General features: G+C 61.5%; 58 protein-coding genes (2 of these 58 only partly in view). 37 read left to right on the top strand and 21 right to left on the bottom strand.

The features are described 5' to 3' along the window. The 5 genes in view from benC to ACKAMS_RS03400 are tightly spaced (at most 44 nt apart) and all read left to right on the top strand, a layout consistent with a single transcriptional unit that may run on beyond the window. Positions 1-651, top strand: partial view of a benzoate 1,2-dioxygenase electron transfer component BenC gene (gene benC, locus ACKAMS_RS03420; RefSeq protein WP_408988602.1) — the end only. Its footprint begins 903 nt before the window's first position; only the last 651 of its 1554 coding nucleotides appear in the window; its start codon lies beyond the left edge, outside the window; it ends in the stop codon at positions 649-651. After that, positions 648-1430, top strand: coding sequence for a 1,6-dihydroxycyclohexa-2,4-diene-1-carboxylate dehydrogenase (locus ACKAMS_RS03415; protein ID WP_050656063.1), 783 nt, complete (start codon positions 648-650; stop codon positions 1428-1430). Before benC ends, ACKAMS_RS03415 begins: the two co-directional genes overlap by 4 nt. A gap of 44 nt (positions 1431-1474) precedes the next feature. Next, on the top strand, positions 1475-2860 hold the full coding sequence (locus ACKAMS_RS03410) for an aromatic acid/H+ symport family MFS transporter (RefSeq protein ID WP_153211474.1): 1386 nt from the start codon (positions 1475-1477) through the stop codon (positions 2858-2860). After that, complete coding sequence (locus ACKAMS_RS03405; protein WP_408988601.1) at positions 2857-5559, top strand: LuxR C-terminal-related transcriptional regulator; 2703 nt, start codon at positions 2857-2859, stop codon at positions 5557-5559. Before ACKAMS_RS03410 ends, ACKAMS_RS03405 begins: the two co-directional genes overlap by 4 nt. A gap of 4 nt (positions 5560-5563) precedes the next feature. Next, positions 5564-6835, top strand: coding sequence for a benzoate/H(+) symporter BenE family transporter (locus tag ACKAMS_RS03400; protein WP_408988600.1), 1272 nt, complete (start codon positions 5564-5566; stop codon positions 6833-6835). Here the strand turns inward: ACKAMS_RS03400 and ACKAMS_RS03395 are convergent. Next, the gene (locus ACKAMS_RS03395; protein WP_408988599.1) at positions 6821-7561 is read right to left on the bottom strand and encodes an alpha/beta fold hydrolase; all 741 of its coding nucleotides are present in this window, start codon (positions 7559-7561) and stop codon (positions 6821-6823) included. The genes ACKAMS_RS03400 and ACKAMS_RS03395 overlap by 15 nt on opposite strands. Positions 7562-7796: 235 nt before the next feature. Here ACKAMS_RS03395 and aztD point away from each other — a divergent pair, with 235 nt between their 5' ends. Then, positions 7797-9044 carry a zinc metallochaperone AztD gene (aztD, locus tag ACKAMS_RS03390; protein ID WP_020909389.1) on the top strand — a complete coding sequence of 416 codons (1248 nt, stop codon included), beginning with the start codon at positions 7797-7799 and terminating at the stop codon, positions 9042-9044. A gap of 251 nt (positions 9045-9295) precedes the next feature. Here the strand turns inward: aztD and ACKAMS_RS03385 are convergent, their stop codons facing one another. Beyond that, on the bottom strand, positions 9296-9763 hold the full coding sequence (locus ACKAMS_RS03385; protein ID WP_092764785.1) for a VOC family protein: 468 nt from the start codon (positions 9761-9763) through the stop codon (positions 9296-9298). Positions 9764-9865: 102 nt separating this feature from the next. On the opposite strand from ACKAMS_RS03385, the gene ACKAMS_RS03380 reads away from it, so the two are divergent. The 4 genes from ACKAMS_RS03380 (at position 9866) to ACKAMS_RS03365 (ending at position 13405) form a co-directional block, all read left to right on the top strand. Continuing rightward, positions 9866-10840: a YafY family protein gene (locus ACKAMS_RS03380; protein WP_019745646.1), complete on the top strand. Its 975-nt coding sequence runs from the start codon at positions 9866-9868 to the stop codon at positions 10838-10840. Between the two features lie 120 nt (positions 10841-10960). After that, positions 10961-12169: an MFS transporter gene (locus ACKAMS_RS03375; RefSeq protein WP_232252882.1), complete on the top strand. Its 1209-nt coding sequence runs from the start codon at positions 10961-10963 to the stop codon at positions 12167-12169. Positions 12170-12271: 102 nt separating this feature from the next. Further along, complete coding sequence (locus ACKAMS_RS03370) at positions 12272-12940, top strand: FadR/GntR family transcriptional regulator (protein WP_021331772.1); 669 nt, start codon at positions 12272-12274, stop codon at positions 12938-12940. Between the two features lie 21 nt (positions 12941-12961). Then, positions 12962-13405 (top strand): hypothetical protein, encoded by a 444-nt coding sequence (locus ACKAMS_RS03365; protein WP_408988598.1) that lies wholly within the window; start codon positions 12962-12964, stop codon positions 13403-13405. Between the two features lie 93 nt (positions 13406-13498). Here ACKAMS_RS03365 and ACKAMS_RS03360 read toward each other — a convergent pair whose 3' ends face one another. Continuing rightward, positions 13499-14113 (bottom strand): TetR/AcrR family transcriptional regulator, encoded by a 615-nt coding sequence (locus ACKAMS_RS03360; RefSeq protein ID WP_020909395.1) that lies wholly within the window; start codon positions 14111-14113, stop codon positions 13499-13501. A 176-nt stretch (positions 14114-14289) separates the two neighbouring features. Here ACKAMS_RS03360 and ACKAMS_RS03355 point away from each other — a divergent pair, with 176 nt between their 5' ends. The 12 genes from ACKAMS_RS03355 to ACKAMS_RS03300 all read left to right on the top strand — a co-directional run bounded on the left by ACKAMS_RS03355 (position 14290) and on the right by ACKAMS_RS03300 (position 25511). Beyond that, a complete protein-coding gene (locus ACKAMS_RS03355; protein ID WP_047889026.1) occupies positions 14290-15525 on the top strand; it encodes a sedoheptulose 7-phosphate cyclase in 1236 nt (411 codons plus the stop codon). Then, positions 15522-16550, top strand: a complete 1029-nt coding sequence (locus ACKAMS_RS03350) for a 3-oxoacyl-ACP synthase III family protein (protein ID WP_020971052.1) — start codon at positions 15522-15524, stop codon at positions 16548-16550. Before ACKAMS_RS03355 ends, ACKAMS_RS03350 begins: the two co-directional genes overlap by 4 nt. A 3-nt stretch (positions 16551-16553) precedes the next feature. Further along, positions 16554-17747, top strand: coding sequence for an MFS transporter (locus tag ACKAMS_RS03345; protein ID WP_408988597.1), 1194 nt, complete (start codon positions 16554-16556; stop codon positions 17745-17747). Positions 17748-17757: 10 nt separating this feature from the next. Then, positions 17758-18753 (top strand): zinc-binding dehydrogenase, encoded by a 996-nt coding sequence (locus ACKAMS_RS03340; RefSeq protein WP_020909399.1) that lies wholly within the window; start codon positions 17758-17760, stop codon positions 18751-18753. Further along, positions 18746-19567 carry an SDR family oxidoreductase gene (locus tag ACKAMS_RS03335; protein WP_019745655.1) on the top strand — a complete coding sequence of 274 codons (822 nt, stop codon included), beginning with the start codon at positions 18746-18748 and terminating at the stop codon, positions 19565-19567. Before ACKAMS_RS03340 ends, ACKAMS_RS03335 begins: the two co-directional genes overlap by 8 nt. Then, the gene (locus ACKAMS_RS03330) at positions 19564-20463 is read left to right on the top strand and encodes an NADP-dependent oxidoreductase (protein WP_020909402.1); all 900 of its coding nucleotides are present in this window, start codon (positions 19564-19566) and stop codon (positions 20461-20463) included. Before ACKAMS_RS03335 ends, ACKAMS_RS03330 begins: the two co-directional genes overlap by 4 nt. Beyond that, positions 20460-21257, top strand: a complete 798-nt coding sequence (locus ACKAMS_RS03325; protein ID WP_019745657.1) for a VOC family protein — start codon at positions 20460-20462, stop codon at positions 21255-21257. The genes ACKAMS_RS03330 and ACKAMS_RS03325 overlap by 4 nt, the downstream gene beginning before the upstream one ends. After that, positions 21254-22138 carry a TIGR03619 family F420-dependent LLM class oxidoreductase gene (locus ACKAMS_RS03320; protein ID WP_020971055.1) on the top strand — a complete coding sequence of 295 codons (885 nt, stop codon included), beginning with the start codon at positions 21254-21256 and terminating at the stop codon, positions 22136-22138. Before ACKAMS_RS03325 ends, ACKAMS_RS03320 begins: the two co-directional genes overlap by 4 nt. Next, complete coding sequence (locus tag ACKAMS_RS03315) at positions 22135-22803, top strand: HAD-IA family hydrolase (RefSeq protein ID WP_019745659.1); 669 nt, start codon at positions 22135-22137, stop codon at positions 22801-22803. The genes ACKAMS_RS03320 and ACKAMS_RS03315 overlap by 4 nt, the downstream gene beginning before the upstream one ends. Beyond that, the gene (locus ACKAMS_RS03310) at positions 22800-23762 is read left to right on the top strand and encodes an ROK family protein (protein WP_408988596.1); all 963 of its coding nucleotides are present in this window, start codon (positions 22800-22802) and stop codon (positions 23760-23762) included. Before ACKAMS_RS03315 ends, ACKAMS_RS03310 begins: the two co-directional genes overlap by 4 nt. A 10-nt stretch (positions 23763-23772) precedes the next feature. Further along, positions 23773-24873 (top strand): alcohol dehydrogenase catalytic domain-containing protein, encoded by a 1101-nt coding sequence (locus ACKAMS_RS03305; protein ID WP_019745661.1) that lies wholly within the window; start codon positions 23773-23775, stop codon positions 24871-24873. Positions 24874-25034: 161 nt separating this feature from the next. Then, positions 25035-25511, top strand: coding sequence for a hypothetical protein (locus tag ACKAMS_RS03300; RefSeq protein ID WP_037119881.1), 477 nt, complete (start codon positions 25035-25037; stop codon positions 25509-25511). Positions 25512-25524: 13 nt separating this feature from the next. On the opposite strand, the gene ACKAMS_RS03295 is transcribed toward ACKAMS_RS03300, so the two are convergent. Then, positions 25525-26298, bottom strand: a complete 774-nt coding sequence (locus ACKAMS_RS03295; protein ID WP_408988595.1) for a DUF4190 domain-containing protein — start codon at positions 26296-26298, stop codon at positions 25525-25527. A 175-nt stretch (positions 26299-26473) separates the two neighbouring features. On the opposite strand from ACKAMS_RS03295, the gene ACKAMS_RS03290 reads away from it, so the two are divergent. The 3 genes from ACKAMS_RS03290 to ACKAMS_RS03280 all read left to right on the top strand — a co-directional run bounded on the left by ACKAMS_RS03290 (position 26474) and on the right by ACKAMS_RS03280 (position 29301). Beyond that, the gene (locus ACKAMS_RS03290) at positions 26474-27181 is read left to right on the top strand and encodes a TetR/AcrR family transcriptional regulator (RefSeq protein ID WP_047889023.1); all 708 of its coding nucleotides are present in this window, start codon (positions 26474-26476) and stop codon (positions 27179-27181) included. Beyond that, on the top strand, positions 27174-27911 hold the full coding sequence (locus ACKAMS_RS03285) for an SDR family oxidoreductase (RefSeq protein WP_047889022.1): 738 nt from the start codon (positions 27174-27176) through the stop codon (positions 27909-27911). Before ACKAMS_RS03290 ends, ACKAMS_RS03285 begins: the two co-directional genes overlap by 8 nt. An 82-nt stretch (positions 27912-27993) precedes the next feature. Beyond that, positions 27994-29301 carry a serine hydrolase domain-containing protein gene (locus tag ACKAMS_RS03280; protein ID WP_408988594.1) on the top strand — a complete coding sequence of 436 codons (1308 nt, stop codon included), beginning with the start codon at positions 27994-27996 and terminating at the stop codon, positions 29299-29301. Positions 29302-29320: 19 nt separating this feature from the next. Here ACKAMS_RS03280 and ACKAMS_RS03275 read toward each other — a convergent pair whose 3' ends face one another. The 3 genes from ACKAMS_RS03275 to ACKAMS_RS03265 form a co-directional block, all read right to left on the bottom strand. Beyond that, positions 29321-30157, bottom strand: coding sequence for a DUF1206 domain-containing protein (locus tag ACKAMS_RS03275; protein WP_019745667.1), 837 nt, complete (start codon positions 30155-30157; stop codon positions 29321-29323). Positions 30158-30218: 61 nt separating this feature from the next. Continuing rightward, complete coding sequence (locus ACKAMS_RS03270; RefSeq protein ID WP_020971062.1) at positions 30219-30620, bottom strand: hypothetical protein; 402 nt, start codon at positions 30618-30620, stop codon at positions 30219-30221. A 58-nt stretch (positions 30621-30678) separates the two neighbouring features. Further along, positions 30679-31650 (bottom strand): serine/threonine dehydratase, encoded by a 972-nt coding sequence (locus ACKAMS_RS03265; RefSeq protein WP_046379436.1) that lies wholly within the window; start codon positions 31648-31650, stop codon positions 30679-30681. A 167-nt stretch (positions 31651-31817) separates the two neighbouring features. Between ACKAMS_RS03265 and ACKAMS_RS03260 the strand changes: the two genes are divergently transcribed. Together ACKAMS_RS03260 and ACKAMS_RS03255 are read left to right on the top strand one after the other, a co-directional pair. Further along, positions 31818-32456, top strand: a complete 639-nt coding sequence (locus ACKAMS_RS03260; protein WP_408988593.1) for an NAD(P)-dependent oxidoreductase — start codon at positions 31818-31820, stop codon at positions 32454-32456. Positions 32457-32458: 2 nt separating this feature from the next. Beyond that, entirely contained in the window at positions 32459-33406 is a 948-nt protein-coding gene (locus ACKAMS_RS03255) for a nuclear transport factor 2 family protein (protein ID WP_408988592.1), read from the top strand. 38 nt (positions 33407-33444) lie between these two features. On the opposite strand, the gene ACKAMS_RS03250 is transcribed toward ACKAMS_RS03255, so the two are convergent. The 4 genes from ACKAMS_RS03250 to ACKAMS_RS03235 all read right to left on the bottom strand — a co-directional run bounded on the left by ACKAMS_RS03250 (position 33445) and on the right by ACKAMS_RS03235 (position 37909). Beyond that, positions 33445-34611, bottom strand: a complete 1167-nt coding sequence (locus tag ACKAMS_RS03250) for an alkane 1-monooxygenase (RefSeq protein ID WP_020909414.1) — start codon at positions 34609-34611, stop codon at positions 33445-33447. A gap of 420 nt (positions 34612-35031) precedes the next feature. Beyond that, on the bottom strand, positions 35032-36015 hold the full coding sequence (locus ACKAMS_RS03245; RefSeq protein ID WP_019745672.1) for an ABC transporter substrate-binding protein: 984 nt from the start codon (positions 36013-36015) through the stop codon (positions 35032-35034). Between the two features lie 95 nt (positions 36016-36110). Then, complete coding sequence (locus tag ACKAMS_RS03240) at positions 36111-36968, bottom strand: AraC family transcriptional regulator (protein WP_019745673.1); 858 nt, start codon at positions 36966-36968, stop codon at positions 36111-36113. Continuing rightward, a complete protein-coding gene (locus ACKAMS_RS03235; RefSeq protein WP_408988591.1) occupies positions 36965-37909 on the bottom strand; it encodes a D-cysteine desulfhydrase family protein in 945 nt (314 codons plus the stop codon). The genes ACKAMS_RS03240 and ACKAMS_RS03235 overlap by 4 nt, the downstream gene beginning before the upstream one ends. A gap of 73 nt (positions 37910-37982) precedes the next feature. Between ACKAMS_RS03235 and ACKAMS_RS03230 the strand changes: the two genes are divergently transcribed. Then, positions 37983-38669, top strand: coding sequence for a dienelactone hydrolase family protein (locus ACKAMS_RS03230; protein ID WP_019745675.1), 687 nt, complete (start codon positions 37983-37985; stop codon positions 38667-38669). A gap of 13 nt (positions 38670-38682) precedes the next feature. Here ACKAMS_RS03230 and ACKAMS_RS03225 read toward each other — a convergent pair whose 3' ends face one another. Genes ACKAMS_RS03225 through kynB form a run of 3 tightly spaced genes read right to left on the bottom strand, consistent with a single transcriptional unit; the run spans position 38683 to position 42147 of the window. Further along, positions 38683-40116, bottom strand: coding sequence for an amino acid permease (locus ACKAMS_RS03225; protein WP_408988590.1), 1434 nt, complete (start codon positions 40114-40116; stop codon positions 38683-38685). A gap of 52 nt (positions 40117-40168) precedes the next feature. Further along, entirely contained in the window at positions 40169-41434 is a 1266-nt protein-coding gene (kynU, locus tag ACKAMS_RS03220; protein WP_020909417.1) for a kynureninase, read from the bottom strand. Further along, complete coding sequence (gene kynB, locus ACKAMS_RS03215; RefSeq protein ID WP_019745678.1) at positions 41431-42147, bottom strand: arylformamidase; 717 nt, start codon at positions 42145-42147, stop codon at positions 41431-41433. The genes kynU and kynB overlap by 4 nt, the downstream gene beginning before the upstream one ends. A gap of 137 nt (positions 42148-42284) precedes the next feature. Between kynB and ACKAMS_RS03210 the strand changes: the two genes are divergently transcribed. Continuing rightward, complete coding sequence (locus ACKAMS_RS03210; protein ID WP_019745679.1) at positions 42285-42776, top strand: Lrp/AsnC family transcriptional regulator; 492 nt, start codon at positions 42285-42287, stop codon at positions 42774-42776. Between the two features lie 193 nt (positions 42777-42969). Here ACKAMS_RS03210 and ACKAMS_RS03205 read toward each other — a convergent pair whose 3' ends face one another. Both ACKAMS_RS03205 and ACKAMS_RS03200 read right to left on the bottom strand, forming a co-directional pair. After that, positions 42970-43467: a hypothetical protein gene (locus ACKAMS_RS03205; protein WP_020971070.1), complete on the bottom strand. Its 498-nt coding sequence runs from the start codon at positions 43465-43467 to the stop codon at positions 42970-42972. Between the two features lie 521 nt (positions 43468-43988). Then, entirely contained in the window at positions 43989-44123 is a 135-nt protein-coding gene (locus ACKAMS_RS03200; RefSeq protein ID WP_019745682.1) for a hypothetical protein, read from the bottom strand. Positions 44124-44865: 742 nt separating this feature from the next. On the opposite strand from ACKAMS_RS03200, the gene ACKAMS_RS03195 reads away from it, so the two are divergent. Together ACKAMS_RS03195 and ACKAMS_RS03190 are read left to right on the top strand one after the other, a co-directional pair. Beyond that, positions 44866-45426 carry a phosphotransferase gene (locus ACKAMS_RS03195; RefSeq protein ID WP_408988589.1) on the top strand — a complete coding sequence of 187 codons (561 nt, stop codon included), beginning with the start codon at positions 44866-44868 and terminating at the stop codon, positions 45424-45426. Next, entirely contained in the window at positions 45426-45854 is a 429-nt protein-coding gene (locus ACKAMS_RS03190; protein WP_408988588.1) for a phosphotransferase, read from the top strand. Before ACKAMS_RS03195 ends, ACKAMS_RS03190 begins: the two co-directional genes overlap by 1 nt. A 49-nt stretch (positions 45855-45903) precedes the next feature. Here the strand turns inward: ACKAMS_RS03190 and ACKAMS_RS03185 are convergent, their stop codons facing one another. The 5 genes from ACKAMS_RS03185 to ACKAMS_RS03165 form a co-directional block, all read right to left on the bottom strand. Then, positions 45904-46530 carry an MBL fold metallo-hydrolase gene (locus ACKAMS_RS03185; RefSeq protein WP_007730862.1) on the bottom strand — a complete coding sequence of 209 codons (627 nt, stop codon included), beginning with the start codon at positions 46528-46530 and terminating at the stop codon, positions 45904-45906. After that, on the bottom strand, positions 46527-47615 hold the full coding sequence (locus ACKAMS_RS03180; RefSeq protein WP_007730860.1) for an S-(hydroxymethyl)mycothiol dehydrogenase: 1089 nt from the start codon (positions 47613-47615) through the stop codon (positions 46527-46529). Before ACKAMS_RS03180 ends, ACKAMS_RS03185 begins: the two co-directional genes overlap by 4 nt. 148 nt (positions 47616-47763) lie before the next feature. Then, positions 47764-49026 carry a response regulator transcription factor family protein gene (locus ACKAMS_RS03175; RefSeq protein ID WP_019745685.1) on the bottom strand — a complete coding sequence of 421 codons (1263 nt, stop codon included), beginning with the start codon at positions 49024-49026 and terminating at the stop codon, positions 47764-47766. Between the two features lie 22 nt (positions 49027-49048). Beyond that, positions 49049-50218, bottom strand: coding sequence for a DUF4185 domain-containing protein (locus ACKAMS_RS03170; RefSeq protein ID WP_019745686.1), 1170 nt, complete (start codon positions 50216-50218; stop codon positions 49049-49051). Between the two features lie 119 nt (positions 50219-50337). After that, entirely contained in the window at positions 50338-51042 is a 705-nt protein-coding gene (locus ACKAMS_RS03165) for a type 1 glutamine amidotransferase (protein WP_047889009.1), read from the bottom strand. Between the two features lie 131 nt (positions 51043-51173). Between ACKAMS_RS03165 and ACKAMS_RS03160 the strand changes: the two genes are divergently transcribed. The 6 genes from ACKAMS_RS03160 to ACKAMS_RS03135 all read left to right on the top strand — a co-directional run. Further along, on the top strand, positions 51174-51677 hold the full coding sequence (locus ACKAMS_RS03160; protein ID WP_020971073.1) for a PASTA domain-containing protein: 504 nt from the start codon (positions 51174-51176) through the stop codon (positions 51675-51677). A gap of 129 nt (positions 51678-51806) precedes the next feature. Continuing rightward, complete coding sequence (locus ACKAMS_RS03155) at positions 51807-52583, top strand: aspartate/glutamate racemase family protein (protein ID WP_228117940.1); 777 nt, start codon at positions 51807-51809, stop codon at positions 52581-52583. Between the two features lie 36 nt (positions 52584-52619). Continuing rightward, on the top strand, positions 52620-53303 hold the full coding sequence (locus ACKAMS_RS03150) for a GntR family transcriptional regulator (protein ID WP_019745689.1): 684 nt from the start codon (positions 52620-52622) through the stop codon (positions 53301-53303). Between the two features lie 62 nt (positions 53304-53365). Further along, positions 53366-53743, top strand: a complete 378-nt coding sequence (locus ACKAMS_RS03145; protein WP_054781105.1) for a helix-turn-helix transcriptional regulator — start codon at positions 53366-53368, stop codon at positions 53741-53743. Then, on the top strand, positions 53740-54336 hold the full coding sequence (locus ACKAMS_RS03140) for an SRPBCC domain-containing protein (RefSeq protein ID WP_021345803.1): 597 nt from the start codon (positions 53740-53742) through the stop codon (positions 54334-54336). Before ACKAMS_RS03145 ends, ACKAMS_RS03140 begins: the two co-directional genes overlap by 4 nt. A 133-nt stretch (positions 54337-54469) precedes the next feature. Next, on the top strand, positions 54470-55983 hold the 5' portion of the coding sequence (locus ACKAMS_RS03135; RefSeq protein ID WP_020971076.1) for a YhgE/Pip domain-containing protein. 526 nt of this gene lie beyond the right edge of the window; only the first 1514 of its 2040 coding nucleotides appear in the window; its start codon is at positions 54470-54472; its stop codon lies beyond the right edge, outside the window.

Raw genomic sequence — 55983 nt, 5'->3', positions numbered from 1 at the left:
GGCAACGTAGACGTGTACCTGTGCGGCCCGCCGCCGATGGTCGAAGCCGTACGTCTGCACTTCAATGACGTCTCGATCACACCCACCAACTTCTACTTCGAAAAGTTCAACAACGCGGCAGCACCGGCTGATTCACCGGCCACCTCGGCCGAAGAATCTACAGACGGCACGTACGAGATCGGTGAAGAACACCTGCCGGTCACGGAGTCGGACGCACAGTTCGACGCTCGGATGGCGCTCGAACTCGGAGCAATGGAACTCACCATCGGCCGCCTCACTCCGGCGCAGTTGACGGAGTACCGCATTCTGGCGGAGAACTCGGCCACTTCCATCGACCGCGATCATTTCACGGACGCAGCGGCATTCACCGAAACCAATGCCCTGTTCCACGACTTCCTCTTCCGCTGCACCGGAAACGAAGTGCTGCTGCAGGCATACCACCGTCTCGAGGTCACACAACTGATGAACCGAGTGCTCCGCACCGCCGATTGGGTGGACGAACATGTCGCGGAGGATCACTCACGAATCGTGCGTGCATTCGAGCAGAATGATCGCGCCACGGCCCGTGATCTGATCGTCCGGCACAGCGAACACGCCAAGTCGACGATGCACCGCGCCATCACTGACGCTCGGGAAAGTGTGGCGTCGTGAGCACGAGATTCTTCGCCGGCCGGTTCGACGACCGGGTCGTGGTCGTCACCGGAGCGGCTCAGGGGATCGGGCGCAGCGTTGCCGAAAGAGTTTCCGCAGAAGGCGGTTCCGTCGCGCTTGTGGATCGAGCTGAACTGGTTCACGACATCGCGACACCGCTGGAACGTTCCCATTCGGTGACCGCGGACCTCGAGACGTTCGAAGGTGCCCAGAATGCAATAGATTCCGCATTGGAGCGCTTCGGACGAATCGACGTCCTGGTCAACAACGTCGGTGGGACCATCTGGGCCAAACCCTACGAGCACTACACGCCGCAGCAGATACAAGCCGAGGTCACACGATCACTGTTCCCCACACTCTGGACGTGCCGTGCCGTACTGCCCCATCTGATCGAGCAGGCGAGCGGCACCATCGTCAACGTCTCCTCGGTCGCCACCCGCGGTGTCAACCGTGTTCCGTACGCGGCGGCCAAGGGCGGGGTCAGCGCGATCACCGCTGCACTGGCGATGGAAGTCGCGCAGTACGGAATACGCGTCGTGGCAACTGCTCCCGGCGGAACCGAGGCGCCACCACGCGTCGTGGCACGCGGGCCGGGCGCCGAGACCGACGAGGAGAAGGCCTGGTACCAGCAGATCGTCGACCAGACCGTCGACTCGTCGCTGCTCAAGCGTTACGGCACCCTGGACGAACAGGCTGCCGCCATCACTTTCCTTGCCTCCGAAGAGGCTTCGTATGTCACCGGAACGGTCCTTCCCGTTGCCGGTGGCGACCTCGGCTGAATCCAGCCTCCCCCGATTCCTGATCTCTCGAACGGAGATTCGCCATGTCCTCGATCGAACGTGGTTCCTGGGCCAGTGCCCGCCATCGCTCATCAGTGTTGTGGGTGGTCACCATCGCCGCCATTGCCATTCTGTTCGACGGATACGACCTGGTCGTGTACGGCACGATCCTGCCGGTACTCATGGACGACCCCAGCCATATCGGCACCTTGACCGCATCTCAGGCCGGCGCTTTGGGTTCGTATGCACTCGTCGGAGTGATGGTCGGCGCACTGACGTGTGGAGCGATCGGCGATCACTTCGGTCGCCGAAAGATGATGCTGGTCAACATCATCTGGTTCTCGGTCGGAATGGCATTGGCAGCATTCGCCACCAGCATCACCACTTTCGGTCTGCTGCGGTTCTTCACCGGCATCGGTGTCGGTGGGCTTGTCGCCACCGCCGGAGCCATGATTGCCGAGTTCGCGCCGCCGGGACGCCGCAATCTGTTCAACGCCATCGTCTACAGCGGTGTCCCGGCCGGTGGCGTCATGGCTTCCGTCCTGGCAATCGTTCTCCGCGATTCCATCGGATGGCGCGGACTGTTCCTCATCGGCGCGCTGCCATTGGTGTTCCTGTTCCCACTCGCCTGGTTCAAACTGCCCGAGTCTCCCGCGTGGCTGATTGCTCGCGGACGTGTCGAGGAAGCTCGCGCCATTTCCTCGAAAACTGGAATTCCATTGCCTGTCGGTACAGATCGACCCAACGGCGCCGTAGCCGAGAAGGTCGGCTTCCGAGCGTTGGCGAGCAGACAATATGTCTGGGGCACCGCGCTTCTCGGCCTCATGAGCTTCGCCGGCCTACTCCTGACCTACGGACTCAACACCTGGCTGCCCAAGATCATGGAAAACGCGGGATACAACGCGAAGGGTTCGCTCTCGTTCCTGTTGGTACTCAACGGCGGTGCCATCATCGGTGGACTTCTCGCCTCCAAGATCGCAGACGTCACCGGTCCGCAGCGGGTTGTCGCAACCACCTTCGGCCTGGCCGCACTCGCCCTGCTCCTGTTCACATTCGGGTTTCCGCTTCCCGTACTCCTCGCCTCCGTTGCCATCGCGGGTGTCGGAACCATCGGTACTCAGGTTCTGATCTACGGATTCGTGTCCAACTACTATTCGACGGCCGCTCGGGCCGCAGGTGTTGCGTGGTGCGCCGGATTCGGGCGTCTGGGCGGGATATTCGGGCCACTGATCGGAGGAAGTTTGATCAGCGCCGGAATCAGTTCCGAATCGGCATTCTATGTCTTCGCAGGCATCGCGGTGCTGGGCGCCATCGTCACCTTCTTCGTGCCGAAGCAAGCACCCGACCTGGGCACCACCGTACTTCGACCCGATGAAGTCCGTGCCGAAAACGAAACCCGCGGTGAGCCCGGCGTTACGGTAGTCGGGTGACACTTCGTGACCTGTTGCTCGGCCGAGAACGCGAGCTCGCCGTTCTCGGCCGAGCCCTGGCCGCGGCAGAGACAGGAGTGCCGACTCTCGTGCTGGTCGAGGGCGATGCCGGTAGCGGTAAGTCCACTCTCGTCGACCGGTTCGCCGAAATCTCCTCCGCTCATACGCTCCGCCGCGCTCGTGGGTTGGAGTGGGAATCGAACAATGCCTTCGGGGTGATCGAACAACTACTCGAACGTCCGGTATCCACTTCGGAGCCGTTAGCCGTTGCACACGAGATCGTCGACGCAGCGGAGCACCCGACCCTGATCGTCGTCGATGATGCCCATCACAGCGATGTGAACTCGCTTCAGGCAATCACCTCCGCCCTTCATCGAGGCCGAACGGCCCCACTGTTGTTCGTCCTCGTCGCCGAGGAAACGCCGTTCCTGCGCGAGGATGTCAGGAAGATTCTCGACCTGCACTGGTCGACGCGTTTGCACATCAGCCCCCTCGACACAGCCGTCATCATCGACATCGCGCGCATGCGAAGCGGAATCGACCTCAGTTCCGGCGTCGCGCTTCAACTTCAGGATTTCACCGCGGGCAACACACTCGACATCGTCTCGCTCCTCGACGAGCTGCCACCGGCCTATTGGACCCAGTGGCACCGAACCTTGCCCGTCCCTCGTCATCGTGCGGTGGCGATCGCCGCCGCCCTCGCTACGTGTTCGGCGGGAGCACGAACGTTGATCGAAGCCGCAACAGTTCTCGGGCGCAGCACAACATTGTCGCATCTTGCTCAGCTAGCCGAAATCGACGACGTGGTCGGCGCCTTGGACAGCGCCTTTGCCAGCGGTCTCCTCTCCGTCCACGAGCAGCGCGGCAGCACCGAGGTGTCACTGAGCAGCACGATGGTCATGGCCGCAGTGCGCGGGGCGTTGGGCCCCGCGCACTTGCATCTGCTGCACACTCGCGCAGCCGAGATCGCTTGGGGAGAAGGTGAACGGCTTTTCCACCTTGCCGCCGCCAGCACCACCCACGACGAGGACCTCGCCGCCGAACTCGTTGCGTACGCATCACTACGAGCATCCGACGGCGCGTGGTCGGAAGTCGCCGACGCCATGGTCACGGCAAGCCGTCTCACCACTGCCCGAACCGAACACGAGGACCGTCTGCTCCGCGGAGTCGACGCGCTGACCGGATCGGGTGACATCCCCCGCGCCATGGTCTTCGTGCCGGAGATCGAGAGTATTTCGCGCGGGCCTCTCCGCGACGCCGTCCTCGGCTACCTCGCCATTCACCGAGGGCGACCGACCGAGGCCGCCGATCTTCTGACCAGAGCGTGGGACAGCTGCAGCGTGGACCGTGAGCCAGGCACCACTGCGATGATCGCCCAACGAATGGTCCTTCATTCTCTGGCTCGGCTCGATGGCACAGCCCTCGTCGAGTGGGTTGACCGCGCAGTCGAATTGGTGGGCCCTTCGGATCCCGCAGCAGTGGAGTCCGAAGCGATCAAGGGTCTCGGGCTCGGCGCTACCGGAAGAACCGAGAATGCGCTCGCGGCATACGACGAACTGTCCGATCGCGTCCGCCCCGGAGCCCAAGCACAGCGTTTCCAGATGGGACGCGGATGGCTCGAGCTTGCTTTGGATCACCCGGAGTCTGCCAGACGTGACCTCGAAAGTGCGGTGTCCACAGAGTTTTCCAGTGGTTCGGCAAGAATCTCGCTCTGGGCACAGGCCTGGCTCGCCCGCACTCAATTCGCGCTCGGCGCCTGGGACGAAGCGCTCTCGACCGTCGAGGGCGCCGGGGCCGAGGTGGATCGGTTCGAGATCGAGATGATCCGGCCGTTGGTCCACTGGTCGGGAGCACAGATCCACGCTCTGCGCGGCAACTGGGAACTGGCCCGTGACCACGTGCGACGCGCGTACGCCGGCGTCCACGCCTACGAGATCATGTACGTTCCTGCACTTCTCGCCAGAGCGCAGGTTGCCGAGGCCGCCGCCGACTACGCCGAAGTCCTGGTGGCGCTGGCTCCGCTCACCGCAAGCAAGGCGCAACAATGGCTAGACGAGCCAGGGTTCTGGCCGTGGGTCGATCTCTACGCCAATGCACTGGTCATGGTCGGGCGAGCCGATGATGCCGACGCCTTTCTGCAACCACACGAGCAGACGGCACGACGTCGTGAGCACCGCTCAGCTGCGGCACGTCTCGGCTACGTTCGCGGCCGGATCCACGGCGCACGGGGCGAACTCGACTCGGCAAGAATAAGTTTCGATGCTGCACTACTCGGCATCGAGACGCTGCCACTCCCCTACGACCGAGCCCGAATCAATTTTGCGTACGGCCAAACTCTCCGCCGGGCGGGAAAACGCGCAGAGGCAGACGTCGTCCTCCGGGCCGCCCGCGAGCTATATCACTCGTTGGGCGCCGCTACTTACGTCGAGCGCTGCGAGCGCGAACTCCGCGCGGGCGGGTTGAACCTCTCGCGGACGGAGAAGGGAATCACCGACCTGACTCCGCAAGAGCGAGCCGTCGCCGACCTTGTCGCGGCGGGCAAGTCCAACAAGGAAGCTGCCGGCGAATTGTTTCTCTCCGTCAAGACCATTCAATATCACCTCACGCGCGCGTACGCGAAGCTCGGACTGCGATCACGGAGCGAACTCGCAGCTTTGTTCCGCGACCGGGGGCTTTCGGATCCACATCAGGAGAACTGAGAACATGTCGGACACTTCGACGACCGCGCCCGTTCGCGTCGTCACCGAGCCACTCCCCCAACCGCTCTACAGCCCGAAGCGGGTCTTGCACGACTTCGGCGGAACGTCCATTGCCAACGGAATCATCGGCATCGTCTTCTCGGCGACCGGGCCGGTAGCAGTCATTCTCGCCGCGGGGTTGGCGGGTGGACTGAGCCAAGCTCAATTGGCGTCTTGGCTTTTCGGTGCCTTCTTCGTCAACGGCATTTTGACCATCACGGCTTCCTGGTTGTACCGGCAGCCGCTGGCCTTCTTCTGGACGATTCCTGGAACCGTTGTCGTCGGAGCGTCGTTGGAGCATCTGCCGTGGGAGCAAGTGCTCGGAGCGTTCTTCGCGACCGGCGCCTTGATCTTGTTGTTGGGATTGACCGGGTGGGTCACACCAATCATGGCCGCATTACCCATGCCCATCGTAATGGCAATGGTGGCGGGTGTTTTCCTTCATTTCGGAACCGATTTGGTCGAAGCGCCCGCTCACGACGCGGTGATCGCCCTGCCGATGATCGCCGCCTTCGTCGCTCTGAGCGTGTTCGCCAAGGTGGGAAGATTCGTTCCGCCCGTTCTCGGCGCTTTGATCGTCGGCGTGGTCGTGATACTCGCGACCGGAAGATTCAACTCCGTCGGCGACGCGCATGGGTGGCTGGCGCATCCGATGCTGACCACGCCAACCTGGTCTTGGCAAGCGATGATCGAACTGGTTGTACCGCTGGCGATCACAGTCGTCGTCGTGCAGAACGGCCAAGGAATCGCAGTCCTCCGAGCAGCCGGTCATCAACCGCCGATCGGGACAGCAACGGTTGCCTGCGGTGTGTTCTCTCTCGTGAACGCGGCGGTGGGGTGCGTGTCGACGTGCCTGACCGGGCCGACGAACGCGTTGCTCACAGCGTCGGGAGAGCGGGCACGCCAATACACCGCCGGAATCTTCTGCGGACTACTCGCCGTCGTCTTCGGACTGTTCGCCCCGACTTTCGTCGCGATGATGTTGGGAACTCCGATGGCATTCACCGTCACTCTGGGTGGCCTGGCCATGCTCAAGGCCTTACAGGGAGCCTTCGTGACCGCATTCGGCGGGAAATTCGCCTTCGGGGCCTTGATCGCGTTTCTCGTGACGATCTCCGACGTCGAACTACTCAATATCGGAGGCGCTTTCTGGGGACTCGTGTTCGGGGTCATCGCCTCGCGAATCCTCGAGCGTGGTGACTACCCCGACCGGGTCGCGATCTCACGAACGCGTTGAACTCGGCAGACTTTGGGCGATTTCGTCGAGGATATCGGCAACGTCCTCAGTTGCCGCGAGCATGGGGGAATGCCCCGTCGTCAAAGTAAATACCCTCTCACAGGAGCGCCGGGAGACCATCTCACGTTGATGTGCAGGAGTGATGACAAGATCGCGAAGGGTTTCAATGTAGTAGCGAGGCACAGACCCTTCCCGTTCCGGCGTCAGCGACACCGAACCACTGAAAACACTCATCGGTTGCGGGCGAAGGTTTGACATCGATTCTCGCGCCACCTCGTCGGCGCAGTCCCCGAACAAGAGCATCGGGTACAACTTCAAGGCAACCTCAGGGTCGATCCCGAGTTCATCGCAGGCGAAGAACAACCGCGCAGCGCTACTGTCCTCTTGCGAACTACTAAGGCAGGATTCCCCGTCCCCAGGCAGGGTCGCGGCCAGGTAGACGGCAGCAGCAACACGCGTCGGATGCATTTCTGTCAGTTGTGCCGTCAGTGTTCCGCCCATCGAGTGGCCGACAAGTATCACGTCCCCAGGCAGTTGAACCAGCTCAGCCGACAGCTTGGAAAGCGTTGATTCCCAAGTTATTTCTTCAGCTTTCGTCGTGTCTCGACCCAAGCCCGGCTGATCGGTAGCCAGACCCGTGTGCCCACGTCTCTCCAGCGCCTCGACCACATAGTCCCAGCACCAGGCTCCGTGTCCTGCGCCATGAATCAACATGAACTGCGCCATTGCTCTCCAGCTTTCGATCGACCGATGTGATCTACAGCATGTTCCTGCCGGCATCGGTGCACTAATGCCTAGTTGAACTAGCGCTATACCCAAAGTGAGCGCATCAGCACCGGATATTCGGCGCACGCCAGGCGATCTCCAGTACATTCCTGATCCCGTGACGACTGCCCTGGCATGCGAACATTCGCATACTCGACTTTGACAATCATTTACATTAAGCAGTAGATCTATACCCATGCACCTCAACACCCGCATGTCGCGGCGCCTCACCCTTGCCACATCAGTTGGCCTCTCACTCGCCCTCGTCACGGGCTGCTCGTCCGACAACAAGGACTCGGCCCCGTCGGAGACCACCACGACAACCGCGTCCGCACCCACCGAACAAGCCTCGGCAACACCGCGTCTCGCAGTCTCGTACGACGGTGGCGTCCTGGTGCTGGATGCAACGTCGCTCGACGTGGTCGGCGAGACCAAGATCGACGGCTTCACGCGACTCAACCCGGCCGGCGACGGTCGCCACGTCATGATCTCGTCGGGTGAGGCGTTCAAGGTGCTCGACACCGGCACGTGGTCCTCGGCCCACGGCGACCATTCCCACTACTACACAGCCGATCCCGCGATGTCCGAGGTCGAGTTCGCAGCCAACGAACCCGGACACGTTGTACGCCATGCCGGAAAAACCGTTCTCTTCAACGACGGCTCGGGACTCGTCGAGATCTTCGATCCGGCACAGTTGGCAAAACGCCAACCCCGCGTCGAGACGTACACCACGCCAGAACCCCATCACGGCGTTGCGGTCGCACTTGCCGACGGCAGCCTGTTGACGACCATCGGAAATTCGGAGTCCCGCAACGGCATTGCCATCCTCGATGCCGACCGCAAGGAAATCCTGCGCAACGAACAGTGCCCCGGTGTCCACGGCGAAGCAGCCGCTGCCGGCGAAGCCATCGTGCTGGGCTGCCAGGACGGGTTGCTCGTGTACAAGAACGGAGCGATCACCAAGGTCCAGAGTCCGGATGCATACGGCCGCATCGGAAATCAAGCAGGTTCGGAGGAGTCGGACATCGTCCTGGGTGACTACAAGACTGACAAGGACGCCGAACTCGAACGTCCGCAACGGGTCTCGCTGACCAACACGACGACGTCCGAACTCAAGCTCGTCGACCTCGGCACCAGCTACACCTTCCGCTCACTCGGCCGCGGACCGCACGGAGAGGCACTGGTGCTCGGCACCGACGGCGCCATCCACGTCATCGACCCGAACACCGGCGTCGTCACCAAGAAGATCGCCGTCATCGACGCATGGACCGAGCCCACCAAGTGGCAAGAGCCCAGGCCGGCACTCTTCGTGGAAGACCACACCGCGTACGTCACCGATCCCACGTCGAAGAAGCTGATCGCCGTCGACCTCGAAGACGGCAGCATCCTGACCGAGACCACCCTCGATCACGCCCCCAACGAATTGACCGGTGTCACCGGCTGATTCAGATCCTCATCTCAGCTCTGCTGGAGCTGAGCGATGAGCAGGACCACGATTGACCGCGGCACAAGTCAGCGTGGAATAACTCTCCGCAGAGGTTCGTTGTAGATGGTGTCGGTGTTCGGTTCTTTGCCCCGGGTACCACCCCAGAATTGCCACTTCGAGTGGCCACTTGCCGAGAGGCGCAAGACGGGCACCGACGCGCTGGAGCCGCTGGACACCTTTCGGTGCCAGCGGCTTTGTCGTCTGAATGATCAGGCCGGGTTTTCGCCGGCAGCGACGTCGAGGATCCACGTCACCCCGAACGCATCGGTGAGCATGCCGAATCCGGGGCTCCACGCCGCCGCGGCAAGACCCTCGATGATGGATCCACCGACAGAGAGTTTGGCCCAGTAACCCCGCACCTCTTCGAGCGATTCACCGCGAACCGAGACGAAGAACGGTTGGTCGGTGATCGTGGTGCCGTTCTCGCGGTGCGTCGTGCCGGCATTGGCGGTCGAACCGCCCGACTGTCCTGGGATGTCGTACGCCATCACGCTGAAGCCGTCCGCGGTTTCGACTTGGCCGAACACAATGTTCTCAGCGCCAGGCACATCCTTGGGCATTCCGAAGTCGCCGTAGGTTGCGATCGTGACCTGGCCACCGAAGACGGACTGGTAGAACTCCAGAGCCGCGCGGGCGTCTCCGCGGAAGTTGAGGTGGGTCGTTGACTTGATGCTCATGTCTGCTCCTAGTACGAACGTCGCCCGGGTTTTCCCTGACAACGTCGACTCTCACAGCCGTATAGGACTGTTTTCGTCCTAGACTCGTCGTAGTCTCACGACATGGCGACCACCACTCGGCTCTTGAATCTGCTGTCCCTCTTGCAGACGAGGCGCGACTGGCCGGGCGCTCTACTCGCCGAGCGGCTCGACATCAGCCACCGCACGGTCCGCCGCGACATCGACCGGCTCCGGGAGATGGGTTACAGCATTGCGGCGACCATGGGCCCGGACGGCGGATACCGACTCGACGCCGGCAGCGAGCTACCACCCCTGCTGTTCGACGACGATCAGGTCATCGCCTTGGCAGTCGCTCTGCAGGCGGCGACGCTGACCGGCGTCGGCATCGAAGAGGACGCAGTGCGTGCGCTGACCACCTTGCGGCAAGTGATGCCGTCGCGTCTGCGCCATCGCCTCGACGCACTCACGTTCACCACGATTTCGACCGATTCCAGCGACGCAGACTCGGTGTCCCCTGAGGTGCTCGTAGCGATTTCCGCAGCGGTGCGCGCTCGCGAGGTGCTCCGCTTCGACTACTCGAACGGCCGCTCAACCGACAACATCGAAATAACACCCCCACGCCGCGTGGAGCCACATCATCTGGTGACCTCCAAGCGTCGCTGGTACCTCGTCGCGTGGGATCTCGAGCGAGACGACTGGCGAATCTTCCGCGCCGATCGCATCACTCCACGCACCCCGAACGGCCCGCGGTTCACACCGAAGGGGATCCCCGGCGGTGACGTGAGCGAATACGTGGCCGCACGCTTCAAGGGATCGGAACATATCAACAAATGGCCGTGCCACGGCAAGGTCGTTCTCCATCGACCAGCCAGTTATGTTCTTCCCTTTGTCGAGGACGGCGCCGTCGAAGATCTTGGCCCCGACCAGTGCAGCCTCGAAGCCGGATCATGGTCCTGGACGGCGCTGGCAGCCTCCTTCAACCGATTCGACACCGACATCGATGTCGTCGGCCCGGCAGAACTGACCCACGCTTTCGCACAACTCGCCGCCCGCAATGCCGCGACTGCTGCGAGTTAGGCAGTCGTCGTGAATGAGATCCAGGTCTCCAACACAACCGTGCGTCCGTGGGTTCATGTAGGTTTCAAGTCCTCAGAGGACCTGAGGACTTGAAGACCTGAACGAAGGATGCCCAAGGAGATGAAGAAGGGGCAAGTTGCGTTTCTCACCGGCACACACGTCGTGAACGATCTGTACCAGGGGGCTGTGCCTGCACTGTTGCCGTTCATGATGCTGGAACGCGGATATTCCTACTCCGCGGTTGCCGGAATCACGCTCGCCGCGACCGGACTATCCAGTGTCGTGCAACCCGCATTCGGCATGCTGGTCGATCGAAAGAGCCGGAATTGGCTGGTACCCACAGGTTTTGTGACGGCCGCAACGGGAATTGTCGTGGCCGCGATGAGCACCACCTACATCGTTACTTGGCTGGCAATTGCTTTGGCCGGCATCGGCATTGCCGCATACCATCCGCCCGCCACAAATTTGGCACGCGCAGCTGGAGGTCACTCGCAGAAGGCCATGAGCGTGTTCTCCGTGGGCGGCACGTTGGGAGCCTCACTGGCGCCACCGTTCGTCACGCTCGTGGTCGGTTCGCTCGGATTGTCCGGCGGCTACCTGCTCGCAGTTCCTGCAGTGGTAGCGGCTATTTGGTGGATCGTCGCCCAATCACGACCAGCCGGCACGGGCACGGACGCCGAATCAGCCCAATCGTTGAGTTCGCAGCTAGCAGCGAACGGTCCCGTGTCAGATGATTGGCGCTCGTTCACCCGACTCGTGCTGGTAACGGTGTGTTGGTCAATTCCATATGTGACCACGCTGTCGTTGGTCTCACCGTACGTACTCAACGGACTGAACGGATCATCCTCGAGTGCAGCAATCGTGTTGTCCTCCTTCACCTTGGCGGGAGCGGCCGGCACGCTACTGGGCGGAGTCCTCGCGGACCGTCGTGGTCGACGTGCATCCATCCGACTCGGTTACCTGCTTGCCGTACCATCACTGGCATTGCTCGCCGCGGCTCCGAACGTGGCAATTGCCGAACTTGGAATCGTGTGTCTCGGATTCGCGATGTTCTTGCCCTTCGCGCCACAGGTGACGTTGGCGCAGGACTACCTACCGAACCGCCCAGGCACGGCAAGTGGGGTGACACTCGGACTCGCAATGTCATTGGGAGGCATCGCCTCTCCGCTGTTCGGTTACCTGGCAGATCACTTCGGACCGCGCATGGCGATCGGGGCGACAACTGCAGTGCTGTTGGTCGGAGCCGTCATCGCATTCACCTTGCGCGATCGACGCCTCGACCCGGAAGACGAGACGGAGCGCGAACTGGACGTCATCGCCCTTCGATAACCCGACAGACTGCACCGTAGTCTGAAGATTCATCGGAGGACATGAAGTGTCACTCGGTGGGCCGCTCCACGGCGGTTCACCGAGTCAGTCAGGAGCAGACACATGGCAGTGCGCCAGGTCAAGCAGCAGTCACTGGTACAGAAAGCCGCAGACGAACTTGCGCGCCTCATCGGCGACGGCGAGTGGCCGGTCGGGACGAAAATCCCGAACGAGCAGGATCTGAGCACGCTCCTCGGAGTCGGGCGTTCGACCGGCAGGGAAGCCGTGCGTGCACTGATCGCGTCGGGACAGCTCTACTCTCATCAAGGATCCGGCACCTACGTCATGTCCTCGACTCCGGTCACAGAACTCGAGCGAGAACTCAAACGCTCGGACCGCCGCGAAGTTTACGAAGTACGCAGACTTCTGGAAGTGGAAGCGGGCCGCCTGGCTGCCATGCGTCGGACCTCTGCCGACGTCGACCTGTTACGGGCAGCACTCGCAGCCCGTGAAAGTGCTTCGACACCAACAGAATTTGTCGACGCTGACATGGAACTACATCGCGCCGTGGTGAATGCTGCGCACAACAGCGTGTTGTCGATGGTGTTCGATTCATTCATCGAAACGCTCCGCAACTCGGCCCTGGACGTGATCACCGACGTCACGGCACGAAACCCCCAATCCATCGACGACGAAGCCGCTGCCCACCGAGATCTGGTGGAAGCAATCGTCGCGGGTGATGCCGACGCTGCCAGCGCGGCAACGCGCAGGAACATGGACGGGCTCGACTGACCCTCTCTATCGTTGTCAGGCATGACGTCCACATCGCTCCCTCCACGGGGTCTCCGGATCGGTCTGTCCGCCATCGCGTGGCTCAACCTGCTCTCTGCGCTCGTAGGAATGGCGGGCCTGACGATCGGCGGCGGGATGGGCCTGCCTCCGGAGTGGATCGAGGGAACCGTCTTCCCTTCATATTTCTGGCCCGGAATCCTCCTCGGCGTCGTCGTCGGAGGCATCCAAGCCGCCGCGCTCTTCGCTCAGCACAACAGGTTCCGCCTGGCATGGGGCCTGCACGCCGCCGCCGGCCTGACGATGATGATCTGGATCTTCGTCGAAATCGCCATGATCCTCGTCCGGTCGCCGCTGCAAGGCATCTTCTTCACCACTGGATTGGCCCAGACGATCCTCGCCGTTCTCGCACTCGGCGCCTGGCCCCGCCCCTTCCTCCAACGAACCGACAGCCATCACGGTCAGTGACGAATTACATTGGGATAGAAGGTCACTAGGACCGACCTCGATGCTCTCCATCGCCCAATCCAGCTCGACCCCCGACCGTCAACTGAAATCTGTTCAGCCGATGAGGTCTTTCGAGAAGTTCAGCGAGTCGAAGGACCTGTTCGCTACGAGTTCCAATTGCCTCTGTGTTGCACCGTCTCGGGCGCGCTGAGACATGCCTTGGATGACTACACCGATGAACTCGGCAAGGTCCTCGGGATCGGAGTCAGCGGGCATGAGTCCGTTGGCGATATCGGCTGCGATCCTCTGCGACAGCAACACCACGTTGGCATTTCGCATGTCGCGCAATCGGTTTGCTATGTGACTGTTGGCGTCGGTCACGCTGACCGCCGCGCTGATGATCAGACAACCACCCGGACAAGACTCGTCGGTGTAATGGGACGCCGCGTCGTTCAAGAGGCGGCGAATCAATTCGGATGCCTCGCGCTCTTCGGCGAACGCCCGGTCCATGAAGTCGCCGCGAGTCGCGTTGTAGTGATCGACGGCGGCAAAGAACACTCCTTCCTTGCCACCGAAAGCACTGTAGAGACTCGGTGGATTTATCTGCATCGCAGCAGTCAACATGGCAACGGATGTCCCCTCGTAGCCGTGCTCCCAGAAGGCATACATCGCCTTGTCCAAGGCCGCGTCTACGTCGAACTTCCGCCCTTGTCCCGGCACCCCGGCCATGCAACCTCCCAATTCCGCAGCATCTACCGATCCAAATGTGATCTATTCTACTCTTGTAGCGATCACTATGCGAATGTCCTACTGTTCTCCTCGAAAGTTCATTTCGTTCACTGAAGTACCGCCGTACTGCTGACACAGCTCGCGAACGCTCTTTCACACCGTCTAGGGGGATCGACATGCGTAGTGCCGCTTCATTCAAACTGGGTCTCAGCCACAGCGCGGCCACCGATTCGACATGGAAGGTCGAAGCGGTCAAACAGGTCGAGTATCACGTGATTGCCGCACGAAATCTGTTCGCCAAGGACAGCACTCGACTACTCGACGGGTGCAGCGCAGCATCGCTACACCGCGGAGACCGACGCTTGATCATCATCGACGCGAACGTCGACCGAATTCACGGGGATAGAATTCGAGGCTACTTCGAACACCACGGAATACGAGCATCCTTCGTACCGATGCGAGCCGACGAGACGGTCAAAGAGTGGGGTTCTGCGGTGCGGGTGGTCGACGCGATGAACGGATTCGGCATCGACCGACGCAGGGAGCCGGTAATCGCGATCGGCGGGGGTGTTCTACTCGACATTGTCGGTTTCGCCGCGAGCGTCTACCGCCGCGGAACGCCGTACATCCGGGTCCCCACCACACTGATCGGCCTCGTCGACGCCGGGGTCGGCGTCAAGACCGGAGTCAACTACGGCATGGGCAAGAATCGACTGGGGACGTATGCACCGGCCCTGGCAACTTTTGTCGACCGAGCATTCCTGCGTACCCTCGACAACCGACACTTGTCCAACGGCCTTGCCGAGATACTCAAGATGGCCTTGATCAAATCCTTCGACCTCTTCGAACTGCTGGAAATCTTCGGGGAACGATTGATCGATGACAGGTTTCAGGGCTCTTCCGACGAACTCGACACAGCAGCAACACAAGTCATCGCCGAGTCGATCCACCTGATGCTCGAGGAACTGCAGCCCAATCTGTGGGAATCCTGCCTCGAACGCTGCGTCGACTACGGCCACACATTCTCGCCCACGCTCGAGATGGAAGCACTACCGGAACTTCTGCACGGTGAAGCCGTAGCTGTCGACATGGCATTGACGTCTGCACTGGGTTATTTGCGGGGAAGTATCAGTGAAGCTGAACTTGATCGCGTCCTGACTGTAATGAGGCGCCTCGGCCTTCCCACCTGGAACGACGTCTTGTCCACACCGGGCGTCCTCGGCGCCGCATTGGCCGACACAGTGCGTCATCGGGACGGGCGGCAACGGCTGCCTTTGCCGGTCGGGATCGGTGGACACCACTTCGTCAATGATGTCACGATCGACGGAATCAACTCTGCCTCCGCCCTTTTGAACAGGAAGAGCGACGAGCTACGCGTCCGTGAGACGTCGGTGACGAAGGTCGCGTCATGAGGTGGGGCGGCCTCTACATCGAAGGCTTCGGCTCATACCTACCGGACAGGCGGGAACAAGCCTCCGACATGGTGACCGAAGGACGGTTCGATCCCGTCGAACAGCAGAAGACCGGACAGACTTCGGTTGCAGTGTCGGACCCTGATATCGGCGAATCCGCGCCGGAGATGGCAGTCTTCGCAGGCAGAGCTGCGTTGGCCGACAGCGGAATCAGCAGCAACGAAATCGACCTACTCGTGCATGCAGTGGTTCTGCACAACGGCCTGGAGGCGTGGAACTGCGGCGCCTACATTCAGAACGAACTTGGCATCGACGACTGCCTGCCGATCGAGATCCGAACAGCCTGCGCCGGAGCAATCGTCGGAATCGAACTGATCGGCCGCTGGTTCGACGGACACGGCAAAGGCCTGGTAACTGCATCCGACGCTTGGCGTCTCCCCCTGTTCGACCGGTGGAATTCCGACAGCGGTCTCGCCTACGGAGACGGCGCGGCCGCTGCTGTCATCGGCCCGGATCCGGGTCCCTTTCGTATTCTTTCGACTTCCGTAGTCACTGATGCACACCTCGAGCAGATGCACCGCGGGCACGAGCGCACAAGCATGCCTGTCTACGGCACCGCCGACCCGATCGATCTCCGAGCACGGGTGGGGGGCTTCACCGAGACTCACTCCATCGACGAGTTCTGGTCACGCAACGCGGCCGCTCTGTCTCGATGCGCTGAAACAGCTTTGGGTGATGCCGCCACTCATCACGGTGACATCGCCACCTGGATCGTACCGAATTTCGGCAACGTCCTACTCCGCAAACAATGTTTCGAGCCGCTGAAGATCCGCGCCGAGCAGACCTTGGTCGAACTCGGCAGAACCATCGGCCACACCGGTGCTGCCGACCCACTACTGGGCCTCGACCTGCTCCGCCGCAGCAAGGCCCTGCACCCTGGAGACCGGATCATGCTCACCGGCATCGGCGTCGGGTTCACATGGGGATGCGCAGTCGTCGAATACACCGGATACGAGAAGGGATAGGCCATGGTGGTCGAAACTCCGCACGAATTGACGACAACGGCTCGCTCTACCAACGCGAATGCCGCAATAATCTGGATGCTCCTGGCAGTGTTCGGCGTCGGCACTGTCGAATACCTTGTGGCCGGCGTACTTCCGGACATCTCCACCGACCTCGGGGTCAGCACCTCCACAGCCGGACTGCTCGTCACCATCTATGCCGTCACAGTGGTCATCGGTGGCCCTCTACTGACGATCGCTACCACCAGGGTGCCGCGGACACCTCTCATCGCGGCTCTGATGGCTCTCTTCGTCATCGGCAACATCGGAACTGCGCTGGCACCGAACTTCGCAACCATGGTGATATTTCGGATCATCACTGCTCTGCCACACGCGACGTTCTTCGCTCTGTGCCTGGTGCTGGCGACGTCGTTGGTGGCGCCTGAATTCCAAGGGCGTGTGATCGCCCGCGTCACCCTCGGACTGAACCTGGCGACGGTCCTCGGCGTCCCCTTGGGAACTCTCATCGGTACACAACTGGGTTGGCGCTGGTCTTTTGCGATCATCGCCGTTTTCCAACTGCTGGTCACCGCTGCGCTGATCGCCTCGACGCGCAACGCCGCTCCCTCGCACCAGACCGGCAACGTCAGCTCAGAGCTACGGGTGTTCACCCGGGGCCCAGTTCTGTGGGCGATCGGGCTGACCGCTCTCAGTCAGGCAGCGCTTTTCGTGGTGTTCACCTACATCTCGCCGTATCTCACCGAGCATGCCGGCATCTCGGTGTCGACGGTGACGGTGGTGTTGTTCGTATTCGGCGTCGGGTCTGTTGTCGGCAATCAACTCGGTGGTTACTACGCAGACAAGGACCTGAACAAAACGCTGTACATCGCGTTGACCGCGCTCGCGTTGGCACTTCTCGCTCTCTTCGTCTTCGGCGGAACGTCTTGGTTTGCCTTCGCCTGGATGTTCGTACTCGGTGCTACCGGTTTTTCCATTATTCCGCCGCTCGCCTCGAAACTCATCGGTGCTGCAAGCGAAGCCCCGCACCTTGCTGCCACGGTCAACATTGCAGGATTCCAACTTGCGAATGCTGCCGGCGCGTGGATCGGCTCGATCGCTCTGTCCGGCGGCAACAGCGTTGCAGTCCTGCCTGCTATCGGGGCAGTCCTCGCGGCGGGCGCAGTACTGCTGCTGTTCGTCGGTGCACTGCTCGGAGCGTGACGTGAAAGCCATGAGAGCTGCGATGATCGACGCTCCCCGTTCCGTGTCGATCGTGACGATCGACCGTCCCAACTGCGGGCCTGACGATGTCGTCGTCAAGGTTGCCTATGTCGGTCTGTGCGGTACGGATCTGGAGTTGTTGCACGGCACGTCGTCATACCTCACTGATGGCCTTACGTCGTTTCCGCATCACTTCGGGCACGAATGGGTGGGCACCGTAGAGCAGACCGGCCCGAATATTCACGATCTGTCGGCGGGTGACGTAGTCACCGGGAGCACGATGATTTTCTGCCAGGCGTGTTCGGCCTGCGGGGCCGGACGACGCAACCAATGCTCCGATCTGCGTGAGGTCGGGCTATACGAACATCCTGGTGCCGCAGCCGAATTCCTCCGCATGCCGCGGCGCACGGTCGTTTCACTCGGTCGCGTCACAGTCGAACCGGAGCACGTTCTCATCGAGCCGCTCGTGACGGTGCTCGAGGCGCTCGACGCTGCTTCGGTGTCGCCGGGTGATCGGGTTCTCGTCGTCGGCGCGGGCACGATCGGCAGCTTGTCCATCGCCATGCTGAGTCGATACCCGATCACCGTCGACGTTCTCGAACCCCGGTCGATCGAACACCTCGACTCCGGCACCGTCACACACAGTTTCACCGATGCCACACACCTGACCGGGCAGTACGACGTGGTCGTGGAGGCGTCTGGCGGCGCCGGTGCGCTGGGTACCGCCGTAGGCGTTCTCCGTCCGGGAGGCAAGTGCATCCTCGTAGGCGTCGCGGCGCACACGGAATCGATCGATCCCGGAGCGGTTGCGCTGGCCGGCATTTCGATCATCGGAGTACGTCACGGGGTAGATCACTACCGCCGAGCCGCGGAACTGTTCCCGCTGATTCGCCCGGCATTGACCGCATTGATCGACAGTGTGGTTCCTCTGACCGAAGCACAGTCCGCATTCGATCGTCTCGAAGGCCACAGGACACGGCCGAAGGTGGTGATCTCTGTTGAGTGAGCTCGAATACACAGTGATAACCGGAGCGAGTAGTGGTATCGGCCGGGCAATCGCGCTCGCGCTTGCGAAAGAGGGTCACAACCTCGTCCTCGGATACGGCAATGGTCTCGATCGCATCGCACGGTTGGTGAGCGAACTAAATGCGCAGTTCCGCATCGACGTCGTTCCCCTGCAACTGGACCTGCGCAATGCCGAATCGACAGTCGACGCCGTTCTGAGATGCACAGATGAACTGGGTGAGATCCACTGCCTGGTAAACAATGCCGGAATCAACGATCGATCACCCGCAGATGCACTCGCCATCGATCGAATGCGCGAGGTCATGGCCGTCAATTCGATCACCCCACTTGCGTTGGCCTCGTCGGTGGGGCGCCGGATGATCGCGCGAGGTATCGCAGGATCGATCGTCAACATCACATCGATCCATGACACGGTCCCCATCACCGGCGGTGCAATCTACTGCGCCAGCAAGGCCGCATTGGCGGCGTCGAGTCGTGTCCTCGCCCTCGAATTCGCGCCCCACGGAGTGCGCGTCAATTCCGTCGCACCGGGAGAAACCGCCACCGCGATGAACGGCATCGATGACGAATCCTCGTATGCGGACATCGATCGCCCCGCTATCCCGTTGGGGCGTCCGGCCGGTGTGCACGAGGTCGCAGCAGCCGCGGCGTTCCTCGCCGGGTCCGGTTCGAGCTATCTCACGGGGACCACCGTTACCGTCGACGGCGGACTGGTTCTGACTGCAGCCGAAGCGAATGCCCGCTACGCCGTCGATCATTCTCCAACGCAAGGTCTCATGAAAGGAATCGCATGAAAGCCATCGCAATCGAAGCCACCGGCGACCCAAGCGTTCTCACTCTCACCGAGGTTGACGAGCCGACATCCGGCCCCGGAGACGTCACTGTTTCCGTTGCAGCCGCTGCCGTCAACCCTGTCGATCTGAAGACCCGTTCGGGGTTCTTGCCCATCGAGTTGCACTTCCCAGCCGTATTGGGATGGGACGTCTCCGGAACTGTTATCGCAGTCGGATCCGCGGTAACACGCTTCACGCCAGGAGACCGCGTCATCGGAATGATCGCGCAACCGGCACACCGCTACGGAACCTATGCCGAACGCGTCACCGCCGACCAGTCCTTGTTCGCACCCGCTCCGTCGAACGTCACCCTCGAGCACGCTGCTGCGATCCCACTCGCAGCGCTCACCGCTGTGCAATGCCTCGAGAAACTCGACCTTGCACCAGAATCCACGGTGTTGGTGACCGGTGCTGCCGGCGCGGTGGGCCGAATAGCGTCGGCGCTGCTGATCTCGCGGGGACACCGCGTCGAAGCCCTCGCTCGCGAGAGCGACACTGACGAACTCTTGGCCCTCAGCCTCAGCCGGGTCATAGCGAGTCCCGTCGACCTGCCGCAGAAGGAGTACGACGCCATCGTCGACACGGCGGGTATTGCCGAATCCGTCGACAGTGTGCGAGACGACGGCGCCTTCATCTCCATCGACGACAACGAGCAACCCGCACCGCAACGTGGAATCACACCGGCGAAAAGCTATGTCGACGAGGACGGCTCGGGCCTCGAATCATTCGCCGAACTGGTATCGACCGGTTCGGTCACCGTCCCTGTCGCCCGAACATTCCGGTTCGACGAAGCACCCCAAGCCCACGCTCTGCTGGCCGCGGGCGGAACCCGAGGAAAGGTACTGCTGATCCCATGACCGTGACCGCGAATGTCGAAGATGCCTTGTCCACAGTCGGTGTCACCGTTCCCGATGCGGACGCCGCCGCCAACTTCTTCGCTTCACTCCTGGGTGCGAACCGCGTCGTAAGATACCCCGGACGTGTCTCCGTACCGATCGGATTGTCGGGGGTCGTGGATTTCGTATCAGCGGATTGGCCCCATCAACCCCCACCGCGGTTGGTCGACATCGGTACCAACCATCTCTGCTTCACTGTCGGCGATATCGAACTCGCTGTGAGCTACCTTGATTCGCGAAGCGACGTGACAGTCCTCGGCGACGTGATCGAGGTACCCGAGGGTCCGATTGCGGGCAACAAGTGGGTGTACTTCCGGTCGCCGTGGGGCGATCTCTTCGAACTTCAGCAGTGGCCCGAGGAGCCGGGATACTTCCACGAGACCCAGGCCCGACTCCACCACAGACGAGAGGACATCGCGTCAGCCCTTCTCCCGACCTGCCGCGGTTTGGATCACACGGGCTACAGCGTCCCGGACCTCGACGCCGCGATAGCGCGTCTGGTGACCGCCCATTCGGGAACCGAGGTGCTCCGCACCGACATCGCAGCGGATCGCGGGTTCATGACGGCACAGTTCGATCTCGACGTCGAAGGAACGTCCCGGATGGCGATGGTATCCGTCGGCGACTTGAACATCGAGTTGTTCGAGCACCACATCGGCCGGCAGGAGGCCCCTCGCCCTTTGACCGCCAACGGGGGAAACTTCCTGACGTTCCGCCACGGGGGCGCCGCGCGACTGATTCCGAGTTCGCTGTGAAGTACGGAATCAATCTCCCCAACTTCGGGCCGCAGATCGACCCCGAGGGGATTCTCGCGTGGGCCCGGACAGCGGAAGCTGCCGGATTCGACAATGTCCTACTCTCGGATCACGTGGTGTTGACCGACGACGCGAATCGCCGCTCTCCCGCTCCGTTTTACGAGTGCCTGGCCACGCTGTCCTGGCTCGCAGCGGGTACCGAGTCGATTCGCCTGGGCAGCGGCGTGCTGATCGGCAGTCACCGACACCCGGCCCACCTCGCCCACGCGACCGCGACGATTGATCGACTCAGCGGCGGACGGTTGATCGTGGGCATCGGGGTCGGCTGGACTGCACAGGCTTTCGACGTCCTCGGCGTTCCGTTCACACGTCGAGGCCGACTGACGGATACCACTCTCGAAACCCTGATCGCAGCGTGGACGTCGGAGACATACGACGCACCGGGCTCGGCCGGAACACATCGCGTGCACAACGGACCTCTACCGCTGCAGCAACCACACCCTCCGTTGTGGATCGGCGGCAACGGACCCGCTGCGATCGACCGAACCAACAGATTAGGCACTGCATGGCACCCATTGCACCCTACCCGGGGCCTATGCATCGCTGGAGTCGCTTCACTCGCCCCCGGGCGTGAGTTCGTCCCCCGCATCTACTTTCTCCCCACCGAAAGATCTGTCGAATCACCAGACCGTCCACTCGGGTACGGAACCATCAACCAGATACGTGCCGACATCGATTTTCTGTCTGAGATCGGTGCACAGACGATTGTGCTCGATACCGATCCTGGCGACCAGCGACTGCGCCGCTCAACCGACCACGATCTCGATCTGATTCGCATTGCCGGCGAAAGTTTGGGAATGAGTCGGGTGGCCGTCTTATGACTCTGCGGCCCAGCTTGATTCGACAATCCATTTCGACCTCGGCACTGCTGTTCGACATGGACGGAACCCTCGTCGATTCGCAGGCGTCGATCGAGGCTGTCTGGTTCGAATTCGCGGACCGGCACGGCGTTGATCGGGCGGTGGTAGCGCAGGCACTTCCAGGCCGCATCGCTTCCGACATCATCGTTCGGGTTCTCGGTAATCGAGCAAACGTCGAATCCGAACTGAACTGGATCAGGCAAAGCGAAGAGCAGAACTCGCATCCAGTTCGCGCCATCGCCGGCGCCAAGGACTTTCTGGCGTCTGTGCCCCGGGAGCAATGGGCGATTGTCACGTCGGCCCCTCGATCGATGATGGTGCGAAGGCTCACTGAAGCGGGCCTCCCGCTTCCACACGCGTCGGTATGCGCTGAGGACGTGCGCGCCGGCAAGCCAGATCCCGAGGGCTTTCTTGCAGCGGCGGCGCGCTTGAAGGTTTCCGCCGACTCCTGCACCGTATTCGAAGACTCCTCGGCCGGCATGGCTGCTGCGGCCGATTCCGGCGCATCATGCGTTGCAATCGGAGCCGAGCCCGGACGAAACCTTTTGAGAGTGAATAATTTTACTTCACTACGACTCTCCCGAGAGAGATCGGAGCTCGTAATCGACGTGGTACCGGAACTATGACGGATACCGTATCGGTCGATCTGGGAGGTACGTGGCTACGCATCCGCAGCGGTGAGCGAACCGAACGGCTGCCATCGCCCAGCGTGCTCCGGCAACCGTCTGCCACTCCCGATAAACTCCTGCGCGAGCTGATCGAGACACTGGATCGATATCTACCGCCGGGTGCCGCAGTGAACATGGCGTGCGGGGCCGCGCTCGACGAACAGAAGGGCGTCGCCCATGGATCCGGCCCATTGTGGGGCGGCACTCCTGCCGGTGAGATTCCGTTGCTGCGCCTCCTCGAATCCCACCGCCCGGACGTTCGATGGACACTCGTGAACGACGTGACGGCAGGGTTGGCGTCATTCGCTCGTGGGTTTACACGTCCCACCGATCGGCGCATCGCCTACCTCACCATCAGCAGCGGGATCGCACTGCGGATAGCTGATGCAAGAGAGCGAGTGATTCCAGTGGACGCATTGGGGTTGCAAGGTGAGGTCGGCCACCTTCGTGCAGTGACGTCGGGGCCGGATACAGTGCGACAGTTGCCCTGCGCATGTGGAGGCATCGGACATGTCGCGGCGATCTCGTCCGGCTCGGCGTTGGCTGCTGTCGCCTCGGCTCTCGAATTGCCCTATGACAGAGATTCGTTCGGTCCAGCACTCGAGTCAGGCGCCCCTGGTGCATCACTTCTGTTGAGCGTGGTCGTCGAGCCGATCGCCGAGCTGGTCAGAACGATGATCGCCCTCGATCCACGACTGGATCGCATCGGGATCGGTGGCGGGCTCGCCGAAGGTCTGTCCGAGATATACGAGAGGGAACTTTGTTCCCAACTCGCCTCGGTGCGATCGTACGCGGACACGTCACTGACTCCCGAGAGAATCCGTAAGACGATATACCTGTGCCGTCCTCACGACATCGACACCCTGTCCGGTGCCGACGATATTGCCGCCGGTCGCCTCCGCGTAAGCAAGCTGTGAAAGAGGATTCATGACAACGCAACTCACCCATCGCGCAATCGTGAGAAGGGGCAGTCGGTCGAGCGTCGAAAAGCGGCCGACTCCAACTCCCGGACCCGGCGAACTTCTCGTCGCCCCCGAGAAAGTCAGCCTGTGCGGGACTGACATTCAGATTGTGCGCGGAGACAGGGACGACCCCTCGCCCATCGTCGGCCACGAAGGCGCTACCCGCGTCGTCGAAGTGGGCGACGGCGTCACCGGCTTCGAGGTAGGTGATCGAGTCGTGGTCAACCCGACGCATCCGCATGATTCATCGTTTCTTCTCGGCCACAACGTCGAGGGGTTGTTTCAACAACGCGTCATCATCGGCGTGCCCGCGGTGAGTGGAGGGTTGGTCACGCCGTTGCCACTGGAACTTTCCAGCGCACGCGCTACTCTCGTCGAACCGTACGCCGTCGTCAGGTATGCGCTCTCCTGCCTCTCCCGTGAGTCACCGGGGACGCTGCTCATTTTCGGCGACGGTCTCATCGGAAATCTGGCTGCGGCCCTCGCACCCTCCGTTCTCTTCCCAACCGTCCGAGTAGTAATGGTCCACCGCACCGAACTCGGCATGGAGTGGACGACAAATCACTTTCCATCCGTGGTCAACTCGCTCGCTACCGAGAACTGGGTACGCGAAACCACAGGCTCGGTCGCCGTGCTGGTCGCGACTCACCGCGCCGGCACAGTAGCGTCGATCGACACCGCTCTGGAACGCCTCGGCGATCGAGTTGTCTCCGTGCATCCGATTGGTGGAGTGCCGGCCAAGGCCACGTCCGATTTGTTACCCGGGGTGGACATCGCCGGGGTGCGACAAGCCAACACGGGTGGACCGACACCACCCGCGATCACGACGTTCACCAGGGGCTCTCTGCGCGTTGCCTTGACGGGCAACAGAGGAGTCACGAACCACCAACTCGCCTCCGCTGCAGCTGCATTGACGAGCGCCGACGACACGATCGACACGCTACTCACACACCAACTCGGCATCGATGAGGGCACCGCATTGATGAACGTGATCTGCGAGAAACGGACCCGAGAGGTGGACGGCGAGTTGGTGATTCGATTGGTGGTGAATCTTGCGGGTCATTGAAGGTATTTGATCCGACGAACTCGGGGAACAACCAGCCAAGACCTCCCGCCCGAGATCCCCCACGGACTCGCATTGCTAATGTTGATGACGTGTTTGCCACGGGACCCAACGCGCTGACGGTAAAAGGCCAACCGACGCTTCAACACATAGATTTCACCTTTTTGGATTCTTTTCGATTTCCCGACCGGCAGGGCTTCCCCGATTCATATCGCGCATTCATCCGGCGCGCAGGGTGGGCGCGGACCTTCGGACTCTGGCTCATCTATCCGCCCGTCCTTCCCGGATTTGCCGACGGCTGGCAAGGGCGCGCCCGCAACCTCACCGCTCATCTTCATTCGGTCTACACAGAAGGACAGGATGACGAGTTCGATTGGATGATCGAACCCGACGGCGATTGGTCACTCCCCGACTCGCTGCAGGTTTTCGGATGGAGCGAAAACGGTGACGCCCTCCTGTGGGACACAGCATCACGCGACACCGACGGAGAGTTTCCGGTTTGGGAATCGCGATCGTTCAACTCCCTCCACCGCCTCGGCGGGAGCCTCTACGAAGCACTTCCGTCCATTCGCACCCGGACGGCGAGCCTGTTCGGACCCCGCGCCTACGACATCGAGCCACTCCAGCCCACCCAACTCTGACGCGCGACCCAAATTATCGAAAGGCCGCGGGCACAGCCACTAGTACGACACCTACGATGACGACCAGCGACAGATAGCCGAGAACGAGGCCGGCCACTGCCAATCCGCGCCCACTTTCGCCGGAACGGCGAATCTGGTTCAGCGACACATGGCCCACGGGAATAGCAAGAACCCCACCGAAGATTCCAAGTACCAGTGCGACGATGGCCAAGGCATTCGTACCGCCGACCACCCCTGGCGGCGGCGACACCACCTGCCTGACAGGCCCGAATGCCGAACGAAGGCTCCTCCCTAACAGCAGCGCCCCGACCATATACAGCGACAGTCCCGCCACTGATCCGGCTACCCAGGCTCCACGAAACGCCGGCCCGTCGACGTCGAGGATCCTCCCCGCCGCCCTTACCCCGGATCCTGCTGCACCAACCGCGATACTCAAATTCACTGCGCCAGGAAGAACGGCAAGCAAGGCAATAGCACCGATACCAAGCGAGAATGCCGGGCCACCTCGGCGCCGCCACGCCAACGAACTCATCAGCGCTGCGAACAAAGTCACAGCAATGCCTAAAAGCCCAGTCACAAATCCGACAACGACTCCCGTCTCGAAGTCCCCACCTAGATGACGAGCAACCCACTGTGCCCAGGCCCGTGCGAATGGCGGCCCGAGCGTCAGCGAGGCAACGACCGTTGCAACCGCAACACACGCCACGACACTGATGACCCGCAGAATCCACCCCAGATAACCGGAATGCGAATTATTGTGCGCAACAGTAGTTTCCGAGTCGATCACCAGGATTCCTTCGTTCAGAGTGTGACAACAGAACGGCTCTAGCCGTCACTCCACACAGAACCGTGGCCGGACCGGCTCACTTATCTGATCAAGTTCTGGTGCCTGTGTCTGTAGTTCGTTCGCACGACCAAACCGGTGATAGCAACGATTACACATTTGTGTTAGCGTTGTTTTCATGAGTTCGAGAGCAAAGATTCTGGCCGCAGCAACCGAGTTGCTCAACACCTCCCCCAACGGTGACATCTCCACCCGTGCCGTGTGCGAGATGGCCGGCGTCGGCGCCCCCGCGCTCTACCGTCAGTTCGGCGACAAGGACGGACTGCTCGCAGCCGTCGTCGAGGCAGGATTCTCCGAATACCTCGAAGGCAAACGCGCTGCGACACCTTCCGATGACCCAGTTGCCGATCTACGGGCCGGCTGGGATGCGCATACAGCCTTCGCGCTCGCACATCCCGCTCATTACCGACTGATGCACTCACCTTCCGCCCAGAGTGCCGACACCGCCTTGCAAGCCCAGGCGCTACTTCGATCCGTTCTCGAACGATGCGCTGCGGCAGGCGTTCTGACCGTATCGGTCGACGTGGCTACGCAGATGGTGATGTCCGCCAATGCGGGTGTCGCTCTGATGCTCGTCGTAAGGCCGGAACAGTACCCCGATCCGACGCTGTCACAGCGAGTTCGCGACGGAATCTTCGCGTCCATCATCGACGAATCCGACGCCCACCCGGACGCCTCCCTCAACAGAGTTGCATCCACTCTCGACGCCCAACTCGCCGCCGCAGATTCAACTTCCCTCTCCACCAACGAAGTCGGCCTACTACGGGAGTGGCTCCGCAAGCTGTCCGATGCAACCAAACCAGTTCAGGAGTTACATCATGACTGACACCACCACCCGCGTCGCCATCGTCACCGGAGCTTCCGGCGGCATCGGGCGAGCGACTGCCGAGAAGCTCGCCGCCGACGGAATGGCTGTCGCCGTGCACTATTCAGGAAATCTTCAACGCGCCCAGGAAACAGTTGACACCATCGTCGCAGCGGGCGGTCGCGCCATCGCGGTGCATGCCGACGTCGCCGACGAAGGTGAAGTCGGGGCCCTGTTCGATACGGTCGAGGAGGAGTTCGGGGGCATCGACGTCGTCGTCCATGCAGCCGGAATCATGATTCTCTCCACCGTCGCAGAACTGAACTTCGACGATTTCGATCGGATGCATCGGATCAACGTCCGAGGGACCTTCGTGGTCGACCAGCAGGCAGCCAGACGTGTCCGACGCGGTGGTGCGATCATCAATTTCTCCACCTCCGTGAAGAAGCTGGCGTTTCCGACTTATGCCGCGTACGCCGCCACCAAAGGTGCTGTCGACGCGATCACTCTGGTTCTCGCGAAAGAGCTACGGGGACGCGATATCACGGTCAACGCCGTAGCCCCAGGCCCCACGGCCACCGATCTATTCCTTGACGGGAAAGACGAAGCTACAGTGGAGAACCTGTCCAAGCTGGCTCCCCTGGAACGCCTCGGCACACCGGCGGACATCGCGGAGGCTGTCGCGTTTCTCGCCGGCCCAGCTCGTTGGGTCAATGGCCAGGTCATCTACGTCAACGGCGGCGTGATTTAGCAAAACCATCGTCTAAGGAGCACACCTTGGCAATTCCGACAAAACAGTCAAACCAGTCGACTTTGGTTGTAATGTGCAAACAATGGAAAACCAGGATCGAGGGTCCGCCCGGACGTCACGACGACAGTTCATCAGCGTTGCAGGACTGGCGGCAACCGCCGTCATAACCCTCGCGACCTCCTCGACCGCCAGCGCCGCCGGCCCCACGGCACCCAATCCAGGTTCGCGGGTCGGCGATCCTGCGGAAGCCCAAGCGGTACAGCGCGTCGCAGAGACACTGCTGAACAGCGGAGTCCCCGGTCTTGCCTTCGCCATCGTCAAACCGGATGAGAAGAACCGCAAAGCGAGTGTCACCACTACGTACCACTACGGCCAGGCCGACGTCGAAAACGGCGTGAGAGTCACTCCACGAACGCAATTCGAGATCGCCTCGGAGACCAAGACCTTCACGGCTGCACTACTGGCGAAACTGATCGCTCGGGGAGAAGTCGGATTGGACGACCTGGCGAGCAAGTACTCGGATGGCAACCTGCTGCCAAAAGGCAGCGGTGGCGAGGAGATCACGCTTCGCCAACTGGTCACCCACCGTTCCGGTCTTAGCGACGACCCACCCAATCTCTCGGCTGGGTGCGCAGATCCCACACAATCGTGTGTGGACGAGAAAGCGAAGTACACGAGAGACATGCTCTGGGAAGGACTCCGGGCTACCGGGGCCTTGGAGTTCGCCCCCGGTAGCCACTGGCTGTACTCGGACTTCGGGTTCGGACTGCTCGGCACACTCATGGCAGACAAGATCATTCCGGGACAGGAGAAGCCGCCTTTCGCGGCAGCAGTCGCCCGCGAAATCACCGACCCGCTCGGGATGATGGGTACCGTGATCGAGACCAAAGCAACCGACCTGGCCGTTCCGTACTACCTCGACGGCACAAGAGCCACTCTGTGGAACAACACGGGTGCGATCGCAGGCGGGGGTGGCCTCGTCAGCACCGCCGAGGACATGTCGATCTGGGCCGCAACAACTCTCGGCTATGGCAACAACCCGCTCAAACCGGTCCTCACCTCGATGCTCGAGCAGATCGACACGCAAGCTCCGGAGAATCCTGCATTCGGAATGGGAATGGCGTGGCAGCTCCAACCCCCGACGCCGAACTTCCCACAACGGTTCGCCAAGAAGAACGGAGACAGCTCGGGATCCAACTGCATCACCCTGTTGGTTCCCGACAGCGGCTGGTCGATCACGATTCTGGCGAACGGTGGAAATGCGGCAATGATCGACCCTGCAGCAGTGAACCTGATGCATGATCTGGTTCCGAGACGACCGATATTCGGTAGCTCGACGGGAAGTTCGTCGGGCAGCGACGCCGGTTTCCAGACCGGGTCATTCGGATAGACCCACTTACCCGCGGGCGCTACATCTTCGTCGAGCGTGCCATCACGAAGCAGTAGAGCCCGTAGGTGATGATGCCCAATCCGGCAAGGATCAGCAGGGCCACTCCGTACGGCTGCGCACCCAGCGTCTTGAACGCTCCGTCGAGTCCGGAGGACTTGCCGGGTTCGGAACTGTTGACCGCGAGAAGAACCAGAACGCCGACAGCAGCGATGGCCAAGCCCTTGGCGACGTACCCGACGGTTCCGAGTCGGCGCACGAAGTTGCTGGGTGTGCCTTTCAAATCATCCAGGAAGTTCTGGCTCGCGCCCTTGTACACGTGGTAAACACCAACAGCGATGATCGCGATCCCACCGATCACCAATGCGATAGTCCCCAGCGTGTTCTCCATCAAACGCGCCGTGATTCCCGCACTCTGACCGCTGCTGGACTTCCCGCTTCCGCGGGCGAATCCGAATGCAGTGAAAGCAAAACCGAAATAGACGAGCGAAATGCCCAGAGCCTTTGCACGGTTGAAGAACTCCTTCTTCTTGTCGTCCGAGGACGGCGACGACGAGCTCCCCAACGCAGCTTCGGCCAATCTCCACAACGCCATGGCAAGGAAGGCCACGACGCCGACCCACAGAGCGAAGACACCCCCTGGTTTTCCTGCCAACTCGGCCATCGCACCCGATTGGTCCGCAGACCCGGATCCACCGAGAGCAAGGCGGATCGCGATATATCCGATCAGCAGATGAACCACGCCGCTGACGACAAATCCTGCGCGGGCAAAGCGCTCGAAGACATTGTTCTGTGCGACGTCAGCCGCCGTGGACGTGACACTTTTCTGGTCCTGCGGTGACGATTCTTTGTTCATCATGATCGTCGAACCATATACGGGCAGACGCTTCCCTCGAACGCCTGCATCAAGTGTTTCGAGATCAAGGGTTTCGAGGGTTCTGATCCGGCGTCGACCGCGGTTCTTCGGGGTTGGGAACCTTGGGGTCGATCGTGTCTGCATGATCTCGTTGCTGGTTCAGTTCCTCGCGAGAGCTCGTCGCCTCTTTCCGATGTTGCGCTGCATGATGTTGCAGCGCAGACGCTTCCGCCGCTTTGGCGTCGGCCTCTGCCTGCACCATGCGCGCTTTGGCTGCTGTCTCTTCTGCCCGCGCCTCGCGCTCGCCTACTTGCAGCGACTTGTCTGCGACGTCTTCGCGGATCTGTTCTGCCTCGATGTGACGACGCTCGTCGCGCCTGTTTCGCGCCACCCACAGGAGTGCGGCCACGATCGCTATCACCACGACCACGGCAACAATTATCCAGATAATGCTGCTGGTACTCATACTGCGAGAGGTACCCACCTGGGACTTTCTCACACGCAGGCAAAGAAATACGCGAAAATTACAGGTCGGTCGGATGCGTGTTGGCGCCGCACAAAACGACGCACAATTCACCGTCGGACGGCGGCGTCACCGTTCCGTTCAGAACCGGAACCATTGCTGCCGCGGTTCCCAACTCCACCAGGATCCGGAACTCCCGCCACAGGAACGCCCGCGCCTGCCGGATCGAATCATCGTCGACCACAACGCTGTTAACCGAACTCTCATGCAGCGTCTCCCAGGCGATGGCGCCAATCCGTGTGGCCCCCAATGAGTCCCCGGCGATACTGTTCACTTCGATATCGACCGGACGCCCCGCATCGAGCGAGGTGCGCAAGGTGGCAGCCCCGGTCGGCTCGACGGCTACCACTTGATCTTCGGGACGAGCCGCCGCGACGATTCCAGAGACCAACCCGCCGCCGCCGACTGCAACGCAATACGTGATCGGTCCGGATGCGTCGTCCTCGATCTCGAGAGCAATGGTCCCGGCTCCGCTGACGATGTCGGGCAGGTCGTAGGCGTGCAGTTCGAGCGCACCGCTCGAGCGTGCGATGTCCGCCGCAGCGGCAGCGGCGAGTGCATACCGGTCGCCGACCTTGTGAACGGTTGCACCCAGCTCCCCAAGTGCCTTCACCTTTGCTTCGGGCGCTGTCTCCGGCACCACCACTGTGCAGGTGAGCCCTCGGCGCCGCGCGGCCCACGCAGCGCCGATCGCAGCGTTGCCGCCGGACGCGATCACCACGCCTGCGTCAGGCATGGTGCCGTCGGCGACCGCTCGTTCCACGGCATTGAGACTGCCGCGCACCTTGAAGGAGCCGCCGTGTTGGAGGTACTCGAGCTTGAACAGAACCGGCACCTCGCCGTGTGGTGTCGGCACCGCAGTTCGAAAGATGGGAGTACGCCGCGCCAGTCCTGCGATACGAGTCCGCGCAGCTTCGACGTCCGAGCGCTCGATTGCCAGCGGACCTGCGTTGTTGTCGGCGGTGAGAGTCATGTACCAACCCTACGGTTCGCAACTTAGACCCGAAGCAATCGGCCCACCGTCATCAAGATGTCTGTTTTTCACCAATTATTGCCCGCATCTGACCGAGACATCGACCTTCCAGGTGAATAAATTTACTACTACAAGCACAACGACGACATCAAGGAAAGGCACACGCCATGTCGAAGATCGCAGTATTCGGTGGAAACGGTTTTGCAGGAAGCGCAATCGCGAAAGAAGCCGCTTCACGCGGCCACGAGGTAACCGTCGTCGCTCGCAGCGCGCAGTCCGGAACCGACACGAATGCCGTGCAGGGTTCGGTTCACGACAACACGATCGTGGAGCAGATCACGGCAGACAACGACGTCGTTGTCGTTGCCATCCCCGCTCGCGAGATCGACGGCAAGCGCCTGCTCGACGCCGTCACTCCCCTCGCCGATGCCGCCGCACGCAACGCTGCTCGCATTGCCGTAGTCGGTGGCGCCGGCAGCCTGTTGGTCGCCGAGGGTGGGCCGCGCGTCGTCGACACCCCCGATTTCCCGGACGCATACAAGGGTGAGGCGCTCGCTCACGCCGACGTCCTCGACGCGCTCCGCGCAACTGACAGCAATGTCGACTGGTTCTACGTGAGCCCGGCCGCAGCGTTCGGTGCCCATGCCGGCGTCGCCCCGAAGGGATCGTTCCAGTTGGGTGGCGACATTCTCCTGACGGACGCCGAGGGTAACTCCGCCATCGCGGGCGAAGACTACGCCCACGCTTTTGTCGACGAGATCGAGACTCCGGCCCACCGTCGCCAGCGTTTCACCGTCGCACACTGAACATGAGCAACCTTCGTAGGCGCGCAGCCTGGATCACTGTTCCCGCTGCCGCCGCTCTCCTGCTCACCGCGTGCTCCAACGACGCGGAATCCGCAACGCCCAGCAGCTCTGCGACGTCCACGAGCGTTGTTGCCGAACAGGGCGATCAACTCGAATCCAACAAGACCGTCGTCACGGACTTCTACGAACTGGCGTTCAACGGCCGTCAGGTACAGCAAGCCGCCGACCGGTACCTTGGCGACGTCTACATCCAACACAACCCCACTGCCGCCGACGGGGCAGCCGGATTTGTCAGCGGCATAGGCGGTTACGTCGAGGCCACACCCGGATTACACGCCGAGATCACTCGTGTTTTCGCCGAGGGCGATCTGGTTGCCCTCCAGTCTCACACCACGTCTGCACCCGGCGACCGCGGCCAGGCCGTGTTCGACATCTTCCGCGTCGACAACGGCAAGATCGCCGAACACTGGGATGCCATTCAAGACGTGCCGGAAACGTCCGCGAATCCGAACACGATGTTCGACGGACCCACCTCGTCGCCGTCCAAGTCGTCAGAAGTCTTGGAGCGCAACACGGCCAACGCGTTGACGTTCCTGCAGCTCGCCTTCAACGAAGGCAAAGCCGCCGAGGCTGCCGACCAGCTGGTCGGTCCGACCTACACCCAGCACAACCCCTCGTTCGCTGACGGCAAGGACGCATTTGTCACCGCACTGGCCGGGATCGAACCCGTTACCGGAGACAAGGCCACCAAGTTTCCACGGACGGTAGCCGAGGGCGACTTCGTCTTTGTTCAGACCTTCGCTTCGTCCGGTGAGGGAACGGCCGGCAGCGGCTCGATGGACATCTTCCGATTCGACGAGAACGGCAAAATTGTCGAACACTGGGACGCGGTCCAGGACTACCCTTCGACGACCGCAAGCGGTAACACCGTGTGGGATGACGGTCGCTGAGACGACAACTCCGAACAGTTCAGCGGACGGCTACGTGATCAGCCGACGTTGATTCGTTCTGTGTCGCCGTCGTAGTAGTCCAACAATCTCTGGTCCATCACCCGGCGCCACAGTGGTGGAATCCACGCGATCACGATCATCACTGCGTAGCCGGCCGGAAGTTGCGGCGCTTCGGCCGCGCTACGCAGACTTTGGTACCGCAGCTTCGGGTTGGCGTGGTGATCGCTGTGCCGCTGCAGTTGGTAGAGAAACAGATTGCTCACGACGTGATCGCTGTTCCAACTGTCAGCGGGGCTGGCGCGAACGTACGAGCCGTCAGCACGCTTGCCACGCAGCAGACCGTAATGCTCGAGGTAGTTCGCCGCTTCGAGGAAGGTGAATCCGGCAACTGCCTGCAGCAGGAGCCAGGGCGCGACCTCCCAACCGAAGATACCGATCAGCGTCGCGAAGAGGACAACACTCATCGCCCAAGCGTTGAGAATATTGTTCTCGAAGCTCCAGGTTCGTTTGCCTTTCCTCTGGAGTCGCGCGCTCTCGATGCGCCATGCCGAACGCAGCCCGCCGAACACACTTCGTGGCAAGAACCTCCAGAAGCTCTCACCGAACCGTGAGCTGGCCGGGTCCTGCGGAGTAGCTACACGCACATGGTGGCCGAAATTGTGTTCCACGTAGAAGTGCCCGTAGAGAGATTGCGCAAGCGCCACTTTCGCGAGCCACTGTTCGCTCTTCTCGCTCTTGTGGCCGAGCTCGTGGGCCGCGTTGATACCGACGCCGGCGACGACGCCCACCGTGAACGACATCGCGATCTTCTCCGCGATTCCCATCGGAGCGTTGATCCAGCACCAGCAGGCGAAGACCAGACCGGCGTATTGCAAGGGGAGGAACGCGTAAGTGCACCAGCGGTAGTAGCGGTCCTTCTGCAGTCGTGGGATCGCATCGTCCGGCGGACTTTCGCCGTCTTCACCAGCCAACATGTCGATGATCGGGATGACGATGACCAGGAGCCACGCGCCGGTCGCCCAGAACAATCCGAGACGAAGGTTGTCGACGAGAAACCAGGAGATGAACGGGCTGAGTGGAATCAGCAATCCGAGCGGCCACAGGTACCTTTTGCGGTCGCGCCAGCGCGGGTTTTCGCCAGACGGCGAGTCGGTGTTCTGGACAGCCTTCGATTCGGTATGCCGTGCGTCGGAAGTCGCTGTCATTCGCCGATCTCGCCTTTCGTCCCCTCGAACGATTCGCCCCACGCACCGTTCACGCTCAGCAAACCAGAACTAATGTCCGGACGGGTATGGTCCCGAAATCCAGAGCGCCCTGCTCGAAAGACGGCACGAGCGCTTGTACTCACCAAAAACTCCCCCGCACATCACTGCTCACCCCGACAGTAGATACGGACAAAATACCCCACGGATCTGCGGGGATGGCGACCACCTCCCCACGTCGCCGAGGATCGATGATCCCTGCCAAGGCAAGGTCGAACCGCGTCGCTCTCGTCGAAGTAACGGTAACCGGCAGTGACAGAAATCATAAGCAGAGGACAGGATTTCCGCTCGTAGTGGCGACCAAAAAGACTGCGCGCCCTCAACTGGTCAGTTGCGGGCACGCAGTGAAAAGGTGAGCAAGCGTCAGAGCGTTGCAAACACCTTCGTTTTCACTTCGTTCAGCCAACCGTTCGCGGTCACGAAGTCTGTGACGCTCGACTGCAATCCGAAGACGTGCCCGGCCTGCGCCGCCGGCAGCCTCGTGAAGAGGTTGTCGTCGAGGACCGCTTGAACCGCCGCATTGGTCGATCCGTCCGCATTCAGGGGATACAGCACGACCGTCACACCGTTCATGATGTCGGCCAACTGCTCCATCGGGTAGGACTCGTATCCGGCATCGGTGTAATTGGTCGGAACACCGGGCCCGTACGCCAATCCGAGTTCGTTGACCACCAAATTGCCGATCGCACCGGTGGGCTGCTGAACCGAGAAAGCGCCGGGCGCGTCTCCGAGTGAAATGTGAATCCACTTGTTGGTCGCGATCACGTCGGCGTACTCGCCACGGACACGTTCGAGATTCTCTTCGTAAGCAGTGCGCGTCGACTCGAGCACGTCCGTCTTGCCGATCGCCTCGGCGATCTCCGTGGTGATCGTCTTCCAGTCGCCTCGACTCTCGCCCTTGACGATGACGGTGGGCGCAATGCCAGACAGACGGTCGAACGCCGCTTGGTCCACCTCGTCGGCGTCGCCGACGATGATGTCGGGATCTGCCGCAGCGATCGCTTCGAAGTTCATTTCCCCGTAGGGCCCGATGGTCGGGAGCCCGTCGACGAAGGCCTGCTGCTCCGGCGTGAATTCACTGATCCACTTGCCGTAGTCCTGCACAGCAGCCGGTTTCACTCCGAGGGACATGAGCTGCCAAGGAGTGTCGTACGACGCGGCGACGACGCGCTCCGGCGAGGCGGGAACCTCGATGTCCCCGTATGCCGAGGCAACCGTCCGGACGTCCGTCGGCTCGGAGTCGGCCGATGACGAGGAACAGCCAGTCACCACCATCGCACCGACAACGACAACTGCCGCCGCTGCGATGACTCTGGAACCGAAAGAAAATGATCGAATTGCGCGCACGCAGAACTCCTACAGAGGTGATTGTTTAGCCAACCCTAAGTTCATTCTGTGGCACGACACAAGTCCGATCGAGGCGCTTTGAGTCGCTGTTCGGACTAGTCCTGTAGCCAATCGGTCATTGGCGCGCGCGGATGATCGATCAGGCTTGCGAACTCCCCCGGGGTCACACCCATCGTCCGACGAAAAGCCGCACCGAACGCGCTTTCGGAACGGAAACCCGTCTTCCTCGATACAAACGAGATGCTTCGACCAAGTGCCAGAAGTTGCATCGCATGATGAGCCCGCAGTCGCATACGCCATTCCGAGAAGGTCAATCCGGTTTCGGCCGGGAACCTTCGTGTGAGGGTCCTCGTACTGACCTTCGCGTCGGTGGCCCACTCCTCGACCGATCGGGTGTCGGCCGGGCTGGCAACCAACTGATCTGCGATCTGCCGAAGCCACGGCGTCGTCGGCAGCGGCACATCGAAAATCAGTCGCGGTACGGGTTCGACGAGGTCGATGGCAAACGCCTCGGCTCGTCGACGAGCCGCGTCGGTCAAGTCGTCTCGGGTGAGGTGATCGAGTACTTGTTCGAGCAGCGGAGGGGTGGACAAGGCCACCACACGATCCAACCCGGTCACATCGGATGCCACCAACCACGTGCACGACAATTCTGTGCCGCTACGCGCCGTCACCTCGTGCGGAACAAAGGACGGGATCCACAGACTGACCCCGCTCGGCACCGTGTACACAGTCTCCGGAGTACGGACCTCGAGAACACCGTCGATCGCCCACAGCAATTCGTGATCGCTGTGGCGGTGCATCTCCCACGTGTAGTCCGAATCGACTGACAGCCGATTGGTCGCCAAACGCAGATACCCGTCGGCACTGACGCGCAGCGGTCGCACGACGCGTTGCCACTCGGACAACTCGTCGAGCGGGCTGCTGAGCGGGTAGTCGATCTGCTCGCTCACCGCAGCGTCGACAGTTCGGGATGTCCGAACAGGCCAGGTAACCCACCGGTGTGCAGGAAGACCGTTTTTGATCCCGCCGTGATGGCTTTGTCCTTCACTAGTTGGATCAATCCCGCAAAGGCTCGGCCGGTGTACGTCGGGTCGAGGAAGATGCCCTCCGTACGAGCCAAACATCGGATCGCGCCGGCTGATGCTTCCGTGAGCGTCGAATATCCTTGTCCAACTTGGTTTCGCAGGATCTGAAGATCCGCGGCTCGGACGGTCGGACCAGGCATCTCGTCCAATAACCCAGCGAGGGTCGACACTGGATCGGCAACAGCCCCGACATCGACGCCGACAACTCTGTCGACGCCCAGATGCGCGACAAGTCCAGCCATCGTTCCGCCCGATCCGAGTGCAACCACGACGCGTTCCACTCCGGGGAGTTGCTGCTCGATCTCGCGTGCGCAGTCGACGTAACCCTGCGCGGCCACCGCGCTGGTACCACCGAAGGGAATGACAAAAGGAACTCCGCCCGAGTCAGCGACGGCCTGCACCGCGGCGCCGACCGCGGATGCCGTGTCCCCACCGGCCCAGACGATCTCAGCGCCCGCGAGTGCATCCAGAACGAGATTTCCCTGCGCGGATTCCGGCTCGGCACCACCGAGCACCAGCACACAACGCAATCCCAAACGGGCTGCTGCGGATGCAGTCAACCGAGCGTGATTGCTTTGCGGTGCACCGGTAGTGATCAAAGTCGTCGCGCCGACGGCCAAAGCCTGAGCGCAGGTGTACTGCAGCTTTCGGATCTTGTTGCCGCCGCCGCCTAGTCCGGTGACATCGTCACGTTTGATCCACAGGTCTTCCGGCCCCAATCCGAGTGCCTTCGCGCAACGCGCCAAAGGTTCGACGGGCGTCGGCCAACTGCCCAGGCTGATCGGCGGAACGTCGGAACTGAACATTCGACGAGTCTAGTTCGACCGTGCACCTACAGGCTGTGCTCGAATACAGTCCGTACTCGCATACAGTCGGGACATGGGAACTTTCACGACGACCACACGTGACGTACCGCTGACCGTCAGCCGACCGGATTCGCCGAGTGAACCGAGACATGCGGTAGTAGTTCTCCAAGAAGCGTGGGGCGTGAACCAACACATCGAGAGCATCCTCGAACGCCTCGCCGACGCCGGCTACCTTGCCGTCGCCCCGCATCTCTACCACCGCGGCGCACAGACCTCCTTCACCGACTTCCCGTCCGCGAAGGATGCGCTCATGGCACTCGACAGCACAAGCATCGGCCACGACGTACGTGCCGCCGTCGACTACAGCCGATCCGAGGGAGCAGACAAAGTCGGCTCCCTCGGATTCTGCATGGGCGGCACCGCGTCACTGTGGTGTGCCGCGGTACCCCTCGTCGATTCCGCTGTCACGTACTACGGCGGCGGTGTCGCCGAGGCCCGATGGGACGGAATCGCGGCAGGCACCGAACTTGCAGCGCAACTGCAGGTCCCGTGGCTCGGTCACTACGGCGACCTCGATCCGAGTATCCCGCCGGAGAGCGTCGAGCAATTGCGCGCAACCGCGTCCGATCTCGCCCGGGTGTACCGCTATGCCGACGCCGGCCACGCGTTCAACAACGACACTTCGACCAGCCACTACGCCCCGGATTCTGCTGCCCTCGCCTGGACCCGCACTATGGAGTTCTTCGCCGAAACCCTTTGATTGCCAATGCGAGTCAGGGAACCCGCTTGACCACCGTGCCGGTGATCTCGTCCTGAACCTGTTCAGCCGTTACCGCTCGACTCTGCGCCCGACGTGATCGGGTGAAGTAGTAGATGCCGATCACGGCAAGAACAAACGGCACCCCGAACACCAAGGTCATCTTGAAATCCTCGACCCACAATGTCGTGACGAGGATCGCGATCATGAGGACACCACCCAGTATCGTCCCCACCGGGAAGAACGGAATCGTGAACGAGAGGGTTCGTCCTTCGCTTGCCATCCGCTTGCGAAAGAACCAGTGCGTCACGAAGATCAGCAGCCACGTCGCCATCGCTCCGAACATCGACAACGAGATCATCAACGTGAATGCCTGCTCGGGAAAGAGAACGTAGACGATGGTCGCGACGGCGATGCCCGACGTCGACAGCAGCAAGGCGTTGACCGGCGAGCCGTTGGCCCTGACCTTGCCGAGAACGGCCGGCGCGTCACCAGCACGCGAGAGCGAGAACATCATTCGCGAAGACACGTACAACTGACTGTTCATCGCGGACAGCGCGGCAATGATCACCACGAAGTTCAGCACACTGTCTGCGCCCGGAATCTTCACGACCTGCATTACCGTGACGAAAGGGCTTCCGCCGCTCAAGATCTTGTCCATCGGAGCAATTGCCAGAATCAAAGCAAGGGTTGCGATGTAGAAGACGAACAGCCGGACGATCGTCACACGGAACGCCTTCTTCACCGCCACCGCGGGGTTTTCCGCCTCACCGGCCGCAATGGCGATCATCTCGATGCTCAAGTAGCTGAAGATCGATACGATCACGGCAAACCACATGCCGGACAAACCATTCGGAAAGAATCCGCCACCGGCCGTGTAGTTGTGGAATCCATAGTCCGGGTTCCCGCTACCGAACACGACGTACGCTGCCATCACGATGAATGCCACGATCGCGAAGACCTTGATCGTCGAGAACCAGTACTCCATCGTTCCGAAGGCCTTGACGTTGAACATGTTCACGCCGATCAGCACTCCGGAGAACAACACGATCCACAGCCACGACGGTACGTCGGCGAACCAGAACTGCATGTATTCACCGATCGCGGTGACCTCGGTACCGACCGCGAGGACGATGCAAGACCAGTAGAGATAGCGAACGAGGAAGCCGATCAACGGTCCGACGTAGAACTCTGCGTACGCACCGAACGAACCTGATGTCGCATGTGCGACGGTCATTTCGGCGAGGGCACCCATCAGCAGCAGGGCGATCAACCCGCCGATCGCGTAACTGATGATGACGCTCGGGCCGGCAAATCCGATGGCGAACTTACTGCCGAGGAAGAGTCCGGTGCCGATTGCACCGCCGAGCGCGATCATGCTCATCTGCTTGGGGCCGAGTTCGCGTTTGAGACCTGATTCTCGCTGCTGAATGTTTTTGAAATCACTCATGAAAGCTCCTTGCGAAAGGCGGTACCTCCCGGTCCGCGGAAACTTGGAAGAATCAGGTGACTGCGTCGCGCTCGCGGAATTCGGGGCGATCCCAGGACTTGTTCTCGAGGATGTCTCGCAACACGTCGACGGCGTTCCACACGTCGGCGTATCCGAGATAGAGCGGAGTGATACCGAACCTCAGCACTCCTGGTTCGCGGTAGTCGCCGATGACGCCCCGCGCGATGAGAGCCTTCATGATGGAATAGCCCTCGGGATGAACAAAACTCACGTGCGAGCCACGACGCTCGTGCGCGCGCGGCGTGATCAACTCCAAACCGTAGGCAGCGCAACGCTCCTCGACGAGGTTGATGAAGAGATCGGCCAGCGCGAGCGACTTGCTGCGGATGTCGGCCATGTCAGCTTTGAGCATGACGTCGAGACCACACTCGACGAGTGACAACGACGTGATTGGTTGAGTACCACTCAGAAACCGTCGTATTCCTGCGCCCGGTTCGTAGGCCGACTCCATCGCGAACGGTCGCGCGTGCCCCCACCACCCGGACAGCGGCTGGATTCCGGTGTTCTGATGGCGACGGTTGACCCAGATGAATGCAGGTGAACCTGGACCACCATTGAGGTACTTGTACGTACACCCGACCGCGAAGTCGGCGTCGGCGCCGCTCAGATCGACAGTGACGGCGCCGGCCGAGTGTGCGAGATCCCAGATCATGAGGGCGCCACGTTCCTGCACTGCTGCAGTGACTTCCGTCATCGCATACAGGTTTCCGGTGCGGTAGTTGACGTGCGACAACATCACTACGGCGGTGTCTGGTCCTACTGCTTCGGTGAGGTCGCCCGGTTGGTCGATCAGGCGTAGTTCGTATCCCTGATCGAGCAGCGAGATGATGCCCTCCGCAATGTAGAGGTCAGTGGGGAAATTGTCGCGCTCGGAGACGATCACCTTCCGGCTGGGATCCTGAGCAGCCGCGATGGACAGTGCGGAGGCCAATGCCTTGAACAGGTTGATCGACGTCGAATCCGTCACTACCACTTCGCCTTCACCTGCTCCCAGCAACGGGGCGAGTTTGTCACCGAGGCGGACCGGGAGGTCGAACCATCCAGCCTCGTTCCAACTGCGAACCAAGCCGTTGCCCCACTCGTCGCCGATTACTCTCGCGGCGCATTCCTGTGCGGCAATGGGACGCGCGCCGAGCGAGTTTCCGTCGAAGTAGAGAACGCCCTCCGGAATCGCGAACTCGCGGCGGAACTCCCTCAGGGGATCCACTGCGTCGGCCTTGACGCAGTCATCCAACGAAAGGGTGGTTGTCGATGTCATGACGATTCTTCTCCTGCATGTGTCGGCGTTGAAAGTGATGAAGGCAGAGTCCGGAGCACGGCGCGTACCGGGCTGGCATCGAGGTCGAGGAACTTCAGCGGCAGTGCGATCAACTCGTAGTAGCCTTCGTCGACCTCGTCGAGGCACAGTCCTTCGAGGATCGCGACGCCACGATCGCTTGCCGCGTGGTGCCCGTCCATGGTCTTGCTGTCCATCGGATCGAACGAGGCGCCGTCGATTCCGATCAGAACTCCACCGCGGTCGGCGAACCAGTGGGTCAGCTCCGGAGAAACGCCGGCGAAGTCGTTGTCCCACTCGCGCGGGTACTTCGGGTAAGTCCTCAGAATCAGCCGCTGCGGCAGATGGCCGCCGAGTCGCTCCACCGTCTCTTCGACGGGCCTGATGCATGCGGCACCGTCGACGCCCGTCATGTCGACCACCAGTGCTTCGCCGAGATAGGGCTCGAGGGGAACAGAACCGATGGGCGCACCGCCGATGCGGGTGTGCGCCGGCGCATCGGCGTGAGCACCGATATGAGGAGTGGTGGTGATTCGGTTGATCGTGACGGCGTCACTGTCGCCGAGGTCTGACGTAACAGCGCGGGTGAAGGCGGTATCGCCTGGCCACACGGGCGTCGATTCGGAGATCGGCGGGCTGATGTCGATCAACCGCGCCCCCGAATCGCCCGTGTGTCGGCCGATCCTCGGAACCATCCGGACCCCTTCGTCGCAACAGTCGACTGTGTCGATCTCGACCGTTTGATAATTCGATGTGTTTGGCAAAAGCTAGAATCATCGACGGGCGCGGTCAATAGTTGCTGAATATTTTCGCAACGGCAGGGAGAAATCGGATGATTAATGCGATCGAACGGGCGGCAGCCGCGGCTCGGCCGAATCATGTTCGGCTCGACGACGTCGATACGGCGATTCTCCGCGAACTCGTCCGGGATGCACGCATCCCCAACAATGCACTCGCCGAGAAGGTCGGGATAGCGCCGTCGACCGCTCTGGCGCGGATGCGTGCGCTACGCGAATCGGGCGTCATCAAGGGGTTTCACGCAGACATAGACCTCGAGCTACTCGGCCTCGAGATCTCGGCGATGGTGTCGATTCTGATTCACTCCCACGCCAGGAGCCGGATGACGGAAATTGCCGAGCACCTGAGCGGACTGGATTCCGTTCAGCGAGTGTTCCTGATGAGTGGGGACCGTGATCTCCTGGTGCACGTCTCGTGTGAATCTCCCACTCGGCTTCGCGATTTCGTCAGCGCGCACCTCAACGATCCGGCCATCGCCAATACCCAGACCAACTTGATCTTCAGCGAACTGCGGCAGGGTGACTGAACCGCAGGGCACAGCAATCATCGTCGATCGATCGCACCAGTCGTCTGGCTGCCGTTCGATCATGTGAGCACAAGTGAAACGGGGTGGGTGCATTGGATTGCACCCACCCATCCTTGAACTACCTCGTCAGCCGACAGTCAGACCTCACGTGCGGACTCAAGATGTCGCTCGGTCAAATCAGTCGACGGATTATCTACGAGGCAACGAAATTAAAGTGGTACGCCGAGTTGGAACTGAGCGATCCGTACTGATGCGCTGCAAAAATGATCGTTCCGATGTTCGTAGTCCCGAAAACTGCTGCACTCTTCCACGGATTGTTGGTGATGGTGGTGAACGGTGACGGCGGGGTGCCGGCAGTGAGCTTGACCGTGGCTCCGCCCAGTACATCAGCCTTCATCGTATTCGGAGCCTGGATACAGTAACGCCCCGCTGAATCGGTGGTCGCGGTATACGTCGTGGAGGGTGCCGTGCTAATCACGCCGGAGATTACGACCCCGGAGACACCTTGTGCGGCCGCCGGTGGTGCGGCGTTGTACTCCAACCCCGCACCGCTGTAAACATTGCCACACAGCTGGTAATCAGCGGTAGGTACGGCCTCGACCGCGGGAGCGGCAGAAGCGGTTCCTGCGAACGCGAGGGCAGCGGCGGACGCAAGAACACCCGCACCAATTCCGACTCTCTTAAATCCCATGACTGTGAACACCTTTCGTAGATGAAACGCGAACGAATCGCTATTCGAATCTTCTGTCCACTGTGCGGCTCGGAAACCTCCTGTTTGCACGCCATTCAGAGCGCAGGGAAGACACATGGTTCATGCAGCTGTGGCGATGATCTGAGTTTCCCCGTCTTGGGCACTCGGCAGTTCGACGCTCCGGCCGTGAACTGAACTAACCGTCGTGCTACATACACTATATGCACTTTTTGTTACGCTTGTCGGCGATTTAGACATTCTCAAAAATGTTGCACAACATCACTTTTCGAGATCCTTCGTTGCCACTAGGGCGCAGGATGTGGTCCCGCCAGCCACACAGGCAGTCAGATAGCGAAGACGCTCATGCAACACTTCCTCGGCACAATCACCAGTGTTCGATTGCACGAAGAGAGGTGGGCGCACCACGTGCGCCCACCTCATCAATCAACTTCAGAAAACACTTGTGCCGAAACATCTTTCGAGCTACGAGATTGGTGAATTCGTCCACCAATCAAGTGGCGTCACCTGCCGGCGCTGAGCGACTCTGCGCTGGACCAGCCCGCACCTTCGGCGGAAGCAGTGCTGAGGCCGAACAATACAACCCCAACGAAACTCGACATGAGATTGACCATCCCTGCCCAGTAGTCTGACGACATCTTTGTACTCCTTCTCAGGATAGAGAGATCAGAAATGCGGTGAGGTATTCAGAGAGAGCAGGCCACACCATTGCAGCAAGCCCCAAAGAATCACTCATAATTGGCTGAAGCGACATGCCTTACCTTCCCCTCAGAAGCCCATCGAAAGTTCGAGTGGACGTTGAATCAACATGAAAAACAATGTCGGCAGCATCTGGGCAACTGTCTCGCCCAACGATGACGTCGCCTCTGCGACGGATTCCATACCGCTCACCCTTCGTTCGAATAGTCGTTGGTAGACATCGTGTTCAAAATGTCTATTGAGCCCCCAAGAATGGGTGCCACCCCGGTAATCAGGGTCCTCAGTGCAGCCAGAAGGTCAGCTGACATCGTGCGCTCCTACCTCTCGTTCCGCGACACGCGCCATTCGCCGTGTCAGATTCTCAGCTCGCAGCAACATGAGCCTGTGTCGATTGCACCGCACCACGACGCCCGAAGTTCACAGGCTTCATGGAATCAAGACTTCGTCAAAACCTGATTCCACTTTCCGTTCGTCACCGCAGAGCCACACTAGAACAGATATCAGTTTTCTTGAGGCAGACCGACTACAGTCACAAAAGATCATTCGAAAGTGCCAGCCAAACTAGTGTTAAAGTATGATCTGCCAGGCTCTTTCGTCGAACCCCAAACTTATTCGTTAGCCAGGAATGGCAAAACACGACACGTTACTCAGATATCCTCCACCGCACTAGAGTCGGACAGCATGTTGCCACTCGGGTTGTCCATGCTCTGGGAGTCGGTGGAGCCGGAAGCCGCTCTGGAGGAGCGATTCGGATTCAACAGCTTTGGCGCAGCCACCCATTGGGTCTCGGCGGTACTCGAGCAGACTTGGGGGTTGACGGCCCTCGAGTGCTCGCGAATGGCGATCAGTGACCAGAACGCGATCGTGTGGGTTGCGAGCGACCGCGGTGGGCTGGTGGTGAAGTGGTCGCGCGCCACAGAGCGCTTCGCGAAGCTGGAGGCGTCGACGCGACTGCTGAGCGCACTCGCCGCGCAGGGCGTGCCCGTTCCGTCGCCGATCACGTCCCTGAACGGATTGGACCGGGAAACACTGCTGGTCCGGGAAACACTGCTGGCCTGGGAAACACTGGAAGGTCCTTCGTGCGCAGTGTCGTTCACCGTACTGCCGGAGATGGCGGGAGATTGGTTGGACGTGCAGGACCACGCGGCGGTCCGTTCGGCAGGAGCATGTCTGGCAGAAATACACCGAACGCTCGGCGCCACCCATGTCGAGCGGTTTTCTCGTCGCGCAGCACCGGGTTGATGGAGCGCATCGGTGGTTGGCTCGAGAATTTCGACCGCGGGTTCGCGCCTGAGGCAACGCGTAGGCTCGTGGGCCTCCTGGCGCGTGCGTCCGAGCTCGATGACCAAATTCAACTGGTACACAACGACTTCCGTGCAGCCAACATCTTGACTCGAAACTCTCGGACCACCGGAGTACTCGACTTCGACGACGTGGTGATCGACCACCGGGTGAGCGACCTGGCCAAGGCAAGCGTCTATCTGGGCACCCTGTTCACCGATTGGCGACCGACCCCGATCGCGGTACGGCAGAGCCTGCGCGCCGGCTACGAATCTGTACGTCCCCTCAGCCGATCCGAGACAGAATGGTTCGAGATCCTCGAACTGTGGCACGGCCTGATGGCAATCCCGGGTGAGAACGACACCGCCGGTTGGGCATCAGCGTTGTGACAAAAGTGGGGACGCCGGTACCGGCGTCCCCACTTCACTTCTGATCACATCAGGATCCGGCGCGGATCCATTCTTCGAGATGCGGCGCCTCGGTGCCGATCGTCGTGCCGTCGCCGTGACCGGTGTGAACCTTGGTCTCGGCGGGGAGCGCGAACAGCTTGTCGCGAATGGACCCGATGATGGTCGGGAAGTCTGAGTACGACCGCCCCGTTGCGCCGGGTCCACCGGAGAACAAGGTGTCGCCGCTGAACAGTTCCCCCGCCTCGGGCAGGTAGAGGCAGGTCGACCCCGGGGAATGGCCCGGTGTGTGGATGGCCAGAATGTCCGTGCCCGCCACAGCAATACGCTGATCATCTTCCAAGCTCAGATGCTTCACCCCGGGGTGAGTCATCTCCCAGAGCACATCGTCGGCCGGGTTCAGGTAGATCGGAGCGTCGAGCTTCTCGGCCAGCTCCGGCGCAACCGTGACGTGATCGTTGTGACCGTGGGTGCAGACGATTCCGATCACCTTGCGTCCGCCGACAGCGTCGATGATCGGCTGCGCGGTGTGAGCTGCGTCGACGATCACCACTTCGTTGTCGTCACCGATCAGCCAGATGTTGTTGTCGACGTCCCAGGTTCCGCCGTCGAGGCTGAACGTGCCCGAGGTGACGACGCGATCGACACGCAATGTCACAGGACCACCACCGAACGGAGGACCTCGCCGCGGTGCATCGTCTCGAATGCCTTCTCGACCTCGTCGAGCTTGATGCGCTCGCTGACGAACTTCTCGAGCGGCAGACGCCCCTGCTGGTACAGGTCGACCAGAACGGGGAAGTCACGCTCGGGCAGGCAATCGCCGTACCACGACGACTTGAGGGCTCCGCCGCGCGAGAAGAAGTCCACCAGCGGCATTTCCAGCTTCATGTCCGGCGTCGGAACACCCACCAGCACTACAGTTCCCGCGAGGTCGCGGGCGTAGAACGCCTGCTTCCAGGTCTCCGGGCGACCGACTGCGTCGACAACCACGTCGGCACCGAAACCTCCGGTCAGCTCCTGGACTGCCTCGACGACGTCGTCGACCTCGGTGGCATTGATCGTGTGCGTGGCACCAAGTTCCGTGGCCCACTCCAGCTTTCGCGGATCCCGGTCGATGGCGATGATGGTATTGGCACCGGCCAGGCGTGAACCCATGATCGCTGCGTCGCCGACGCCGCCACACCCGATCACGGCCACTGAATCACCGCGTCCGACGTTGCCGGTGTTCATCGCGGCACCCATGCCGGCCATGACACCGCAACCGAGCAGTCCGACCACGGCCGGATCGGCCGAGGCGTCGACCTTGGTGCACTGGCCTTCGTGAACCAGCGTCTTGTCTGCGAATGCGCCGATACCGAGTGCCGGCGTCAGTTCGGTGCCGTCTTCGAGCGTCATCTTCTGCTCGGCGTTGAACGTGTCGAAGCAGTACTGCGGGCGGCCACGCTTACACGCACGACACTGCCCGCACACGGCACGCCAGTTGAGGACGACGAAGTCGCCCACCTCGACGTGAGTGACACCGGGGCCGACGCTCTCGACGATGCCCGACGCCTCGTGCCCGAGCAGGAACGGGTACTCGTCGTTGATTCCGCCGTCGCGGTAGGTCAGGTCGGTGTGGCACACACCGCACGCTGCAATGGCAACCACTACCTCGTTGGCACCGGGATCGGGAATCGTGATGGGGACGATTTCGACGGGGGCACCCTTGGATCGGGCGATGACGCCGCGTACCTGCTGTGGCATGGCTTTGCTCCTGGCTTCGTGCGATTGAGGACGTGTCGTCACATGGCGCCGTGTTTTCACATTGCGATATGTGCACTCGTTGAAAGGTTAGCCCGAAGCAGGTGCCCGCAACCCTGGTCGAACTGACTGACCTACCTGGCCGAAAGGACTAGGGTGCAGGCTTCACGCCGGCCTCCGCGCCCGCGGCGGCCGCCGCACCCCGACTCTCGACGCCCAATTTCCGCAGGACCCCGGCAACATGAAACTTGACTGTGCTCTCGCTGACGCCGAGGCGCTCCGAGATCGCCTTGTTGCGCCGTCCGGCCACCAGATGCTCGAGTACCTCGAACTCCCGCGGAGCCAGTTCGGTGAGGACGTCGCGGTTCGGTAGGGCGACGGGGGCGTCGAGCGGGATGGTTGCGCTGATCCGGTTCCCCCACCCGGGCGTCGACTCGGATTCGACGGTTCCACCCAAAGTCTCTACCCTCGAACGTAATTGGCGTTCCACGTCAACCACGTCGGCTTCACCACCGCCGTCGTCGCGAATGTCGATCGAGAGTGAAGCCGCGTCGAGCGTCCAGGCCACCCGGATACGCGAGAGCATCTGCTGATCCGACAAGGCCAAGACCGCGCCGCGGACGACCGCGCGGGCGCCGTGCGCCACTTCACCTGGTAACCCACGCCCGTCGACGGGTGGCTCCACCAACTCCAACGCGATTTCCCGATGCTTGAGCAGCGAACGCAATTCCCCACGCATCCGCGCAAAAGCCGTGGTGGTCGACTCCTCGGCCAACTCGCGGTGCACGTCGACGGCTGAACGCAGGCCGATCAGGGCCGAAGCCGCAGTCTCCCTGGCCGAGGTTCGCGCACGTGTGTCGTCGAGATCCGCCGAGCGCAGCGTCGCCAGCATCGTCTCGAGGGTGGCCGCATGCACCTCCGTCATCTCTGCCACGGTGCGCGCACGCTCGGACGACGCTGCCCGCGACTCGGCGAGATATGCCGGGCTCGCGTTCCGGACCTGGAGCTGAATGCCGGTTGCAGTCACTGCGAACAGTGCCTGGATCAATTCGAGGGATGCTGTCTTCACCGGTACGGGGTGCGGCGTCAGAACGAGAAGCGTATCGGTTCGATCAAGCATCGCGAGCACCTCACGGTCCCGGCCGGCGACAGCGCATTTTCCCCGAAAGATCTGTCCGACAGTGAGATCCGTACGGATACGGTCGAGTTCAGCGATGGTCACACGATCGACGACGGCTGGATCCCCGGCGACCTTGCGCGGCCTACCGGTGCATTCACGGGTGAAGATCACCAGGGAAGTGTGCGGCGCCATGTCCGCGATCAACGTCGAAAATCGTCGGCCGATTTCGGGTAGTGGTCCCACCAACACGTCTCGAAGGGCGGTGATCAGTAGCGCATTGTCGGTGGTGCTCACCGTTCAACGATAACCATCCGGTTCACTGGTGCAGCGTGGTCTTCATGAGCATCACGTTGTAGTCGGACCAGGTGGTGGCGAGAAAGTAGAGGTCCTGCCCCTGTGACCAGGGGTGCATGTACGCGCCGTAGAGTCCCGGAACCTCGTCGGTGCCGATCACTACGTCGGGCGCACTCCACGGGCCGGTCAGGTCCGACGCCGTCCGCAGCACCAGCGCTCCCCACTCGTTGGAGTACATCGCGACGAACTTGCCGAGATAGTCGTTGTACTGCACCGACAGTTCGCTGACATCCCCGTCGAGAACTACTGCAGCGGCAGCGGGATTGTTGGGGACCCATGCTTTTCCGTCCCAGTATTCGTACGCCGCGACGTCCGCGATGGAGGCTTCCTTGACCCGCGAGAGGCGTCCCTCGCCGAAACGTCCCGCGGGGGTACCGAAGTTGTAGACGTAACCACCGTCTTTGACGAAGGAACCCATCTGGAAGTTGTCGTTACCCGTCAACGGCAGATTGGGCCGGGACGAGGCCGGTTCGACCTGCCAGGTCTCACCGTTGTCGTGCGAGGACGCGATCTGCGAGAAGTTGGTGACCCACTCGCCCGACCCTCCCCACGAGCGAATCGACATGTAATTGACGTATTGAACGCCACCCACCGAGATACCCGTCGTCGGAATGCTGCTGGTTTCGACGCCGGTGACTTTCAGACTTCCGATGATCTCGCGTGAGTGATTCGGCCGGTCGGTCGGTGAGGAGTCGATGTTCATGCCGTCGGACAGATTTCCGTCCGAGCTACGGAACAGGACGTTGCTGCGCCAGTCACCGACCACCCCGGAGCACAGGGGGTCAGATCCGATTCCGACGGTGTCACCGAAGGCTGTCAGGACCTGACCTGCGCCGTTGTCCCACATGATGCCGAGATCCGTGCCGAGAACGTTGAAACGCTCGACGGTTTGGTTGGGGCTGAGCGCGCCCGTGATGTACTCGACCGCCGAGGTGCGGCCCTGCAGTTCCGGAAGTTTCCCGTCCGTTCCGTTGAGCCAGGGAATCGGATTGGTCGGCCCACCTGATTGATCCAGGCTGCCGGTGACGTTGCAATCCCACGGGGATGCATGAGCCTGGGTCGCCCCCAAGACCGCGGTCGACGCGAGTACACACGTCACTGCAGCTGTCGATATCTTCCGTATCCGGCGCATCGCTCCCCTTTCGCGGGGGAGATCCGGACTCTACGAGGTGTCTTGCTCGACCGGATCGGTTCAACCACCCACGACAACACAAGGTAACAGGTAAATCGGTCAATCAGGACAAAACGGCCTTATTCAAGAGAGATCGATTTCAACCACTTCTCCATCACCGCTGCGGCAATCTCGAGCCCCTGAGACTCGGCAGCACCCAACTGCTGCATGAAGACGCGCGGACCGTCCGCTCCCAGCGAAGCATGCAGCGAGTCGCGGTACTCGGCCAGTTCCATCCATTCGCGCGCCACCTCGGAGGACGCTTCGAGGTGAAACTGAACGGCGTAACTCTGCTTGTATCGGAAGAGTTGATTCGGATACTTGGCAGAACCAGCGAGCCGCACCGCGCCGTTCGGAATGTCGAAGGTATCCGAATGCCATTGCATTGCAGGAAATGTGGAGGGCAGATCTCCCCACACGGGATCTTGCCGGCCCTCGACAGTCAAGGTGATCTCCTCAACTCCGACTTCGGGCACAGCGCCCGTGTAGACGCGAGCACCCAGCGCCGCGGCGAGCAACTGCGAACCCAGACACACTCCCCACACCGGGACATCGTTCTCGACTAGATCGCGAATGTATTCGATCTCGGATGCCAACCACTCGACCTCGCCCTGATCGCCGACGCCCATCGGCCCGCCCATCACGATCACGGCGTCGAACCGTCGATGGGCGGGAAGCGGGTCGGTACCCAGAAGAACGGTCTGCACATCTCCGTAGCTCTCCAGGACAGGCGAATACGCCGCTGGGGGTTCACACTGCGCGTGTCGTAGTTCCAGAAAATGCATGTAGGCAATTCCTCTCGAATCCGGTGCCGAAAGCCTATGGTTCTATTCGACATAAGGCACATCGACGGCGTCGGATGTGCTCTGCGCTCGAATCTCCCCTTTCATCGCCCCTTTACCGACAAGGAACGTCTGTGCGCGCATCACACCTCTTTTCGACATCGATTCGCCCGTCCTCAACTGCCGTTCGCATCGCACTCAGCGCATTCGCCTTGGCGTCTCTTGCCGCATGCTCAGGGACAAGCACCGACAGCGAGGCCGAATCAACATCCACCGCGACCACCACTGCAACCTCGACAACTCAACCCACGACGACTCAGGCTCCATTGACCACCTCGGTGGCCGGTACGACGAATACTCCACTGGCCACCACCCCAGTCACCGCAGAAGTGACGCCCGCTGCAACTCCTGCGATCATGCCCAACGTCGTGTGCATGAATCTTCAAGACGCGCAGGACACCATTCAGTCGGCCGGAGTCTTCTTCTCCAGAAGTGCTGACGCGACTGGCGCGGGTCGGCGCCAACTGGTCGATTCCAACTGGATTGTTGTCGATCAGACACCTTCTGCCGGAAGCCCTTTCGGTGAAATCGAAGCCGTGCTCTCAGCCGTCAAGATCGGCGAACCCAACCCCTGCTGATCGAGCGAGGTCTCGAACTTCGCAATTCCGGGAACGCCGCACCCTACTTGACAACTACCTTCAACCTCCTTCACTGTAGTCAACATTACGAGTATCCAATATATTGGATGCGAAAGGTTGGATTGCAACATGAAGGTGCAACGAATACGGCAGAGCGCCAACTCTCCGGCGGGCATGAGCGAACCCGTCATCGGAATACTCGGAGGCATGGGGCCGGCCGCTACTGCGGACTTCTACTCCAAACTCGTTGCCCTGACGCCAGGTTCGACGGATCAGGAGCACCCAAAAGTTGTCATCTGGGCCGATCCCACGGTTCCCGACCGGACATTGGCACTCACCGAGGACGGCCCGGACCCCACCCCCTGGCTGATCCGAGGCGCGCGCGTCCTCCGAAAGTCGGGCGCAACGACGCTCGCCATCCCATGCAATACCGCCCACGCCTTCCTGCCCGCCATCTCATCCCAACTGGGACTTCCTGTCGTCCACATGATCGACGAAGTTGCTCGGCACATCCGGACGCTCTCACCCGCCGTCACATCCGTCGGACTGTTGGCCACCACGGGGACGGTCCGCACCGGGTTGTATCAACAATGGCTGTCGGAATACTCGATTGACGTCCTGGTGCCAGGACCTGCGATCCAGGACGAACTGGTGATGCCGGCGATCCGAGCAATCAAGAGTGGCAACGTCGGAGACGAGACCACCGACAAACTCGTCAGGGCCGCTGATCTTCTCGTCGAATCGGGCGCGCAGGTCGTCGTGGCCGGATGCACCGAGATTCCGCTCGGACTGCCCGCCGACGCCACAACCTGTCAGATCATCGATCCGGCAACAATTCTCGCCCGCGCGCTGCTCCTACGCGTTGCGGATGCCCGGAAACACGCGTCGTTGGCCGACCTGGGCTGACCTGCGACAAGCAACGTGCAGAGTACGATATCCAGTATGTTGCGTGGCGGTAAACCGGTTGAGCGAGCACGAATGAGCGACATCGCTCTCGAACGCATTCGCGAAGCGATCGTCACCGGTGAACTGGCGCCGGGCTCGAAGATCAAGGACAGCGAACTCGCCGAGTATCTGGGATTGAGCAGAACTCCGGTCCGCGAAGCGCTCGCAAGGCTGGTCGACACCGGACTCGTGGAAGCGAAGCCCGGTGCGTACACGCGCATCACCACCCTCGACCGCGGCGACGTCGAGGCAACACTCGCAGTCATCGAAGCTCTCGACCAACTGGCCGTCGTCACCGCTGTACCGAACCTCACCGACGAGATGATCGGGGCGATGCGCTCAGCCAACAAAGACTTCGCCGCTGCCGTCAAGCGAAACGACATAGGCCGAGCGCTGACCGCGGACGATCGCCTACACAGCGTCATCATCGACGCTGCAGCAAATCCGCTGTTGAAGAAGCTGATTCACCAGGTTCACCCACAAATTCACCGCATCTACTACCGCAAGTTCTCGAGCCTTCTCGGCAGCCAGGACTCCGTCGACCATCACAACAAGCTGATCGAGCTGTGCGCCGACCACGATGCCGAGGCGGCAGCAACACTGTCGGCCGAACATCGACGCCATCTCGGCGGGCTGATCGGTGAACTCTTCGACGCCGACGAGTTCGCGCTCTCGGACTGACCGACGCCCGAATACAAGTTTCGGCACTTGCCTATATTGGCCATTGCCGATATAAATGACTGGTGCATGCGTTCGACGTTCTCGGAGACCCAGTTCGGCGAAGAATCATGGAACTCCTGTCCAGCGGCGAGCGCTCGGCGGGTCAGATCGCCGAAGTCGTGGCAGCGGAGTTCGGAATCTCGCAACCGACCGCGTCCGGGCACCTGCGAGTGCTCCGAGAAAACGGATTCGCCACCGTCCGCAGCGAAGGCACCAGGCGTCTCTATGCCGTCGAGCCCGCGCCATTGCAAGAAGTGGACCAATGGCTCGACGGATTCCGGCAGTTCTGGAGCGGTCCTCTCGACGCATTGGCCACAGAACTCGCACGCGGGAAACGACGCGGCTCGAAGCGGAGCAGATCTTCACAATCGAATTCTTCCGACGAAGGAGACTCACAATGACCGAGATCGCGAACCAGGACACCAGCCTCACCGCGGTAGAGCGGAGCATGGGCAACCGCGACATCGCGGAAGGTGCGGCTCGAACTGCCGTACTCAAGCGCCGCTACAACGCGTCGGTCGACGACGTCTGGGACGCCATCACGACCCCTGACCGCATCAACCGTTTCTTCCTTCCGGTGAGCGGAGACTTCCAGGTGGGCGGCTCGTACGCCTTCGAAGGCCAGGCAAGTGGCGAGATCCTGGCCTGCGACGCCCCACGCCTGCTGCGACTGCAGTGGACACCGCCCGGCGATCGCGGATACAGCGATCAGGTCGAGATCAGGCTGACTGCAGACGGCCCCGACGCCACCTGGCTCGAGTTGGAGCACGCCTCCGTCGCCGATGTCTTCCGCAACGACCCGGACACCGGCTGCTACGGCGTCGGAACCGGCTGGGAAGGCCCACTTCACTACCTGGGCGAATACTTGCGCGGCACTCTCCCTGATGCGCCGAGCACCGAGTGGTACACCTTCGACGAAGCAGAGGAGCTTCGTCTGGCCAACTTCCGCGGGTGGGAGTGGGCAAAGATCGAGGCAGAGCACGGCGGCCGATAACGCCCAATTCTTCGAAAACGGTCACAGGATGGCCGTTTGCTTTGTATCGTGACCGAGCTGGACGTATGTCCAGCAGTTTTGGTGGCTTCCTTTCGTGCCACAACTGCTTCGGTCCACGAGAAGAGAGCTCCACATGGCGCCACAACCCGTAGTCGACAACGCGGCCACGACGCGACGCACGCACATCATCCGGACAGTTCTCGCTGTCCTCGTCATCGCACCGCTGTCGATTGCGGCGTTCTACATGTGGGCACTGTGGGATCCGGGCGACACGGTCAACCGCTTGCCCGTCGCCATCGTCAACGCCGATGCCGGCACAGAACTCGACGGAACACGTCTGCAAGCCGGCGATGAAGTTGTTGCCGCGCTCGTCGAGAGCGGAGACGTTGCATGGAAGGTCGTCTCGGAACAGGAAGCCGCCGACGGCGTCAACGACGGCACCTACTACTTCTCGGTCGTCATTCCCAAGACTTTCAGCGCAGACGTGGCCAGTGCCGCATCGGGTTCGGGCCGCAAGGCCGAACTCGACGTCTTGTACAACGATTACAACAGTCTGGTCGCCGGCCCGGTCGGTGAAAGCATCATCGCTCAGGTGCGCTCGGCGGTCTCCGAGTCGATCGGCGAGCAGTCCATCGACCAGGTGCTGGTCGGGTTGGGTGAACTCGGAACAGGATTCGGTGAAGCAGCCGCTGGCGCGCAACAACTCTCCGACGGATCCTCCGAGGCACTCGCCGGAACCAACGAGCTCTACGCCGGAAGCAAGGAACTCGCCACCGGCATGGGTGAAGCGAATCAAGGCGGCAAGGAGCTGGCCGCCGGAGCCGGCGAGCTGGCTGCTGGAGCGAACGAAGCTGCTGCAGGCTCGGGCGAGCTGAGCAGCGGACTCAACCAGTTGGTCGGGGGAACCGACGAACTCGGCGCAGGCGCCCGTCAGATCAGCGAAGTGGTCGACATGGTCACCACCCCGGTACTCGACCTCGCGGGGTCCTCGGACGCCGTCGTCGGTCAGATCGACGCCCTCACGTCGATGCTTCGAAACTCGGCTGATCCGGTCTCCGCCGGACTCGTCGAAGCACTCGGCGGACTGCGAGCCTCCCTGACTGCACAACCGTCGGACGACGACGTGATCGGTCAGCTCGGTCAGCTTCGCGACGGTGCGCGGGAGATCTCGCGCCAACTCACTGATCCGAGCAGCGACTACCGTGGCGGGCTTCTTGCCGCGGCGGCCGGTGCAGGTGAACTCAACACCGGCCTGGGCCAACTGTCCGACGGCGCAGGCCAACTCGCTACCGGCGCACAGGAACTCTCCACCGGCCTCGGGCAGTTGGACACCGGAAGTATTGCGCTCCGTGACGGTCTCGGGCAGCTATCGGCCGGCGTCGGCGAGCTCGACGCGGGCAGCGCAGAACTCGCCACCGGTTTGTCCGACGGCGCCGCCCAGGTGCCGCAGTTCTCGGACGACGAACGCGCCACCACAGCCAATCTGCTCTCGTCCCCGGTTGCCGTCGACGCGCGGAACAACTATCCCGCAGCCGGTTTCGGACCGGGAGCCGTCCCTGCCGTAATCTCGGTGGCACTGTTCCTGTGCGGAATTCTCACGTGGTTCGTCGTCCGTCCACGACGCGGACGTTCACTGAACTCGCACAC

The sequence above is a fragment of the Rhodococcus sp. 5A-K4 genome, from assembly GCF_046097995.1.
Taxonomy (GTDB): domain Bacteria; phylum Actinomycetota; class Actinomycetes; order Mycobacteriales; family Mycobacteriaceae; genus Rhodococcus_F; species Rhodococcus_F erythropolis.
Note: the sequence above shows the minus strand (reverse complement) of the source record. Positions and strands in the feature narration are given on the sequence as shown.

What these genes read in the sequence shown, in the direction of transcription:
- ACKAMS_RS03210 (WP_019745679.1), top strand. Translation starts at nt 42,285, where the DNA reads ATGATTAATGCGATCGAACGGGCGGCAGCCGCGGCTCGGCCGAATCAT.
- ACKAMS_RS03230 (WP_019745675.1), top strand. Translation starts at nt 37,983, where the DNA reads ATGGGAACTTTCACGACGACCACACGTGACGTACCGCTGACCGTCAGC.
- kynB (WP_019745678.1), bottom strand. Translation starts at nt 42,147, where the DNA reads ATGGTTCCGAGGATCGGCCGACACACGGGCGATTCGGGGGCGCGGTTG.
- ACKAMS_RS03385 (WP_092764785.1), bottom strand. Translation starts at nt 9,763, where the DNA reads ATGAGCATCAAGTCAACGACCCACCTCAACTTCCGCGGAGACGCCCGC.
- ACKAMS_RS03195 (WP_408988589.1), top strand. Translation starts at nt 44,866, where the DNA reads ATGTTGCCACTCGGGTTGTCCATGCTCTGGGAGTCGGTGGAGCCGGAA.
- ACKAMS_RS03255 (WP_408988592.1), top strand. Translation starts at nt 32,459, where the DNA reads ATGAGCAACCTTCGTAGGCGCGCAGCCTGGATCACTGTTCCCGCTGCC.
- ACKAMS_RS03225 (WP_408988590.1), bottom strand. Translation starts at nt 40,116, where the DNA reads ATGAGTGATTTCAAAAACATTCAGCAGCGAGAATCAGGTCTCAAACGC.
- ACKAMS_RS03165 (WP_047889009.1), bottom strand. Translation starts at nt 51,042, where the DNA reads ATGCATTTTCTGGAACTACGACACGCGCAGTGTGAACCCCCAGCGGCG.
- ACKAMS_RS03140 (WP_021345803.1), top strand. Translation starts at nt 53,740, where the DNA reads ATGACCGAGATCGCGAACCAGGACACCAGCCTCACCGCGGTAGAGCGG.
- ACKAMS_RS03310 (WP_408988596.1), top strand. Translation starts at nt 22,800, where the DNA reads ATGACGGATACCGTATCGGTCGATCTGGGAGGTACGTGGCTACGCATC.
- ACKAMS_RS03400 (WP_408988600.1), top strand. Translation starts at nt 5,564, where the DNA reads ATGTCGGACACTTCGACGACCGCGCCCGTTCGCGTCGTCACCGAGCCA.
- ACKAMS_RS03150 (WP_019745689.1), top strand. Translation starts at nt 52,620, where the DNA reads ATGTTGCGTGGCGGTAAACCGGTTGAGCGAGCACGAATGAGCGACATC.
- ACKAMS_RS03380 (WP_019745646.1), top strand. Translation starts at nt 9,866, where the DNA reads ATGGCGACCACCACTCGGCTCTTGAATCTGCTGTCCCTCTTGCAGACG.
- ACKAMS_RS03235 (WP_408988591.1), bottom strand. Translation starts at nt 37,909, where the DNA reads ATGTTCAGTTCCGACGTTCCGCCGATCAGCCTGGGCAGTTGGCCGACG.
- ACKAMS_RS03155 (WP_228117940.1), top strand. Translation starts at nt 51,807, where the DNA reads ATGAAGGTGCAACGAATACGGCAGAGCGCCAACTCTCCGGCGGGCATG.
- ACKAMS_RS03170 (WP_019745686.1), bottom strand. Translation starts at nt 50,218, where the DNA reads ATGCGCCGGATACGGAAGATATCGACAGCTGCAGTGACGTGTGTACTC.
- ACKAMS_RS03330 (WP_020909402.1), top strand. Translation starts at nt 19,564, where the DNA reads ATGAAAGCCATCGCAATCGAAGCCACCGGCGACCCAAGCGTTCTCACT.
- aztD (WP_020909389.1), top strand. Translation starts at nt 7,797, where the DNA reads ATGCACCTCAACACCCGCATGTCGCGGCGCCTCACCCTTGCCACATCA.
- ACKAMS_RS03280 (WP_408988594.1), top strand. Translation starts at nt 27,994, where the DNA reads ATGGAAAACCAGGATCGAGGGTCCGCCCGGACGTCACGACGACAGTTC.
- ACKAMS_RS03190 (WP_408988588.1), top strand. Translation starts at nt 45,426, where the DNA reads ATGGAGCGCATCGGTGGTTGGCTCGAGAATTTCGACCGCGGGTTCGCG.
- kynU (WP_020909417.1), bottom strand. Translation starts at nt 41,434, where the DNA reads ATGACATCGACAACCACCCTTTCGTTGGATGACTGCGTCAAGGCCGAC.
- ACKAMS_RS03260 (WP_408988593.1), top strand. Translation starts at nt 31,818, where the DNA reads ATGTCGAAGATCGCAGTATTCGGTGGAAACGGTTTTGCAGGAAGCGCA.
- ACKAMS_RS03200 (WP_019745682.1), bottom strand. Translation starts at nt 44,123, where the DNA reads ATGTCGTCAGACTACTGGGCAGGGATGGTCAATCTCATGTCGAGTTTC.
- ACKAMS_RS03325 (WP_019745657.1), top strand. Translation starts at nt 20,460, where the DNA reads ATGACCGTGACCGCGAATGTCGAAGATGCCTTGTCCACAGTCGGTGTC.
- ACKAMS_RS03270 (WP_020971062.1), bottom strand. Translation starts at nt 30,620, where the DNA reads ATGAGTACCAGCAGCATTATCTGGATAATTGTTGCCGTGGTCGTGGTG.
- ACKAMS_RS03370 (WP_021331772.1), top strand. Translation starts at nt 12,272, where the DNA reads ATGGCAGTGCGCCAGGTCAAGCAGCAGTCACTGGTACAGAAAGCCGCA.
- ACKAMS_RS03315 (WP_019745659.1), top strand. Translation starts at nt 22,135, where the DNA reads ATGACTCTGCGGCCCAGCTTGATTCGACAATCCATTTCGACCTCGGCA.
- ACKAMS_RS03340 (WP_020909399.1), top strand. Translation starts at nt 17,758, where the DNA reads ATGAGAGCTGCGATGATCGACGCTCCCCGTTCCGTGTCGATCGTGACG.
- ACKAMS_RS03305 (WP_019745661.1), top strand. Translation starts at nt 23,773, where the DNA reads ATGACAACGCAACTCACCCATCGCGCAATCGTGAGAAGGGGCAGTCGG.
- ACKAMS_RS03285 (WP_047889022.1), top strand. Translation starts at nt 27,174, where the DNA reads ATGACTGACACCACCACCCGCGTCGCCATCGTCACCGGAGCTTCCGGC.
- ACKAMS_RS03265 (WP_046379436.1), bottom strand. Translation starts at nt 31,650, where the DNA reads ATGACTCTCACCGCCGACAACAACGCAGGTCCGCTGGCAATCGAGCGC.
- ACKAMS_RS03250 (WP_020909414.1), bottom strand. Translation starts at nt 34,611, where the DNA reads ATGACAGCGACTTCCGACGCACGGCATACCGAATCGAAGGCTGTCCAG.
- ACKAMS_RS03355 (WP_047889026.1), top strand. Translation starts at nt 14,290, where the DNA reads ATGCGTAGTGCCGCTTCATTCAAACTGGGTCTCAGCCACAGCGCGGCC.
- ACKAMS_RS03290 (WP_047889023.1), top strand. Translation starts at nt 26,474, where the DNA reads ATGAGTTCGAGAGCAAAGATTCTGGCCGCAGCAACCGAGTTGCTCAAC.
- ACKAMS_RS03365 (WP_408988598.1), top strand. Translation starts at nt 12,962, where the DNA reads ATGACGTCCACATCGCTCCCTCCACGGGGTCTCCGGATCGGTCTGTCC.
- ACKAMS_RS03205 (WP_020971070.1), bottom strand. Translation starts at nt 43,467, where the DNA reads ATGGGATTTAAGAGAGTCGGAATTGGTGCGGGTGTTCTTGCGTCCGCC.
- ACKAMS_RS03275 (WP_019745667.1), bottom strand. Translation starts at nt 30,157, where the DNA reads ATGATGAACAAAGAATCGTCACCGCAGGACCAGAAAAGTGTCACGTCC.
- ACKAMS_RS03375 (WP_232252882.1), top strand. Translation starts at nt 10,961, where the DNA reads ATGAAGAAGGGGCAAGTTGCGTTTCTCACCGGCACACACGTCGTGAAC.
- ACKAMS_RS03350 (WP_020971052.1), top strand. Translation starts at nt 15,522, where the DNA reads ATGAGGTGGGGCGGCCTCTACATCGAAGGCTTCGGCTCATACCTACCG.
- ACKAMS_RS03410 (WP_153211474.1), top strand. Translation starts at nt 1,475, where the DNA reads ATGTCCTCGATCGAACGTGGTTCCTGGGCCAGTGCCCGCCATCGCTCA.
- ACKAMS_RS03360 (WP_020909395.1), bottom strand. Translation starts at nt 14,113, where the DNA reads ATGGCCGGGGTGCCGGGACAAGGGCGGAAGTTCGACGTAGACGCGGCC.
- ACKAMS_RS03180 (WP_007730860.1), bottom strand. Translation starts at nt 47,615, where the DNA reads ATGCCACAGCAGGTACGCGGCGTCATCGCCCGATCCAAGGGTGCCCCC.
- ACKAMS_RS03395 (WP_408988599.1), bottom strand. Translation starts at nt 7,561, where the DNA reads ATGGCGCAGTTCATGTTGATTCATGGCGCAGGACACGGAGCCTGGTGC.
- ACKAMS_RS03345 (WP_408988597.1), top strand. Translation starts at nt 16,554, where the DNA reads ATGGTGGTCGAAACTCCGCACGAATTGACGACAACGGCTCGCTCTACC.